The sequence below is a fragment of the Microvirga pudoricolor genome (genome assembly GCF_016892705.1).
GTDB classification, from domain to species: domain Bacteria; phylum Pseudomonadota; class Alphaproteobacteria; order Rhizobiales; family Beijerinckiaceae; genus Microvirga; species Microvirga pudoricolor.
Genome location: NZ_JAFEMB010000001.1, coordinates 1,185,167 through 1,241,590, shown reverse-complemented (window position 1 = coordinate 1,241,590; position 56,424 = coordinate 1,185,167). Strand labels below are relative to the sequence as shown.

Sequence of the window (56,424 nt, the reverse complement as noted above, 5' to 3'; positions counted from 1 at the left end):
ACTTGGTCGCCAGGGATATCGGATGGGGCGAAGAGGCCGGGCTGCATTAGCGGCCTGCCCGGCGCATCCTAGAGCCGCGCGAAATCCACCGGGGCGAAGCGGGTGCCCTCTTCCGTCACGCGAACCTCCTCCACGGAGACGCGACGCCACTCGGCCAATTGGCGCAGGGCCTGCTGCACCATGATCTCGGGAGCCGAGGCGCCGGCCGTGAGGCCGATCACCCGCGCGCCGTCGATGAACGCGAGGGTCAGGTCGCGCAGGTCCTCCATCAGCAGGGCCGGGCAGCCGCGGTGCTCGGCCACCTCGCGCAGGCGGTTGGAGTTGGAGGAGTTGCGCGCGCCGCACACGATCACGCGGTCCGCCCGCTCCGTGATGACCCGCACGGCCATCTGGCGGTTCTGGGTGGCGTAGCAGATCGTCTTCACGTCCGGGCCCTCGATGGCCGGGAAGCGCTCCTTGAGGGCCGCGATGATCTCCCGCGTGTCGTCCACGGAGAGCGTCGTCTGGGTCACGTAGGCGACACGGTCCGGCGTCGCCACCTGGACGGTCAGCGCCTCCGCGACGCTCCCGACCACGTGCACGGTTCCCTTCACCTGTCCGACGGTGCCCTCCACCTCCACGTGGTCGCGGTGGCCGATGAGGATGACCTCGCGCCCCGCCTGCGTCTGGCGGCGAGCCTCCACATGCACCCGTCGCACGAGCGGGCAAGTGGCGTCGAGCACGGCGAGACCGCGCCGTTTGGCCTCCTGCTCCACCGAGCGGGGAACGCCATGCGCGGAGAAGATCGCCACGGCCCCGTCGGGAATTTGGGCCAGGTCCTCCACGAAAACCGCGCCCTTGCGCTTGAGGTCGCGCACCACTTGGCCGTTATGCACGATCTCGTGACGCACGTAGACGGGCCGGTTGGTGCGGATCAGCGCGTCCTCCACGGCTTGTATGGCGCGGTCGACCCCGGCGCAGAAGCCTCGCGGGGAGGCCAGGAGAACGGTCAGGGGCGGCAGGCTCGCGCTCATGCGGTCTGGCCCGTGCGCGCCGCGTCCCCGGCCCTTGGCGCGCAGCCCCGGACTCGGGGGCGCCCCAGCAGGGCGGCGGCGCGCTCGCCCGCCATCACGGCGCTCTCGATGGTGGCCGGGAAATCGCCGATCCAGTCGCCTGCCAGCGCCATGTTGGCGAAGGGCCGCAGGAGCGGCTGGGGAATGGGTCCCGCCGCCTGCCGGATGGTGGCGCGCTTTTCCTTCACGATCCGGGCTTCCGGCTGCCGGTCCGGGGCGACGTCGAGGCCCACCGCCTGGAGCGCGGGCACGATCTCGCGCCAGATCGCGGCCGACAGGCTGGCGGCCGGTCGGCTCATGGCGGCGTCCGCGGCCGAGACGGTGACGCTCACGTGGTCGGCTCGCACCAGCACCCACTGGGCCAGGGTCCCGATGAGGCCCACGAAGCGCGGGCGGTCGAGGCCGCGCATGCGGAAATGCAGGTTGAGGATCGGCTCGAACGCGTCCGGCACCGACAGATGGGGAACGAGGCGGGCGATCTCCCAGGGCGGCAGGGCGAGCACCACCTGGTCGTCGGGCCGCAGCACCACCATCCGGTCCGTGGTGACGAGGGCGGCGACCTGGTCTCCGCGCGTGCGGATGGATGTCAGGCGTTGTCCCGTCAGGATCGTGGCGCCGCGGTCCTCCAGCGCCCAGAGGGCAGGCTGAACCAGGTCCTCGCTCAGGCCGTTGCGGGCGACGAGCAGGTGGCCCGCGCCGGGGGACAGGAGGCTGCGCATGGCGCGGCCGAGGCGGCGGGAGGAGGCGGTCGCCACGGGGGTGTTGAGCACCGCCACCGTGAGCGGCTCGATGAGCGTGTCGAGGATGGGGGTCTTGCCCACCACCTCGGAAACCGGGCGGTCGTCGGACGAGAAGGCGAGCCGGGCGATCCGTCCGAGATCTTCCAGGCTCAGGCCCGCCGGGCGGCGGGCGCGGTCGAGCCAGGACCAGGGCGTGAGGCCCACGTGGCTCAGGCGCCCGGTTCGCGCGTCGAGGAGCGGCAATCCCTCCGGCTCGGGCTCGATCCATTGATGGCGCGCCCCGACGGTCTCGATCAGATCGAGGGCGCAGCGGTTGGCCGTGAACAGCACGTGGGTGCCGTTGTCGTGGCGGAAGCCGTCGGCGGGGTCGAGGGTGCGGCAGCGCCCGCCCGCCTGGGGGGCGGCCTCGTAGAGGATCGTCTCGCGGCCCTCGGACGAGGCCGCGAGGGCCGCGCTCAGGCCCGCGACGCCGGCGCCAATGATGTGGGTGCGGCCGGTCATCAGGCGGTCCTCATGGGAAACGTGACGGCGAGCGTCAGCAATTGGAGGCGGTCGCCTGCGGTGAGCCGGAGCTTGCCGTGGCGGGTGCCCCAGCCGCGCGCCTCGAGCCGGTCCAGCAGGCGGCGGTAGCTTTCCATCATCAGGATGGCGGGCTTGAGGGCCGACCGGTCGAAGGCTTTCAGGGCCGCGTCGGCCGTCGCGAAGCCCGCGCGGGCTTGCCCGGCGAGGTCACGGCAGACCCGGGCGAAGCGCGGATCCGCCACGAGGGCACGGGCGGGCGCGTCGCGCAGGCCAGCCTGCGCGAGCCGCTCCAGGGGCACGTAGACCCGGTCGCGGGCCGCGTCCTCGTCCACGTCGCGCAGGATGTTGACGAGCTGGAGGGTGCGTCCCAGCCCGAGGGCGAAGTCGTGGGCCTCGGGCTGGCCGAAGATGCGGATCGACAAAGCGCCCACCGAGCCCGCCACGCGGCGGCCGTAGAGGTCGAGGGCCGCGTCATCCGCGAGGCGGACGGATTCGCCGCTGTCGGTTTCCATGCCGTCGAGGAGCGCGTGGCATTCGCCCAAGGGGAGGCCGAAGCGGTCGGCGGCCCGGCGCAGCTCGCGGCCGACAGGGGTCTGCGACGCGTCGAGATGGTCGACCTCCCGTCGCCACGCCGCCAGGAAGGCGAGCTTCTCGGCGACCGGCGCCGCCCCGTCGGCGATGTCGTCCACGGCGCGGCAGAAGGCGTAGACCGCGTGGATGGCGCGGCGTCGCTCGTCGGTGAGGCTCTGCATCCCGAGCCGGAAGGACGATCCCGAGCGCCGCACGGCGGCGGCCGTGATGGCGGCGTCGCGGCTCTCCACGGGCCGCAGCCCGCGCAGGCCCGCACCGAAAGCCCGCAGAACATCGGCCTTGCTCACCTGAACGCGGCGGAGCACGGGGTCGTGCAGGCGCAGGCGACGGGACAGCGCCCGGGCGAGCGCCAGGGTGGCCAGGCTCTGGGCGCGCAGGCGGCGGTCGCGCAGGCGCTCCGGCAGGGCGGAGGCGGCCTCCACGAGGGCATCGACCCGGTCGAGGACGGAATCGAGCACGGCCCGCCGCCGCGCCGCGTTGCCGGGCGAGAAGAAGGCCTCCTCGCCGCCCGCCTGCTCCATCCAGCCGACCGGGCAATAGACCCGGTCGAGCGCCGCGCGGTCGTCCGGCGCGTCCTGGAGATGGTTGAGGATCTGGAGCGCCGTGCACAGGGCGTCGGCGGGCGCCAGGGCCGTGTCGCCTTCGCCGTGGAGCCGCAGCAGGAAGCGCCCCACGGGATTGGCCGACAGGGCGCAATAGGCCGCAAGCTCGCCCCAATCGGCGTAGCGGCGTTTCACGGCGTCCTGCCGAAAGGCGTCCAAAAGGGTTCTGGCCTCGTCGATCCCGGCGCCGTGCCGGCGGTGGGCGGCGTGAAGCCGGGCGGCGCCAGGATGGGCAGGATCGCCCGCCAGGAGGGCGGCCTCCAACGCGTCGAGGCGCGCGATCTTGTCCGGACCCGAGAGGTCCGGCGCGTCGGCGATGTCGTCGGCCTCGCGCACGAAGCCGTAGAAGGCCAGGACGGCGGCGCGGCGCTCGGGCGCGAGCAGAAGGGACGCGACGGGAAAGTTCTCGTCTCGTGGGCCTTTGCCAGTGGTGACGGTGCGCCCCATGCCTCACCCCGCCGGATAGAGCCTGCCCTTCCAGCCGGCCCGACGGGCGCCGCCGATCCGCAGGAGCACGCTCCATTGAATCGCCAGACCCACGAGCATCGTGAAGGGATGCAGGGGAATCGACAACAGGTTCTCCCGCGTGGCCAGCGTCACGATGGCGCGAGCGGACAGAGACGCCAGCGCCGCCAGGGCCAGGACCGGGCCGAACGCAAAGGGAAGGAGGCAGAAGGGCAGCACGTGGCCGCCGAGGAGCAGGATCGTCCAGACCGGCAGGCCGACCGGGGTCGCCATGCCCTCGTGGGCATTCTTGGCGAAGCCCGCCCAGGCCTCGCCGAAGCCGCGATACATGCGGCAGGACGCAAGTGTGTCCCCGAGAACGAGGTCCGTCATGTGGCCCCGGCGGCGGAAGACCCGCGCGAGCTGGATCCCATCGTGCAGCAGACCCCGGATCGCTCCGTGCCCACCGACCTCGCGATAGGCTTCGCGCTCCGCCAGGACCAGCTGGCCGCAGGCGGCTCCGAGGCCCGGATCGCGGGACAGGCGCATGAAGCCCATGGGCAGGTAGCCCAGCAGCAGGATGTTGATCGTCGGCACGGTGAGCAATTCGCCGAGGCTGCGGGTGATCTGGCGCGGCACGGCGCTGACGAGGCCCGCGCCGCTCGCCTGTGCGTGCCCGGCGAGGGCGGCCGCCGCCTGGGGCTCCAGGCGGACGTCGGCATCCACGAATAGAAGGTGCGTGCCCGAGGCCGCCTCCGCGAGGTGGTGGCAGGCATGGACCTTGCCGGTCCAGCCATCCTCCAGGGCGGGCGCGGTGAGAAGACGCACGCGCCCGTCCCGGGCCGCATGGGCCTGCACGATGGCGGCGGTCTCGTCCGTCGAGCCGTCATCCATGACGAGGATCTCGACGGGCACGCCCATGCTGGCGCGCGCCGCCACGAGGGCGGGGCCGATATGGGCGGCCTCGTTGCGGGCCGGGATCAGGATCGACACAAGGACGTCCCCGTGCGGCCGGTAGCGCGGGGTGGCGCGCAGGATCGCGAGGTTCATCAGGCCCAGGAGGAGCGGGAAGACCGCGAGCGCCAGCAGGACGAGGGCCAGGATGTCGGTCATGTGGCGCGGCCCTCGTGGGAGGAATCGAAGCGGCGTCCGCGCGCGGCGGATGCGAGCCTGCGCCAGGCATCGTAGAACCCGCCGACGCCGGACCTGCCCTCCAGGACGAGACGGAAACGGTCCGGCTCGCGGCTCATCACGTCGGCGCTCAGGCGGTTGAGGGTCGTGGTGAGCCGCTCCTCCAGGTGGCGCAGACGCTCCGCCCGGGGAAGCCGCGCGAGGTCGGCGCCCCGCATCGGCGGCCCGAAGGCGATGCAGGCCTCCGCGCCGCGCTCGAGCCAGAACGCGTATTCGATGGCCAGGGGCAGGATTGTGCAATCGGGAGCGAGGTCGACCGCATGGGCGAGGCCGGGCTTCAGGCCCAGGGGCCGCTCGCGCACGTCGCCGAACCGGCCCTGCGCGGTGATCCAGAGGGCGCGGTCCTGCCGGGAGAGGATCTCGGCGCTCGCGGCCAGGAAGTGTGCGGCGCCCCGGGGCGAGTCGAGATCCACGCCGAACGCGCCGATGCGCCCGAAGATGCCGTATTGCTTCAGCATCGCGGCGTCGATGGGCGCGTAGCTCTCATGGTTGGGAAAGAAGCGGTCCGCGGCCAGGATGTAGAGCGCCGCGTCCCACCAGGCCGGGTGGTTGGAATACACGATGACGGGGCCGCCCGCCTCCGTCTCGGGCACGCCCCATTGGGCGACCCGCAGCGCGTTCATGTGCCGGTTGAAGAAGCGCCGGAAGACCTGCACCATGAACCCGTGGATCACGGCCGAGCGGCGTGTCACGGGGGAGGTTTCCGCCGGGCGGCGGCCATGGGGGGCGGCGCGTGGCCTGTTTGGGCTCCGACTCAAGACGCCTTCCGTAAGGTCTCGCCCTTGCTGTCCTGGTCCATGGCATCGGCGGCGATCCAGCCCGACATCATCACCATGGGCATGCCGGGACCGGGATGGGCCGCGCCGCCCGCGAGGTACAGGCCCTGTACCTGACGGCTGCGGTTGCCGGGCTTGAACGCGCCCATGAACTTGCCGTGGCTCGCCAACCCGTAGATCGCGCCGTTGAGCACCTTGTAGCGGTCGTGGATGTCCTGCGGCGTCAGGTGCCGCTCCAACACGATGCGGCTCTCGATGTCGGCCATGCCGGCCGTGCGCTTGAGCTTGTCGAGGATCACCTGCCGGTAGGCCGGGAACATCTGCGACCAATCGTGGTGCGGGCGCAGGTACGGCGTATGCACCAGCACGTAGAGCGCCTCTCCGCCCTCCGGCGCCACGCTGGGATCCGTCATCGACGGGGCGGCGATGTAGCAGGTGGGATCGGGCGCGGGCTCGCCCTTGCGGTAGATGTAGTCGAACTCCTCCTCCGGGTCGCGGGAGAACACGAAGTCGTGGTGGAGGAGCTGGTCGTAGCGCTTATTCAGGCCGAGATAGAGCACCACGCCGGAACAAGCGGGTTCGAAATCCTTCTTGGCGTAATGCTCGCCCACCTCGCCGCCCACCAGTTCGCGGTAGGTGCGCATGGAATCCATGTTGGAGATCACGTTGTCGTACCGCACGGTCTCGCCGTACGCCGTGACGATGCCGGTGGCGACGCCGTTCTCGATCGCCAGCGAGGCCACGTCGGTGTCGGGCCGGAAGGTGGCCCCGAGCTCGCCCGCGAGCTTGACGAGGGCCTCCGCCACGGCGCGCGTTCCGCCCATGGGGTACCACACGCCGTCGGCCGCCTGCATGTGCGCGATGGCGCAGAGCACGGCGGGGGAGCCGTAGGGGGACGAGCCGACATATTGCGTGAAGTGGTCCAGCATCTGGGCGAGGCGGTCGTCCTTCACCTTGGACCGGATCGTGCCGGCGACCGACGAGCCCATGCGGAGTGACAGCACGTCCTTCAACGTCCCCGGGTTCATGTTGGCCCGAATGTTGATAGTGTCGAACAGGTCCTCCACGGGCTTCCAGAAGAAGAACCGCTCGGAGATGCCGTGAAGGTTCTCGGACAGTTCCTGGAACTGCTTGTAGCCCTTGCCGGCGTTGCTGCCGGGCGCGAAGCGGTCCATGGCCTGCGCCATGGCGTCGATGTTCTCCTGCAGGTCGATGCGCGTGCCGTCGTCGAAGAAGCAGCGCCATTGCGGGTCGAGCCGGACGAGATCCATGTAGTCGGAGACCTTGCGGCCGGCTTCCGCGAAGATGCGGTCCAGCACGCGGGGCACGGTCAGGATGGTGGGGCCCATATCGAACCGGAAGCCGCCTTCGTGCAGTACCGCCGCCTTGCCGCCGAGCCAGGGGTTCTTGTCGTAGAGGGTCACCTTGTGGCCGCGGGCTCCCGCCACGCAGGCCGCGGCAAGGCCGCCGAGGCCGCCACCGATGATCGCGACGGACGTTCCTTGAGCGCTCACGAAAATTCCTCCCGGCGGGACGGAGCCCATGGCGTCGCGTTGTCCCGTTCTTCAGGTTCTAGGCGGACGCGGAACGACTTCAAGAAGCCTCCCGCAGGATTGGACGGCGGGCGCAGAGCATGCGGAACGCGCCCCCGCCCGGCGCCCGGATGATGGGGCTGAACCCCGCCTCCGCCAAGCTCGGCCGCACCGCGTCGGCGTCGCGGACATTGCCGCCCCAGAGCAGGTTCTTCAGGCGGCTGATCGCGGACGGGACGTCGTGGCCCCGGCGGGCGAGCACCGCCACGAGCACCCAGCCGCCCGGGCGCAGGGCCCGGAACACGCGCCGGGCCGTTTCCGGCATGATGGCGTCCGGCAGGAACATCTGCGGCAGGAAGGCGAGGTCGAAGGCGGCCTCGTCCTCCAAGTGCTCCACGCGCTGGCGCCGCAGGGCGACGCGCGCGGCTAGGCCTGCCTCGGCGATCCGCGCCTCGCCGATGGCGGCGGGCTGCGGCGCGGGCTCGAGCGCGGCGGCGGACAGGTGCGGAAAGGCGCCGCAGAGCGCGATCGACAGGCCGGCCGCCCCGGCACCCACGTCCAGAAGCGCCGCCCCTGGGGCCGACAGCCGTGCGGTGAGCCCCGGCAGGAAGCGCAGCTTCGGGATCGCCCGCTCGGCCCAGAGCCGCGTCAGCAGACCTTGTGCGTCGATGATGGCCGCGTCCGTGTGGGTCCAGCCGTCGAGGGCGAGCGTTCCCGTGGCCGCGCGGGCCCGGAACGCCTCGGCCTGCAGCAAGGGCGCGCGCAGGGCGGCCCGGAAGGTTGCCGCGCCGTCCGGTGTGGTGAAGGGCGCCAGGGCCGGAGCGGCGTGAACCCGACCGTCCTCCTCCCAGGCGAACCCCAGGCTCGCCAGAAGCCCTGCGAGAATCCGAACGGAATCCTCCGGCAGGCCGGTTCGAACGGAGAGGCGCCCGAGGGTCTGGGGCTGGGCCAGGGCCTCGATCAGGCCGGTCTCGGCGCAGGCCGCCAGGGCATTGGCGGTCCAGACGGCGGTGTCGATGCCCTCCAGGGTGCGCAGCACGTCGTCCGGACGCCGTCGCAGCCGGGGACGGCCCGCCGCCCGTCCGTGGCGCAGGCCGATGCGGTCCCCGCCATGGGACAGGAGAGCATAGGCGTGCCACAGCATGAGAGGCCTCGTCGAGGGTGATGCGCGGTCTCTAGCGTACCGGAATCACGACCGTGGTCGAGGGCTCCTTTACGGTGATCAGCGCACCCTCGAAATTCGGCGGTCCGCGCCGCCCCACATCGTTGGAGAATCCGTAAGGCTCGTTCGGCAATCCGATGAAGTTGCGATCCAGCTTCGCATTGCCGTTCAGGTCGTGGAAGACCGCGATCGCGTAGGTGCCGGGCTTGACGTTGCGTAAGCGCAACTCGACGGTGCCCGGCCGGGCGGGCTCGCGGTCCTTGTAGGGGCAGGTGGCCTCGTCGAAGCTCTTGTCGCAGACACCCGCGTAGATCATGCCTTCGCCGGATTTGACCCCTTCGGCCCGGATCACGAGGGTGGCGGCGAAGGACGCGGACGATGCAAGCATCCCTGCGGCGGCGAGACAGGCGAGGGTCTTCATTCGGCGGCCTCCGGCAGGGCGTTGCGGCCGGTCGCAGGGGGCTGTCCCGCCCGGCGCTTGGCCAAGTCTTCGAGAACAAGGCGCGACGTGATGCGTGCGCCCTCGTAGATCACCGGGAGGCCGCTGCCCGGATGCGTGCCGCCGCCCACCAGATAGACGTTGCGACCGAAACGGTTATGCGGCCGGAAATAGAGCATCTGCGTGAGGTTGTGGGCGAGATTGAAGGTGGCGCCCTCGAAGACCGAGAACTCGTCACGCCAATCGACCGGCGTCACCATGCGTTCGAAACGGATGCGGCTCTCGATGTCGCCGAGTCCGAGCTGCTTCAGGCGTTCCAGGGCAAGCTTGCGGTAGCGCGGCGCCTCGCGGGCCCAGTCGATGCCGCAGCGCAGGTTGGGGACCGGCACGAGCACGTAGAGACTCGTGTGGCCCTCCGGGGCCAGGGTCGGGTCGGTGGCGCCCGCGTGCTGGATGTAGATCGACGGCTCCTCCGGCAGGATGCCGTTCGTGATCTCGTGGATGTTGCGCTCATACTCCTTCGATAGGAGGATGGTGTGATGCGCGAGGTCTCCCATGCCGCCTTCGATGCCGAGATAGAGCATGAAGGTTGAGCAGGACAGCTTGGTGCTGTCGATCTTGCGGTCCTGCCAGTTGCGCCGCATGTCTTCGGGGATCAGGCGGCGCACCGCGTGGCCGAAATCGCCGTTGATCACGACGGAGCCCGCAGGAATGCGCTCGCCTCCGGCCTGGACGCCGACCGCCTCGCCGCCCTCGTAGATCACGTGGTCGACGGGCGTGTTCAGGCGGATGTCGACGCCCATCTTGCGGGCCACTTTGGCCATCGCGTCCGACACCGCGCCGCAGCCGCCGATCGGATGGTAGACCCCATGCTCGTATTCCAGAAACGACAGGATCGTGAACAGGCTCGGGCACTGGAAGGGCGACATCCCGAGATACTTGGTCTGAAACGAGAAGGCGAGGCGAACGCGCGGATCGGCGAAATAGCGCTTGAGGTCCTGGTCCACGCTGGAGAAGGGCCGCAGCTTCGGAAGCGCCGCCAGCATGGCGGGCGACACCATGTCGGCGGGGCTGGAAAAATCCTGTTCCAGCACGGGCCGGAAGGCCTCGAGCTTGGCGCGGTTGTCGTCCAGAAAACGGCGCACGTTGCGGGCATCGGCGGGCGACAGGCGCGCGATCTCGGCTTCGAGACGGTCCAGATCCGGCGTCGCCCGAATCTCGCCGCCGCCCTCGAAGACGAGGTGGTATTGCGGGTCGAGCCGCTTCATCTCCACGTGGTCCTCGAGCCTCTCGCCACAGGCCGCGAAGATGTCGGACAGCACGCGGGGATAGAGGAAGAACGTGGGTCCGATGTCGAACTTGTAACCGCCCGGCGCGTGGATCGTGCGGGTCCGTCCGCCCACAGCGCCTTCTTTCTCGAAGACCGTGACCGGCAGGCCTTCCCGGGCGAGCAGCATGGCGGACGCAAGGCCGCCGGGGCCGGCGCCCACGATCGCGACCCTTCCGGCGAGGCCCTGGGAGGGTGACGGTTGCGCCGGGGATCGGTGCGCCATGGGAAGGGGCCTCGTGGATGCGGGTGAAGCGATGGGCGTTTAACTAGAACACCTCCGTTGCCGGGCTAGGCCCCGGCGACGGCGCGGCGCTGACCGACGCCCGGATCGTTACGAGGAAGAAATGAATTAAACAAAGTAACATATAGGATAGTCATCATATCAAATGATACTCAATTTCAGGCTATTGAATGAATGGTTAAGCTTCGCCAAAAGTGAAGCAATATAAGGCGAAAATAGGTCTGCCATATTCTCGCCTTTTTATACGTCACGTTTCGCCCCTGCACAAAGGCAAGGGGAGCATAATCCTTGAAAAAGATCCTCACCCGTGCGTCAATTGTGGCGCCAATTCTTTTCGTTGCTGCTTGCAACACTTCAGGAGTCGATGTCGCGGCGACGAGTTCGCTGCCAGCCGCCAACACGATCGAGACGGGCCGGGAGATCCAGCGGGGTCAAGCGTCCTGGTACGGTCCCGGGTTCCACGGCCGGTCCACGGCCAGCGGGGAACGCTTCAATTCCATGGCCATGACGGCCGCCCACCGCTACCTGCCGTTCGGCACCAAGCTTCGCGTCGTCAACGAGAAGAACGGCCGGTCCGTGGTGGTGCGGGTCAATGATCGTGGGCCCTTCGCCCATCGGCGCATCATCGATCTGGCCAAGGGGCCGGCCTTGGAACTCGGGCTGATGTCGGCCGGCACGGCTTACGTCTCCCTTCACCGGATCAACTGACCCCGTCCGTATACGGTTAGGCGCTTCTTAAGGGCTCTGGGCGATTCTTGGCCTCGATTCGGGACCAAGGGTTGCGTAGATGGAATCGATATCGTCTCAAGCGACGAATGTGGTGCGCTTTCCGGGAGCGCGCACGGCCGCGTCTCCCCGGCGCGATCAGAAGAGCCTCATGGATGCGGTCTATACGGCCGGATTCCTCCCCGTCGCGGCCGATGACCGCGCCACGAAAGTGATGGCCACGCGGCTCACCATCTTCGGGTTTGTGGTCATCGACGAAATGCTGGCCGACGGCACCGCGCGCCGCCTGCGCCCGTCGGAGGCGGTTTACACCTCCATGACCCATCCGTGGCGCATCTCCAAGCCCGCCGGGCGCTTCGCCCTGGATACGCGCCAGGCCTGACCAGCCCCAAAGGGCAGAGCTTGCAGAGCGCCTGCCCTTTTCTTTCCGGCCGGGCGCCCCAGGATTATGGTCATGCATCTGGTTCAGATCCTCCTGCCCCTGGCTGACGATGCCGGTCGCCGCTTCGACGGAGCCGATTACGGCAAAGTCCGCGCGGAACTGGCCGAACGCTTCGGCGGCATCACCAGCTTCACCCGCGCGCCGGCGCAGGGCATGTGGAAGGAAGGCGGCCATACGAATCATGACGACATGGTCGTGTTCGAGGTCATGACCCGCGATCTCGACCATGCGTGGTGGGAGGGCTACCGCGCCGATCTCGAGCGGCGCTTCCGCCAGGAGACCATCGTGGTGCGCGCCATCAAGGTCGAGATGCTGTGACGGCTCGCCTGTCGGGAACCTGATGGGAGTCTCCGCTTTGACATCCGATTCCGGAGTCCCGCATGTCGAAGCCCCTCGTTGTCTCCATTCCTCACAATCTCGGCAAGGCCGAGGCGCATCGGCGCCTGCAAACGGGATTTACGCGGCTCAAGTCGCAATTCGGGGACAAGATCGCGGCGCTCGACGAATCCTGGGACCAGGACCGCATGAATTTTCATGCTGCCGCGATGGGTCAGACCATCGACGGTCATCTCGACGTGATGGAAGACCAGGTTCGCGTCGAGGTCAGGCTGCCATGGATTCTCGCGATGGTGGCCGAGAAGGCGCGTCATTTCATCCAGAAGCAGGGACACCTGATGCTGGAGAAAAAATAGCGCGAACACGCACAGCCTCTGAACGTCCGTTCACGAAGATGAATGGGCGTGGAACAAACATGCATCCATTTGGTTAGTAGACGGATCGCCCACGCGACCCTTCAGCGGCTTGGTCCCAAACCGCCTGAACACATCCCCCGGACTACCTGTCCGCCCGTACAACTCGCACATTTTGAGGATCGCGCCATGCAAGAGCGTTCGACGACGCAGCCGCATGCCCCCCGTTCGCCGTTTTTGGCCGACACGAATACGCCTCTCCTCGTTTGCTTTTCACATCTCCGGTGGGATTTTGTCTGGCAGCGTCCGCAGCACCTCTTGAGCCGTGCCGCGAAGCATTATCGCGTTCTTGTCATCGAAGAGCCGATCTTCAAGCCCAACGTCCAGCCTCACATGGACATGAGCCAGCGTCCCCAGGGCGTCACCATCGCGGTGCCGGTTCTGCCGGAGGGCCTCGGTCACGAGGACGTCATCGCCGAGCAGCATGATCTCATCGAAGAGCTCATCGGCCGCGAGGCGACCGAACCGCGCGTGTTCTGGTACTATACCCCGATGGCGCTCGCCTTCACGAGCGGCCTGGAATGCGACCTGTGTGTTTATGACAACATGGACGAGCTTTCGCTCTTCCGCGGCGCCTCCCGCGAACTGATCGACCTCGAGAACAGCCTCTTTGCCCGCGCCGACATCGTTTTCACGGGCGGCATGAGCCTGTACGAGGCCAAGCGCAAGCGTCATCACAACGTGCACGGCTTCCCGTCCTCCATCGATGCCGGGCATTTCGGCAAGGCCCGGTGCGTCAAGGCGGATCCGGCCGACCAGGCCGCGATCCCGCATCCGCGCCTTGGCTTCTTCGGCGTTATCGACGAGCGCATGGATGTGGAGCTCGTGGGCCAAGTGGCCGACCTGCGGCCTGACTGGCAGTTCGTCATGATCGGCCCCGTGGTGAAGATCGATCCGGCATCCCTGCCGCAACGCCCGAACATCCATTGGCTCGGCGGCAAGTCCTACGATGAGCTTCCGGCTTACCTGTCCGGCTGGAACGTCGGCTTCATGCCGTTCGCGCTCAACGAATCCACCCGGTTCATCAGCCCCACGAAGACGCCTGAATTCCTGGCCGCCGGCGTTCCGGTCGTGTCGACCGCGATCACGGACGTGATCCGGCCTTACGGGGACAAGGGTCTCGTGGAGATCGCCCACTCGGCCGAGGACGTCGTCGAGAAGGCTGAAGCCATCTTGTCCCGTCCGAAGGAGGCCTGGCTCGCCAAGGTCGACCGCCACCTGGCCTCCGGCTCGTGGGACAAGACCTGGGCTGCCATGAACACGCTCATGGAGGACGTGATGGACGGAACCACCGACCGCGCGCCTGCCTCGCTTCCCATCTACGCCACCACCCCCGCGGAGTGATTCCATGTACGATTGGCTGATTGTCGGGGCGGGATTTGCGGGGAGCGTCCTGGCGGAGCGTCTGGCGTCCGAGCGCAACGAGCGGGTTCTTCTCATCGACCGCCGCAATCACATCGGCGGCAACGCCTACGATTGCTACGACGACCAGGGCCTGCTCATCCACCAATACGGCCCGCACATCTTCCACACCAACTCCCGGCAGATCTTCGACCATCTCTCCCGCTTCACGGAGTGGCGGCCGTACGAGCACCGGGTTCTGGCCAAGGTGGACGACAAGCTGGTGCCCATCCCCATCAACCTCGACACGGTCAACAAGCTCTACGGTCTCAGCCTCACGTCGGAGGAATTGCAGGACTGGTTCAAGGCCCGCGCCGAGCCCGTGGACGAGATCAAGACCTCCGAGGACGTGGTGGTCTCGGTGGTGGGCCGGGAGCTCTACGAGAAGTTCTTCCGGGGCTATACGCGCAAGCAATGGGGCTTGGACCCCTCCGAGCTCGACAAATCGGTCACCTCGCGGGTGCCCACGCGCACCAACCGGGACGACCGCTATTTCGGCGACGAGTTCCAGTTCATGCCCAAGCACGGCTACACGCGCATGTTCGAGACGATGGTCAGCCATCCCAACATCCACGTGATGACCCAGACCGACTATGCCGACGTGAAGGATACCATCCCTCACCGCCGGGTGATCTACACGGGTCCGATCGACGAGTATTTCGACTTCCGGTTCGGCAAGCTCCCCTACCGGTCCCTGCGGTTCGAGCATGTGACGCTGGACCAGGCGTGGCATCAGCCGGTGGGCGTGGTGAATTATCCGCAGACCGAGGATTACACCCGCATCACCGAATACAAGTACCTGACGGGCCAGGAGCATGCCAAGACGGCGCTCACCTACGAGTATCCGTCGGCGGAGGGCGACCCCTACTACCCGATCCCCAAGCCCGAGAACCAGGAGCTGTTCAAGAAGTACGAGCGCTTGGCGCTGGCGACGCCGGACGTGTGGTTCGTGGGACGGCTGGCCACGTACCGCTACTACAACATGGATCAGATCGTCGGACAGGCCCTCGCAACCTTCCGCCGCATCAACGAATCCCTTCCGGCCAATGCCGACACCAGCTCGGTCCAGGCCATGCCTGCTTCGGCGGCGTTGGCTTCATGAGGGACATCGATGATCTTGTCGGACGGCCATGGAGGTTCCGAGCGGATGAAGCAACCGCTTGAGCTTTGGGGCGGCCTCGAATGCACTGTGGCGCGGATCGGGGATACGTTCCGGGATCAAGTCGTCGAGACGGGTCACCACGAGCGTCTCGACGATCTCGACCGCATCGCCGCGCTCGGAATCCGCACCCTCCGCTACCCTGTGCTGTGGGAGACGATCTCTCCCGCCACCCCTCATGAGGCCGACTTCTCCTGGCACGACGAGCGCCTGGAACATCTCCGCTCTCTCGACATCCGTCCCATCGCCGGCTTGTGCCATCATGGAAGCGGCCCGCGCTACACGAACATGCTCGATCCCGGCTTTCCGGAGCTTCTGGCCCGCCATGCCGGGCGCGTCGCGGAGCGCTACCCGCATCTCGACCTCTATACGCCGGTCAACGAACCGCTGACGACGGCGCGGTTCAGCGGCCTCTACGGGCATTGGTATCCTCACGGGACGGGCTACGGCCCCTTCCTCCAATGTCTCGTCAACCAGTGCAAGGCCACGGTCCTGTCCATGCGGGCGATCCGCAGGGTTCGGCCCGATGCGGGGCTCGTGCAAACGGACGACCTGGGGAAGACGTTCTCGACACCGAAGCTCGCATACCAAGCCGAGCACGAAAACCAGAGGCGCTGGCTGACCTTCGATCTCCTGTGCGGGATGGTCGACCGGCATCACCCCTGGTGGCGGATCTTCCTGGATCACGGCATCTCGGAAAGAGATCTCGACCTCTTCCTGGAAGCCGACGCGGCGCCCGACATCATCGGCATCAATCACTATCTCACGAGCGAGCGCTATCTCGACGAACGGCTCGACCAGTATCCGGACCACCACCGGGGCGGCAACGGGCGCCACTGCTATGCGGACGCGGAAGCCGTTCGCATGCCGCTGGAGGCGAGGGAACTCGGGCCGCTCGCCCGATTGCGGGAAACCTGGGAGCGGTACCGGCGTCCCATCGCGGTCACGGAAGCGCATCACGGATCCTCCCGCGACGAGCAGATCCGCTGGCTCATGGAGGTCTGGCAGGCGGCGCAAGCCCTGCGCCAGGAGGGAGCCGACATCCGCGCCGTGACCGTCTGGACGATGTTCGGAACCGTGGACTGGAGTTCGCTTCTCACCCAAAATCACGGGCATTACGAACCGGGTCCCTTCGACGTGCGCGGATCCGAGCCGCGCCCCACCGCGCTGGCGCAGGCCACGCAGGCTCTCGCCCGGAATGGCGCATACGACCACCCGGTGCTCGACCGGGCAGGATGGTGGAAGCGAGACACCCGATTCTACCGGTCCCCGACCCGGCGCTCGAAGGCATGCCGTCTGGTCGGATCGCCACGTCAGCTTCTGATCACGGGAGGCACCGGGACGCTAGGACGCGCATTCTCGCGGATCTGCAACCTGCGCGGCCTCGACCACGTTCTCACCTCGCGCGCCGACATGAACATCGCGGACAGGATGAGCGTGCGCGACACTCTCGCCGACCACCGCCCCTGGGCGGTGATCAATACGGCGGGCTACGTGCGCGTCGCGGAGGCGGAAGGAGAGCCCGACAGGTGCTTCCAGGAAAACGCCGAGGGTGCCGCCGTGCTGGCGCAGGCCTGCGCCGAGCTCGACATCCCGCTCGTCACCTTCTCGTCCGATCTGGTGTTCGACGGCCTGTCCGGACGTCCCTATGGTGAAACGGATCCGATCTCTCCCCTGACGGTCTATGGCGCCAGCAAGGCCGAGGCGGAGCGCCGGGTGCTTGCGCTGCACGAGCGGGCGCTCGTCGTGCGCACCAGCGCGTTCTTCGGGCCCTGGGACCGGTACAACTTCGCCTGGGCAGTCCTGAATCGCCTCGGAAGCGGACAGACCTTCGAGGCTGGAGCGGACCGGGTCTCGCCCACCTACGTGCCGGATCTCGTTCACGAGGTGCTCAATCTCCTGATCGACCACGCCTCGGGTCTCTGGCACATGACAAACCCCGGCAGCGTCTCCTGGTACGATTTCGCCGTCGCCATGGCGCAGCGGGCGGGCTACGACACGGATCTGGTTCTGGGCGCTCCGGGCGAGGGGCGCGACACCACCCTCACGAGCGAACGAGGAGTTCTGCTGCCCTCCCTGGCGGGAGCCTTCGAGCGGTTCTTCCGCGACAGCGAGGTCCAATGGGTCGAAGATTTCAAATTTCGGGCTGCTGCTGAGTAGTGCGTAACCGGCAAGGAAAAAGGGCGGCCCTGAGGCCGCCCTTTTTTGTGCCTGCGGCTGTTGTCAGGCTGCCGCCTCTGCGGCCCGCACCGCTTCCTCCAGCCGCGCCGTGCGAGCCTCGACGGAGAGTTCCACGAGACTGTCGAGCAGCATGGTGGCGGTCGGGTCGGCCATGGGTTCGTCCCTGAACAGCCTGAACGTCGACGCCACCAGCCGGCCTCTCCCGTAGGAGCGCTCGACACCGAGCGCCACGGGCTTGTGGATCCAGCCGACCACGAGACCGGCGAACACGCGGGCCTGGAAGTCGAGCAGGTTGCAGTTGGCGATCACATGGGTGGGCAGCACCCGGTCCATGGTCTCGTCGAGAAGCGGGCCGCTCGGGAAGCGGGCGAATTGCTGCGAGCGCCGCAGCCACGCGAAGGATGAAGCCCAATCGCCGCGCCAGAGGGTACCGTCGCGGTTTTGAACCCGCACGGCCTGCCAGTGGGGGAAGAAGGGGTAGAGGCCCATGTCGCCCTCGGGCAGCAGCAGCAGGTTGGCGCCGTTCCGCACATGATCGGCGATCGGCTTGTCATGGTTGCGGCTGACCACGAGGGTCGAGTCCTCCAGGGTTCGCGCCATGCCATAGCCGAGCGTGCGGAAGCGCTCGCGCAGATCCTCGTCGGCCGACCAGACGAGCTGACGGGCCTGGGCGGGCCGTCCACGCTCCGGATGGACCGCAAGATCGATGTGGTTCATCGCCACGACGCATCCGTCGGAGGTGCGGATCTCCAGCGCGATCCGACGCAGGGCCGGGTCGTCGAGGCTCGGCGTGGGCAGCTCGATGGTGCCGAGATCCACTACGGCCGGCGCCTCGATGCGGGGCAGGGACAAGCGTTTGGTCTCGTCCCCCAGCCTGATCTCCAGCTGGCAATCCTCCATCACGGGACCGGCGCCATGCGCCACCGCCACCTGCAGCTTGACGGTCTCGCCCGACCAATAGGACACGCGCTCCCATTTGGGCACGATCACGGTGTCGGAGTTGATGATGTGGAACAGTTCGTGGAAGACGCGCGGGTTGCGGCGCATGTCGAGCAGCCCGTTCGATTCCCAATGGCAATCGTGCAGCTCCGTGATCACGTAGCCGGCCAGGTTCGGCTTCCGGCGCATCGCCTCGATCTCGTATTTGAGCGCGCGGAACTGCTGCCACTGAGCCGCCGTCACGAAGCGGCGCAGGTCGCCGAACACCCGGTCCAGGCTCCAGTCGGAAAACCGGTTCTCGACCCCGTGAGCATACATGACGCCCTCGCCCCAATCATGTCCCGTCTCGAACCACCAGGGCTCTTCGCCCTTGGCGTCGCGCAGGTCCTTCGGATAGGGCAGGCCCCAATTGCCGAACTCAGAGCACATGAGGGGTTCGCGCCCGGTGATGACGGCGTCGCCGTGAGGTGAATACAGCCATGAGGCGCGGCTCGACAACTCGTCCACGAACCGGTCCCATTCGTCCCGGTGATCCGGGATCGCCGCGTAGAAATGATAGTCGGCGATGTCCGATTCCACGTGGAAGCTCGGCGCCAGCGGCGAGTTGTCGACCACGAGGCGGGTGGGATCGTAGGCTTTCAGCCACGCGAAGGTGCGCTTGAGCCAGTCGCGGTGATCCGCATCGTTGACGAGGTCGACGCCCCAATTCTCGTTGATGATGGTCCAGATGACGATGGACGGATGGTTGCCGTCCCGGTCGATGATGCCCTTCAGCAGCTTTTCCTTACGGCCCCGCGACCGGTCCGTGGCCATGCCGCCGTTGGGCAACTCGGTCCAGATCAGCACGCCCATCCGGTCGGCTACCTCGTAGTAGCGAGGATCGGCCGCCTTGATATGGCAACGCAGGCAGTTGAGGCCGAGCTCCTTCACCTTCCGGAACTGGTCCTCCAGGAACGCCACCGACGGCACGGTGCAGATCGTGTCGGGGTAGTAGTCCTGATCGAGGGCCGAGCGCAGATAGAGCGGCTCGCCGTTGAGATAGAGATGGCCGCCCCGCGTTTCGATGGTGCGGAAGCCGAAATGGTCCTCGATGACGTCCTTCACGTCGCCGTCGCGGATGATTTCGAGGCGAACGCGGTAGAGGTTGGGCGTGTCCGGCGACCAAGACTGCACGTCGGACACCGTGAACTCGAAGGGCATGCTGGTAACGCCGACCTGCGTCTCGTGATGCTCTTCCAGCGCCACCGCGCCGGACGGATCCTTGACCTCGAGGCGAACCTGGGTCGCTCCCGTGAGCGGGCGCGCGAAGAACACGCCGGACGTCACGCGGCCGGTTTCCCGGTTGGGAACCAAGCGCACCCGCGTCATGTGGTCGGCGATGCGGCGCTCCAGGTACACGGACTGCCAGATGCCCGACAGCGGGCCGTACCAGCTCTGCTTGCCGAAAGGGATTTCCGCGAAGGGCGAATCCGGGAACTCCGCCGGGTTGTCCGTGGGCGAGTCCACCCGCACCTTGATCTCGTTGAGGCCGGGCTTGAGGTGGTGCGTCACGTCGAACGAGAAGGGCAGGAACCCACCCTCGTTGGTGCCTACCTGCTCGCCGTTGAGAAAGACCCGCGAGTTGTGGAAGACGGCGCCGAAGCGCATCCAGACGCTGTCGTGCAGCCAGTCTTCCGGGATCTCGATGGTCCTGCGGTAGATGCCGATGCCGGCGCGCATGCGAAGGTCCGAAAACTGGGCCTGCCATGGGCTGGGAACCTGGACCTCGCGCACCTCCGCCGGGCCCGACAAACGGTCGTCTGCCACATGAAGGAATTCCCACGCTCCATCGAGGCTGATGCGATTGTCGTGCATGATCTCTCCTTGAATCGGCGCTTACTCAAGGGCATCCAACGCGGCGAAAACATGGCTGAAACGGAGGGTGCGTCGCGCATGGAAGGCATGCCAGCCCCACATCCGACTCCCTTGCCCATTCCACGACTCATGGCCTCTCACGGGAAACACTGTTCAGGCAGCGCCCCTCCGACAACTGCGACACGGGAGGTTTGGATCCCTGCCCGAAGCGTCACAAAAGCGATTGCCCTGCACGCTCCCGGCGCGGCGCGCAGGAACCGCCGCTACGCTCTGGCGTTGGCCTCTCACAGCCGAGGCTCAACGGCCTGCTCTCATTCACGTCAAACGAGGCACACATGCGCAAAGTCGTAACTGATGACCGGGCCCGCCAGGGTCCCTCCGGCCGCCCCGTCCTGGGAGTTCTCATCGGCTCCATGGCGCTCCTGCTCGTGGCCGTGGCGGGCTATCTGGTCTGGGTGGGGATGAGCTCTCCGGATAACCCGAGCCAGGACGCCTCCCGCGCCGCCGTCACAGGGTCCACCACGGGCTCCAGCCGCAATCCGACCGACGCGACCCCGCCGGCCAACCCAGCCTACCCGGCGCCCGCGAGCCCGAACCCGAGCGCGGCTCCGACCCGCTGAACGAGCACATTTCCAAAGGGCCGGCGCCGAGGCGGAAGCCTCCGCGCCGGCTTTGTTTTGCGCGAACGTCTTGGGCAAACTTGCGCTTCCTCGCCTCGAAGGCGACTTTTCGCCGTAATGATTCGCGAAGGACGGGCCTCCCGAGGGGCGCGATAGGGCTGACTGAATGACAGGCATGAGAGCACGGCAGTGGATTGTGGCTGCCATGATGGCGATGAGCGTGACGCTCGGCGGAACCGTTCAGGCCCAGCAGCCCCCGGCCCAGTCTCAGGCCCAGACGAATCCGGCCTCGGCGCCGGCCGCGCCCGCCCCGGCGCCTCGCGGGGCCGCCCCCGCGGAGGGAGCAGGGCCCATTCTCTCGACGGACACCAAGGCGGCCCGCGCCAAGCTCGACGGCTACAAGGCCGAGCTCGACCAGAAAGAGGTGGCCCTGCAGGGCCGCGCCCTCAACGACGCGGAACTCCAGGCGCTACGGGACCAGCTCGCGCCCCTGACCGAGAACATCAATGCGGTCATCGACCAGCAGGCGCCCCGCCTCGAGGCCAGCCGCGCCCGCCTGAGCCAGCTCGGGCCGAAGCCCGCGGCGGGCCAGCCCGAGGAAAGCGCCGACGTGGCGCGGGACCGCACGGAACGCGAGGCCGCCGTCGCCGAGTTCGACGAGACCCAGCGCCTGGGCCGCGCCCTCCTGGTGCAGGCCGACCAGATCGCCACCCAGATCGCCGACCGCAGGCGGGCCGCCTTCACCAACACGCTCTTCGCGCAGAGCGAAGGGCTCCTGTCACCGACTCTCTGGCTCAATGCCCTCCAGGCGATCCCGCGCGAGCTCCGCGCCCAGAGCATCACGCTGTCGGATACGGTCGAGCATCTCCAGCGCAACGCCACCATCCCGCGCCTCCTGTTCCTCGGGCTGGCCCTGGGCGTGGCGATCGCCCTCTACGTGGGACGGCGTTCGATCGCGCCGCGCCTGATCCGCCGCGACAATGCCATCACGGATCCGGCCCGCCGCAGCCGCCTGCTGGCGGCTCTCGGCGTGTTCATCCTCGGCGCGGTTCCGGCGGCGGCGGGAAGCTGGCTCATCTGGGTGGCCATCCACTCCGCCGAGGTCATGCCGCCCCGTCTGGAGCTGGTGATCGGCGCCATCCTGGGCGGTCTCGCCTTCGTGGCCTTCGTGCGGGCGCTCGTCGACGCCATCCTGGCGCCGGACCATCAATCCTGGCGCCTGATCCCCGTCTCGAACGAGACCGCGGACCGGATCATGAGCTTCGCGGTCACCATCGCGACCGTGGTGGTGGTCGGCAAGGCCCTGGAAGCCTTCAACCGCGCCATCGCGGCGGTTCTGCCGATCTCCATCATGACCCGGGCGCTCTTCGCGCTCGCGGCGGCGCTGATCTTCGCCGAGTTGCTGCGACGCTTCGCGGCCCGAGAGAGCCAGGCCGAAGACTGCCTCGGACCCTACGTTCCCACGGGGATCAACATCGGCGGACCCCTGCGAACCGTCGGCTGGATCGTCACGGCCGTTGTCATTCTCAGCGTGCTGGCGGGCTACATCGCGCTGGCATCCTTCCTGGTCGACCAGGCGATCTGGATCGCCATCCTGGTGTCGGTGCTCGTGGTGGGCATCGAGATGGCCGACGAGTTCATCGGCAACACCCTGCGCAGCCAGAGCCGCATCGCCACCACGCTCCAGGCCAATACGGGCCTCAGGCGCCGCTCCCTGGAGCAGATCGGCGTGCTCTCCAGCGGCGTCCTGCGGCTGGCTCTCATCATCGTGGCGGTCATGCTGGTCCTGGCCCCCTGGGGCATCCAGTCCCTGGACTATACGGGCTCGCTGCGCGCCGCCTTCTTCGGCTTCACGGTGGGCGGCATCACCATCTCGCTCTCGTCCATCCTCATCGCGGGCCTGTTCATCGCGGTGGGCTTCGCGTTCACGCGGGTGGTGCAGCGCTGGCTCGACAACACGTTCCTGCCCTCCACGGACCTCGATGCGGGCCTGCGCAACTCGATCCGCACGGCGGCGGGCTATCTCGGCGTCATCGTCACGGGCGCGATCGCGTTCACGTATCTGGGCCTGAGCCTCGAGCGGCTCACCCTGGTGGCCGGCGCGCTCTCGGTGGGTATCGGTTTCGGCCTGCAATCCATCGTCAACAACTTCATCTCCGGCCTGATCCTCCTGTGGGAGCGGCCCATCCGGGTGGGCGATCTCGTGGTGGTGGGCGACGGGGAGGGCTATGTGCGGCGCATCAACGTGCGCTCGACCGAGATCCAGACCGGAGACCGCTCGACCCTCATCGTCCCGAACTCGAACCTGATCTCCGGGATCGTGCGCAACCGGGTGCGCAACGACCGCATCGGTCGCGTGCTGGTTTCCGTACCGGTGCCCCGCGCGGCGGACCCCGACCATGTATCGGACGTCATGCGCAAGGCGGCGCTCGCCCACCGGGAGGTGATGAGCGAGCCCCCGCCACGGGTGTTCTTCAAGAAGGTCACCGAGAACACCATCGATTTCGACCTGATTTGCTTCGTGGACGACATCGATTCGGCCGGACGGGTGTCGAGCGACCTCTATTTCGCGATCTTCCGAGCCCTGCGCGAATCCGGCCTCGGCGAATTGCCGCCGTCCGCCGCCCCGGCGCCCGCCGAGGAGGAGCCGGCGCCAAAGCCGGACCCGAAGGAGCCCGAGCCCCTGGAGGACGAAGGCTTAACCTTTCCGAAGGATAAAGTGCCGTCATGAGCTTCATGAACCGCACCCTTCTCCTGACCGCCCTGGGCCTGGCTCTGGCCGCCTGCGACAGCAAGCCGACCCCGGTCGCCCAGCAGGTTCCGGCCTTCTACGTCTCCATGGCCAAGCCCGGCGCCGTGGTGGATTCCGCGACCGCCCGGGACATGATCGGCGCCTATCGGCGTAACAACAACCTGCCGCCGCTCGCCCTCGATCCCGGCCTGCAGGCCCTTGCGGAGGCGGAATCCGACGCCATGGCGGCGGCCGACAAGCCGGCCTCGGCCGACGCCGTCAAGGCCCGGCTCGCGGGCGCCGGCTACAGAACGCCCGGCGCCAACCTGTCGGCGGGCTACCATACCCTGGCCGAGGCCTTCTCAGGCTGGCGCGAGAGCCCGCAGCACAACCGGGTGCTTCTCGACCCCAAGGCCACCCGCATGGCCATCGCGACCGCCTATGCGCCCAATTCCAAGTACAAGGTCTACTGGACCCTGGTGGTGGCCTCGGACGGCCGCTGATCCGGCTCGCCTGGAGTGTCGGTCGGCCCAGGTAGCGGGAAGACTGTCCGAGCAGCGATGCCCAGCCGATGGGGTGGACCCGCACCGTTTCGCAACTATGTTGAACGCTATCGTCGGGATCGTCGTTGACGTGGATGCTCTCGAAGGACAGTGGAAGCTCGGACAGCACAAAGGCAGGGACGATCATGATGCCGTCGTTGCAAGCCTGCGCGCCCAGGATCGCCCCGATGCCCGGGCGGTGGCCGCTCTCATGGACGTGGCCCGCGGCATCGTCCGAGCCTGATTCTTCCCGGAGGCCTGCCGCATGTGGCTGATCCGCCTTTACGCCCGCGTCCTCGGCCAGCTCGGTTCCGACCTCAGGCTGGGGGCCATGTTGGCCCTCGCGAACGTCGCCCTGGCGATCTCGGCTTTCGCGGAGCCGATCCTGTTCGGGCGTATCATCGACGTGCTGACCCGGGCCCAGGTGCCCGGAACGCCGCGCGTGACCTTCGGGACGCTCACGCCCCTCATCGTCGCCTGGGTGGCGTTCGGGTTCTTCACCATCGGGGCGGGCGCCCTGGTGGCGCTCCAGGCCGACCGGTTGTCGCATCGCCGGCGGTTGGCCGTGATGGCGAACTATTTCGAGCACGTGCTCGAGCTCCCGCTCGCCTTCCACACCTCCACCCATTCGGGCCGCGTCCTGAAGGTGATGCTGGAGGGGTCGAGCGGCATGGCCTGGCTCTGGCTCGGCTTCTTCCGGGAGCACATGTCGGCCTTCATCGCCCTCATCGTGCTCTTGCCGCTGACCGTGTTCATCAACTGGCGGCTCGGCATGCTTCTGGTCGGCCTCGTGCTCGTGTTCACGGTGCTGACCGCCATCGTGCTGCGCAAGACCGAGAAACTGCAGGGCCGTGTCGAGAGCTACCACTCGTCGCTCGCCGAGCACGCCTCGGACGCGCTGGGCAACGTGCCCGTCATCCAGTCCTTCACGCGCGTGGAAGCCGAGACGCGCTCCCTCCACACCATCATCCACGATCTTCTCCAGGCTCAGAACCCGGTGCTGTTCTGGTGGGCGGTGGCCTCCGTGGCGTCGCGGGCCTCCGCCACCATCACGGTCACGGCGATCTTTCTCGTGGGCACGGCGCTCCACCTCAACGGGCTGGCCACCATCGGCGAGGTGGTGATGTTCATGAGCATGGCCACCATGCTGATCTCGCGGCTGGAGCAGGCCGTGAACTTCATCAACCAGCTCTTCATGCAAGCCCCGAAAATGCGCGAGTTCTTCGAGGTGCTCGACACCGCGCCCGCCGTGCACGACCGCCCGAACGCCAAGGACGTGGAGCGCTTCACGGGCGCGGTCGCGTTCGAGAACGTGAGCTTTTCCTATGACGGCAAGCGCCCGGCCGTGCAGGACGTGACCTTCACGGTGAGCCCAGGCGAGAACGTGGCGCTCGTGGGCTCCACGGGCTCGGGCAAGTCCACCACGCTGGGCCTCCTGCACCGCGCCTTCGATCCGCAATCGGGCCTCATCCGCATCGACGGGGACGACATCCGCGACCTCACCCTGGCGTCGCTCCGGCGCAACATCGGCGTGGTGTTCCAGGAGCCGATGCTGTTCGCCCGGTCCATCCGCGAGAACCTGCAGGTCGGCCGTCCCGACGCCACGGACGCGGAGATGATCGAGGCCCTGGAGCGCGCCCAGGCCATCGAATTCATCTCGCGCCAGTCGGACGGGCTCGACACCATCATCGGCGAGCGCGGACGGTCCCTGTCCGGCGGCGAGCGCCAGCGCCTGTCGATCGCCCGCGCGCTGCTCAAGAATCCACCGGTGCTGATCCTCGACGAGGCCACGAGCGCGCTCGACGCCGCGACCGAGCAGAAGCTCCAGAAGGCGCTGGACGAGGTCATGAAGGGCCGCACCACCTTCGTGATCGCGCACCGCCTCGCCACCATCCGCAATGCCGACCGCATCCTCGTGTTCGACCAGGGCCGCGTGGTCGAGACGGGCACCTTCGACGAGCTGGTCGCCACGGGCGGGCGCTTCGCGGAACTCGCCAAGGCGCAGTTCATGGCGGGCGCGAGCCAGCCCAGGCCCAAGCGTCGCAAGGTGCAGGTGCACGAGGTCGAGCGCGTGGTGGCGGAGGGTTGACGGGGTCCAGCCTCGTCGCGGGCCTGCCGGTCCCGGCTACTGAGACCTGGAAAGAGGTCAACGGCCTCCGGCTCCACTGCATCGAAGCCGGGCCCGAGAGCGGCCCCCTCGTGGTGCTCCTGCACGGGTTTCCCGAGTTCTGGTGGGGCTGGCGCAAGCAGATCGGACCGTTGGCGGAGGCAGGCTTTCGCGTGGTCGTTCCCGACCAGCGGGGCTACAACCTCAGCGACAAGCCGTCGGAGCGGAGCGCCTACGCCCTCGATCCGCTGGCGGAGGATGTGGCGGCGCTGGCGGAGGCCTGCGGACGACAGGCCTTCCGGCTCGTCGGGCATGATTGGGGCGGCATCGTCGCATGGTGGGCCGCCACCCGCTTTCCCGACCAGGTCGAACGCCTCGTCATTCTCAATGCGCCGCATCCCGGCGTGGCGGGTCCCTTCGTGCGCACGCACCCCTCCCAGATGCTCAAGAGTTCCTATGTGGGCTTCTTCAAGGTTCCGCGGTTGCCCGAGATGGTTCTGACGGCGGGAGATTACGCGGTCCTCAGGCGCAGCCTCGTCGGGTCGAGCCGCCCAGGCACCTTTCCCGAGGGCGACCTGAACCGCTATCGCGAGGCGTGGGCGCGGCCCGGCGCCCTGACGGCGATGCTGAACTGGTACCGGATGCTCCCGATGCTCGGCGAGCCGCCCGTGACCGATCCTCTGCCCATGCCGGTCCAGGTGCTGTGGGGCGTACGGGACCGGTTCCTGCAACGGGAGCTGGCCGAGGCGAGCCTGGCGGTCTGCGCCCAGGGCCGCGCACGCTGGTTCGACGCCGCCACCCATTGGGTGCACCTGGAGGAGCCCGGCGCCGTCAGCGCGGCGATGCTGGACTTCCTGGCGGCGGAGGATCCGGCGTTTCCGGGGCCGGCACGACAGGCGTGATCCTCAGGGCCGTGATGCGGTTGCGGGACTTGCGCAGCACCTGGAAGCGAAAGCCGTGGAACGTGAAGGCCTGACCCGCATCGGGTATGGCCTGCGCCTCGTGGATCACGAGGCCCGCGATGGTGGTCGCCTCCTCGTCGGGCAGGTCCCAGTCCATGGCGCGGTTGAGGTCGCGGATCGGCACGGAGCCGTCCACGTTCACCGATCCGTTGCGCTGCGGGCGCACGCCCTGCACGGACAGGTCGTGCTCGTCCCGGATGTCGCCCACGATCTCCTCGAGGATGTCCTCCAGGGTCACGAGCCCCTGCGTCTCGCCGTACTCGTCCACCACGAGGGCGAAATGCGTCTTCTTGAGCAGGAAGGCCTTGAGCTGGTCCCTGAGCGAGGTGGTGTCCGGCACGTACCAGCTCTCGAGCGCGATGGTCTCCACCGTCAGCCGTCCGGCGTCGCCGCCCACCGCGTCCAGGGCGCGCAGCAGGTCCTTGGCGTGCAGAACGCCGATGATGTTCTCCTGGCTGCCGCGCCAGAGCGGCATGCGCGTGTAGGGCGAGACCAGCACCTCGCGCACGATCTCTTCCGACGACAGGTCCGCGTTGATGGTGCGCATCTTGGTGCGGTGGACCATCACCTCCGAGACGGTGAGCTCCTCCAGATCGAGGAGGCCGCCGAGCATGTCGCGCTCCACCTTGGCCACGCCGCCCTCCCGGTGCAGCAGGGCCACCTGCCCGCGCAGCTCCTCCGAGGCGGACAGGACCGGCAGGGCCTCGCCGAGGCGCATCCCGAAGGGGCGCAGCAGCACCCGGGCGATGACCTCGATGAGCTGCGTGAGAGGGCCGAAGAGCGTCACGGCCCATGAGACCGGACGGGCCAGCGCCAGCGCGGTGCGGTCCGGCGCCGCGATCGCGGCGGTCTTGGGCATCACCACCGCGAACACGATCACGAGGAGCGCCATGCCCAGGGTGGCGTAGATCACGCCCTCCCGGCCCACGAGGCCCACCATCACGCTGGTGGCGAAGGCTGAAGCCCCCACCGCCACGAGATTGAACCCGATCAGCATGGCGCCGATGAAGCGCCCGCGCCGGCCCAGCAGGCGGTTGACCTCCCGGGCCCTGCGGTCACCGGTCTCCTCCAGCGACAGCATGCGGGCCCGCGAGGCCGCCGTGAACGCCGTCTCGGCGGCGGCGAACGCCGCCATCAGCAGCAGCGCCAGGGCGATGGCCGCAGCCGCCAGCCAGGGGTCGAGGGAGAGGTGGTCTTCGGGCATCGATGGGCTCAGGCCTGCAACTGCTCCGCCAGGAAAGCGCGCACCGTCCCGGGCTCGATGGTCCGGGCGATGAAGCTCCGGCCGATGCCCCGCGCCAGGATGAAGGTGAGCGCCCCCGCCTTGACCTTCTTGTCCTGCGTCATGGCCTCCAGGAGGTCATCGGCCGTGCCGCAGCCGCCGGGGACATCGGACAGACGGGTCGGGAGCCCGACCTCGGAGAGATGCCGCTCCACGCGTCCGGCGTCCGCCGCGGCGCACAGGCCGAGGGATACGGAGAACCGGAAGGCGAGGTTCATGCCGATGGCCACGCCCTCGCCGTGCACGAGGCGGGCGGAATCGTAGGCCGTGATCCGCTCGAGCGCGTGCCCGAACGTGTGGCCGAGGTTCAGCAGGGCCCGGTCGCCGTCTTCACGCTCGTCGCGCACCACCACGGCGGCCTTGGCGCGGCAGCTCCGCGCCACGGCTTCGTCGCGCTCCGGCCCGCCCGCGACGATCCTGCGCCAGTTCGCCTCGCACCACGCGAAGAAGCGCTCGTCGTCGATGAGGCCGTACTTGGCCACCTCCGCGTAGCCCGCGCGCATCTCGCGGGCCGGCAGGGTGTCCAGGAGGGCCGTGTCGGCCAGGACCAGGTTCGGTTGATGGAACGCGCCCACGAGATTCTTGCCGTGGGGAGAGTTGATGCCGGTCTTGCCTCCGACCGAGGAATCCACCTGCGACAGGAGCGTGGTCGGCACCTGCACGAAACGCACGCCCCGCCGCACGACCGCGGCCGCGAAGCCCGCGAGGTCGCCGATCACGCCGCCGCCGAGCGCCACCACGAGATCGCCGCGCTCGACCTTCGCGCCGATGACGGCGTCGCAGGTCTCGGCGAGCGACGCGTAGGATTTCGTGGCCTCGCCGGGAGGCAGCGTCAGGGTGGAGGTGCGCAGGCCCTCGGCCTGGAGCGACCGCTCCAGGGTTTCGGCATAGAGCGGGCCCACATGGGCGTCGGTCACGATGGCGGCCGTCCGTGCACCGAGCGCCGCGATGCGGGGTCCTGCCTCCTGCAGCACGCCGCGGCCGACCACGATGTCGTAGGCGCGCTCGCCCAGGGGCACGTGCACGATCGTCTCGGAGGCCTCGGGCCGGCGGGCCGCAACAGGTCCGGCATGGGTCATGGGGCGCGTCTTTCCTGGGTGTCGAACCAGCGCTGCAGGGCCGCGACGATGTCCTGGACCACCTTGTCGTGGGGGCCGTCCTGGGAATCCACGGCGAGATCGGCGGTGGCGTAGACCGGGTAGCGCTGGTCCATGAGGCGGCGCATGGTGCCTTCCGGGTCCGGATTCTGGAGGAGCGGCCGCGTGGCGCGCTTGCGCACCCGGCGCATGAGCACGTCGAGGTCGGCCTTGAGCCAGATCGAAATCCCGTTCTCGCCGATTTTCAGGCGCGTCTCCTCGTTCATGAAGGCGCCGCCGCCCGTGGCCAGGACGAGGGGACCATCCTGCAGGAGGCGGGCGATCACCCGGCGCTCGCCGTCGCGGAAATGGGCTTCGCCGTGGATGGCGAAGATCTCCGGGATCGTCATGCCGGCGGCGGCTTCGATCTCGTGGTCGGCGTCCCGGAACGGCAGGCTCAGCCCGTGCGCCAGACGGCGGCCCACGGTGCTCTTGCCCGCGCCCATGAGGCCGACGAGCACGATGGAGCGCCGGCCCAGGCGGCGTCCGACCGAGGGCGAGTCGCCCGGAGTGCCGGTTTCGGGCCCGCCATCCCCGTCCGGGGTATCGAAGCGGCTGATCTTGTTCATCCTGCCGTCCTAGCATGAGGGCGGCTGGCGTCATAGGTGGCGCGAGGCGGCCTGCGGGCCCGGCGCTCCGGCACTTCAATCAAGCGTGACCGGCCAGGGGTTGCCTTGCGGGCCCATGCGTGGTTGTAGCAGACCGCATCGTCTCAAGAGGGGCCCCGTGCCGACCCTTTTCCGGTTTCTCGTCGTCGTCGCCATCCTGGCCGGTCTCGGTTTCGCCGCCGTCTTTTCCCTGGCGACCTTCGTCAAGCCGGAACCCCGGGACATGAGCGTGACTATCCCCAGCAACCGTCTGCCGAAATGAAGGCCGGGCGGCATGCCGGCTTGTTTCTCGACATGCTGGCGGCCGAGCGCGGCGCCTCGAAGAACACCCTCGACGCCTATCGCCGGGATCTCGAGGACTATCTCGCCTATCTGGGGCAGGCCGGACGCGAGCCCGACGGCGCCGATGCCGCCACGGTGCGGGGCTTCATGGCAAGCCTGGAGGAGCGCGGCCTGAAGGCGTCCTCGGCGGCCCGCCGCCTCTCGGCCGTGCGTCAGTTCCATAGATTTCTCTACGTCGAAGGCTATGCGGCCGTGGATCCCACCGCGGCCGTCCAGGCGCCCAAGAAGGGCCGGGCGCTGCCGAAGGTGCTGTCGGTCGAGCAGGTCGATATCCTCCTGCGCGTCGCCCATGAGGCCGTGGGCCGGGAGGGCGCGTCGCGGCCCGAGCGTCTGCGGGCCGCCCGCATGGCCTGCCTGCTCGAGCTGCTCTACGCCACGGGCCTGCGCGTCTCGGAGCTGATCGCCCTGCCGCGCAGCGCCGCCAAGACCCGCGAGCGTTTCCTCATCGTGCGCGGCAAAGGCGGCAAGGAGCGCCTCGTTCCCCTGACGGACGCCGCCCGCAGCGCGGCACGGGCCTATCTGGACCTCTTGGAGGAGGGAGGCCAAGCCGGCGGAAAGGGTGGGACTAAGCCAGGGGGGGGCTGGCTCTTCCCGTCCGACAGCGAGAGCGGTCACCTGACCCGCCAAGCCTTCGCGCGCGACCTGAAAGCGGCGGCGGGCGCGGCGGGCCTGCGGGCCGATCTGGTCAGCCCCCACGTCCTGCGGCACGCCTTTGCGAGCCATCTGCTCCAGAACGGCGCGGACCTGCGCGTGGTGCAGGAGCTGCTGGGCCATTCGGACATCTCCACAACCCAGATCTACACCCACGTCCTCGACGAGAGGCTCAAAAGCATGGTGCGCGATCTCCATCCCCTGGCGGAGGAGCGCTGAGGCCAGCGGACGTTATGCCGCAACGTCAGGCTTCAAGGCGTTTGGCGTCAAGGCATTTCCCGGCGACGCCGTCGAGGAAGGCGGGCGCCCGCTGCCCCAGGGGCATTTTCAAGCCGCCACAATCCGATTAATGAAACGATATATCAATCATTAGTCGGTCAAGTCCGGTCCCCGCGTCACCGATTCCGGTCGGCTTCCTGGAGCATTGCATCATGGTTCGTTCAATCCACCGTATCGGCGACCTTCTTCCCGTCTACCAGGCGAACACGGTCCAGACGGCCGCGGACGTGATTACCCTGCCCAACGGGGGCTGGGTGGTGAGCTGGCAGCAGCAGACCCCGACCCAGGGCGACAACATCCATGTGGCGGAGTGGTCGTCGACCGGAAAATTCCTCTCCGAGACCATGATCTCGACCATCAAGGGCACCAGCGAGGGGATGGACGCCAACGCGGCCTTGGCGCGCCTGTCGGACGGACAATGGACGGCGGTCTGGCAGACCGACAACGCAAGACCCCAGGATGACATCGTCGGGTTGAGCCCCGCTTGGAACAACATGGTCGAGACGATCAGCCCGTTCGATGGGACCGGTCGGTTCTGGGATTCCAGCGTGCCGGACGTGGCAGCCCTCCGCTCCGGCGGTTGGGTGGCGGCATGGACCGAGAACGAGGCCTTGCCTGGAGATGCACCCGAGAACGATGTGAAGATCCAAGTCTTTGACGCCCTTGGGCGACCGCTTTGGGTGGATAGCGACTTCCATGTGAGCCAGATTTCCGGTGTGGATGACGAGGTCAGCATCGCCGGTCTCGCCGATGGCGGGTTCGTCGTGACCTGGACGAGCGAGGAATTCGCCGGCAGCAAGGTCGTCAAGCAGCGTCTGTTCGACAAGGACGGAGTTGCGCATGACAGCCCCCAAAACGCGTCCCAAACGGCCGGGCATTTCACGGCGAGCAGCGTGGCGGCTCTTCCGGACGGCGGCTACGTTCTCGTCTGGGTCGATGGGGACGACAATCGCATCTCCGTGAAGCGTTTCGACGATGGGGGCAGGAAAATCCTCGACGCCACACCGGCGAATTCGGATCCGACCCTCATCGTCAGCGACCCGTCCGTCGCGGTGCTCGCCGATGGCGGCTGGGTCGTGGTGTGGGAGGTTCGAAACGCAAGCGGCACCAAGGTCGAGATCTATCAGGCGGTCTATGACAGGACCGGCGCCCAGATCGTCACCGAGATGCTCGTGAACGACGGGCCGGTCGAGGGCGGGATCAACGCCGGCACGGCGGGCGACCAGACGGAGGCCAGCGTGGCGGCGTTCGATCTCGGCGCCGACGGCCGCCCCGGATGGGTCGTGACCTGGCAAAGCAAGGGGCCGTCCGGCCCCAGCACGATCATGCAGCAACGCTTCGCGATCGATCCGGACAACACACCCGTTCCGGTTGAAACCAAGAAGCCCACCGACATCGCGCTGTCGGGCGCGACCGTCAAGGAAGGCCCCGTGAACGGCACGGTCGTGGGCACGCTGCTCGCGACCGACGAGGATAGCACGGCCGCAGACCTCACCTTCAGCCTCGTGAGCGATGCCGGCGGACGCTTCGCGATCCACGGCAACACGGTCGTCGTGGCCGACGGCCTGAAGATCGATTACGAGCAGCAGGCCTCCCACCGGATTGCCATCAAGGTCACGGATGAGAGCGGCAACGCCTTCCAGAAAGAACTGGTGGTCGGCATTCTGGACGAGGCCCGGGAGGCCCTGGTGGGCAGCGAGGGCGCCGACGTCATGCAGGGCGGGGACGGGGCGGACTGGTTCCGGGGCCTGGGCGGCAACGACCGCCTGACCGGCGGCGGCGGAGACGACATCCTGGAAGGCGGCGCGGGAGCCGACACCCTCGATGGCGGAGCCGGCAACGATCTCTATACCGTCGACAACGCCCTCGACGTCATCGTCGATGCCGGGGGACTCGACCACGTCGTGGCGTCGATCTCCTGGGAACTCGCGGCGGGCCTGGAGCATCTCAGCGCCGCCGCAGGCGCCGGGCCGCTCGCCCTGACCGGCAACGAAGCCGCCAATCTCATCATCGGAGGCGGCGCCGCCGACATCCTTTCGGGCGGCCTCGGGGACGACGACCTGCGTGGCGGCTCCGGAGCCGACAGGCTCGTGGGAGGCCTCGGCCGGGACACTCTCACGGGCGGCGACGGCCGGGACGTCTTCGTGCTCGACGCCGCCGTGGCGAAACGCAAGAACGCCAACGTCGACACGGTGACGGATTTCAACGGCAACAACCAGGACAAGATCTGGCTCGACAACGCCGTCTTCACGAAGCTCGGCCGCAAGGGCACGGAAAAACGGCCGGCCAAGCTCGACAAGGATGCTTTCGTGCTCGGGACCCGCGCCCTCGACGAGGATCATCGGGTCATCTATGACGCCAAGAAAGGTATCCTTTCCTACGACGCCGACGGAGTGGGCGGGCAGGGGGCGATCCGCATCGCTACTTTCACCAACAAGGCCAAGGCGAAGATCGACGCGTCGGATTTCTTCGTCGTCTGACGGTGGGGTGCCGGAAGGCCTACAGCGGTCCCTTGAACACGAAGAAGGCTCCGAGCGCGATGAAGGCGAAGCCGACGACGTGGTTCAGGGTCAGGGCTTCCTTGAGGTAGAACACCGAGAACACCGCGAAGACCGCGAGCGTGATCACCTCCTGCATGGTCTTCAGTTCGGCCGCCCCATAGACCGTGTGGCCGATCCGGTTGGCCGGAACCGCGAGGCAGTATTCGAAGAGGGCGATGCCCCAACTGACCAGGATGACGATCCAGAGCGGCTTGTTCGTGTATTTCAGATGCCCGTACCAGGCAAACGTCATGAACACGTTGGAGGCGATGAGAAGGAGCGGCGGTGCGAGCTTGGCTGAAAGCATGTGCGGTGCCTGGTCTGACGAGTGGACCGTTTCCCTATGCCCGACCCCAGGCATGGGCGCGAGCGAAATATTACGCGCCAAGCTCGAACCAGGACCTCCGACAAAACGTTGGCTCTCTGACAACAATCTGCATGGAGGAAGGCTTGGCCTCAGATTTGGCCCCGAGTTCGTTGGGCTCTCCCTGCCGCGGAATGGTTTTCAAGACGTGAAGCACCCTGGCAGGGCGGTCGCATGACCGGCGAGCCCGATTGGACTTCGACATTTTGACTCGGCTTCAACGGAGGACCGCCTCAGGGCGGTCCTTTCCGTATCGCCATGTACTGTTCAAGTATAAACGGATGTTGCGGCCCGACGCTGAGGGGTCTGATCTTGGCTTTGCTACGAGTCATACTTTGTGCCGAGCGTCCCATCCGAATAAACATGGACGCGCACCTGAGAGAGCGTTACTATGTAGCCACTGACGATACGAGCGCCGCGAAGGTGCCGTCTATGGGGCTGTTTTCATGTCATCCTGGTCCACATTCCTGCATGGAATGTTCGCGCGCGCCGGTCTGCCGGCTGCGAGTCCGTCATTGGTCGCCGGCATCAACCTCATCGCGGGGTCCGATGCGGGCGAAACGCTCGCCGGCACAGAAGGCCAGGACAGTATCCTGGGTTTCGACGGCAACGACTCGCTCTGGGGTGCGGCAGGGTCCGACACGCTCGTCGGCGGTGGACAGGACGATTCCCTGAATGGCGCCGCCGGGGTGGACAGCCTCGTGGGCGGCACCGGCAACGACCATTATTATGTCGATGATCAGCTTGACGAAATCCTCGAGGACACGGGCTTCGACACCGTCGTGACCTCCGTGATGGACTACACTCTCGGGTCCGGATGGCTGATCGAGGTTCTCCAGGCCGCGCCCGGCCCGGCCTCCATCTCCCTTACCGGTTCGACCGGTGCCGAGACGATCATCGGCAACGACGGCAACAACAGGATCGATGGCGGTGGCGGTCTCGACGTCATGTCCGGCGGCAAGGGGAATGACACCTACATCATCGACCAGGACGATGTCGTGATCGAGACCGCCGGCGAGGGCACCGACACGATCGTCGTGTCCTTCAACTACGCTCTGGAGGCCGATGCCAACATCGAAATCCTGAAGGCGGCGCCCGGATGCGGCTGCACGCCGATCAAGCTTGTCGGCAACAACGACGACAACACGCTGATCGGCAACGAAGGCGTCAACGACCTCTCGGGCGGCGGCGGCGCGGACATTCTCGACGGAGGCGCCGGCGCCGACGTCATGAGCGGCGGCCGGGGCGACGATCTCTATTTCGTCGACAATGCCGGCGATGTTGTCAGGGAGGGCGCCGACCAGGGTTACGATACGGTGATCGCGGCCATCGACTATGTGGCGCCCGATCATGTGGAGGTTGTGCGCGCCGCCGGGGGCGCGGCCCTCAAGCTGCAGGGCAACGCCATGGCGAACCTGCTGGTCGGCGGCGCGGGCGCCGACACCCTGGTGGGCGTCGGCGGAAACGACACGCTCCTGGGCGGATCGGGCAACGATTCCTACTCTGTCGATGCCGTCGGCGTTCGCGTGACGGAAAACGCGAACGGGGGCGTGGACACGGTCTTCGCGGGCTTCAACTATACCCTGTCGGACGAGGTCGAAAACCTGACGGCCTTGGGTGTGGCGGACCTCGTTCTGACCGGCAACGGAATCCACAATCTCATCGTCGGCAACGGCGGCAACAACACGCTGGATGGCGGGATGGGCAACGATACGCTCATGGGCGGGTCCGGCCATGACCGGATGATCGGCGGGGCGGGCGACGACATTTACCACGTGGGCGCCGCAGGCGATGTGGCCGTCGAGGGTGTTGGGGCCGGTCTCGACACCGTGATGGCGTCCGTCAACCATGTGCTGGGTGCCCATCTCGAGAACCTGACGGCCGTTTCGGGGAGCAGGGTCAGGACGTTGTCGGGGAACACCCTGAACAATGTCGTCACGGGCAACGAGGCCCGAAACAAGATCAAGGGCGGAGCTGGAAACGACACCCTAGCCGGCGGCCTCGGCAAGGATGTGCTCAATGGCGGCAAGGGGGCCGACCACTTCGTCTTCGACACGGCGCTGCGCAAGAATGTCGACACGATCAAGGGTTTTTCCGCCAAGCACGACACCATCGATCTCTCCCGGGCGATCTTCAAGATCGCCGGCAAGAAGAAGGGTGCCATCAAGGAGAAGGCCTTCTGGGTCGGCAAGGCGTCGCATGACGGCGACGACCGCATCGTCTATGACGACCAGAGCGGGAGGGTTTACTACGACGCTGATGGAAATGGCGCCCGCAAGGCGATCTATTTCGCCAAGGTCGGCGCGCACAAAGCCCTTACGCACAAAGATTTCTTCCTGGTCTGACAGGCTGGCCAGGGCCCCGCATCGCCGACCGATCGCTCGTCCGACGTCAGCGTCGCTTGAGCAGGAACACGCCCTGGTCGCCCAGCAGGTTCCAGACCCACCAGGGCAGGGCGACCCGAATGGGCTGCCCGCCTGCGTCCAGGGCCACGGCCTTTTCCATCTGGGCGCCCACCACCCGGCAAAGCTCCACGAAGTCGCGAATGGTGCAAAAATGGATGTTGGGCGTATCGTACCAGGAATAGGGCAGGTTGTCCGTCACGGGCATGCGCCCCTTCAGGCCGACGTCGACGCGCACGCGCCAGTGGCCGAAATTCGGAAAGCTCACGATGGCCCGACGCCCGATGCGCAGCAGCTGTTCCAGCACGACCTTGGGCTGGCGCGTCGCCTGGATGGTTTGGGACAGGATCACGTAATCGAAGGCGTCGTCCGGGTAATCCGCCAGATCCGTGTCAGCGTCGCCCTGGATCACCGGCAGGCCTTTGGCGAGGCACTGGTTGACGCCCTCGCGGGAGAGTTCGATGCCGCGTCCATCCACGCCGCGCCGGTCGCGCAGGAGGGCGAGCAGCGAGCCGTCGCCGCTGCCCACGTCGAGCACCCGCGAGCCCGGCGCCACCATGTCGGCCACGAGCAGGAAGTCGAGGCGGGTCGGTGGCTGGGCCGTCGGTGGGGCGCGGTCGAGCGCCGCGGTCATGCGATGCCCCGCACGCGGGCCGCCGCGTCGATGAAGCCCTGGGCGGCCGCGAACATGGCGGGCTCCTCCAGCAGGAAGGCGTCATGTCCCTTGTCGCTCTCCACCTCCACGAATCCCACCGAAGCCGCCGCAGCATTGAGCGCGTGCACGATGGCGCGGGAATCGGAGGTGGGAAACAGCCAGTCGGACGTGAACGAGATCACGCAGAACCGGGTGGCACTGCCCTTGAAGGCCTTGGCCAGGATGCCGTCATGCTCCGCCGCGAGGTCGAAATAGTCCATGGCGCGGGTGACATAGAGATAGGAATTGGCGTCGAACCTCTCCACGAAGGACAGGCCCTGATAGCGCAGGTAGCTCTCGATCTGGAAATCCGCGTCGAACGAGAAGGTGGGAGCGCTCCGGTCCTGGAAATTGCGGCCGAACTTCCGGTGCAGGGCCTGCTCCGACAGGTAGGTGATATGCGCGCCCATCCGCGCCACCGCGAGTCCCTTGGAAGGGCGCGTTCCCTCAATGAGATAGCGGCCCCGGCGCCAGTCCGGATCCGCCATGATGGCCTGGCGGCCCACCTCGTGAAAGGCGATGTTCTGGGCCGAGTGCCGCGCCGCCGCCGCGATGGGCAGGGCCGAAAACACGCGGTCCGGGTAGCTGGCGGCCCATTGCAGCACCTGCATGCCGCCCATGGATCCGCCGATCACGCAGAACAGGCTCCCGATGCCGAGGCGGTCGAGGAGTGCGGCTTGGGACCGCACCATGTCGCGGATGGTGACCACCGGGAAGTCGAGGGTGTAGGGCTGGCCCGTGGCCGGGTCCGTGGAGGCCGGGCCCGTGGTGCCCATGCAGCCGCCGATCACGTTGGTGCAGATCACGAAGAAGCGGTCGGTGTCCACGGGTTTGCCCGGTCCCACCATGGTGCTCCACCAGCCGGGCTTGCCCGTCACCGGGCTCACATTGGCGGCATGCTGGTCCCCCGTGAGGGCGTGGCAGATCAGGACCGCGTTCGACTTCTCGGCATTGAGCCGGCCGTAGGTCTGGTAGGCGATCTGCCAGGGCCCCAGGGGCACACCCGCGTCCATCACCAGCGGCTCATGGGCGCCAAAACGCGCCACGAGGCTCGACGGGTCGTCGACCTGGCTGCGCGGTTCGGCGGACAGTGCGGGGCTGGGCATGGATCCGGCGTTCGTTTTTACGAACATACCGGTAGTTCGGGCGGGTGCCGCCGTCAATGGACGGGGCGGGTTCGAAAATCGCATTTGCCTGGGCGGGTCGGCGATGATAGCGCTCCGGCGATTCGACGTCACAGGCTTGGCCGTGCTCTTCAATTCGCCCGAATTCCTGTTCGGTTTCCTGCCGGCGGTGCTGGCCGCCTATTGGGTCCTGCGCCGCTGGAGCGTGGGCGCCGCGAACCTGTGGCTCCTGGTCTCGTCCCTGTTCTTCTACGGCTGGTGGGAGGCCCGTTTCCTGCCGATCCTGCTGGCCTCCATCGCGCTCAATTTCGCGTTCGGCCGGGCCATTGTGCGGGCTAGGTCCCTGTCGGGGCCCGACCGGCCCCGCCACCTCTTGGTCGCTGGCGTCACGCTCAACCTGGCGGCCCTCGCCTATTTCAAGTACGCCGATTTTCTGGTCTCCAACATCGGCGATCTCCTGAACCTCGGCGATGTCCTGGGGGCCCACTGGGCCATGAAGGACATCGCCCTTCCCATCGGCATCTCGTTCTTCACCTTCACGCAGATCGCCTATCTGGTCGACACCTACGCCCGTAAGGCGAGCGAGCCCGACCCGGTCCGCTACGGCCTCTTCGTCACCTATTTTCCTCACCTGATCGCCGGCCCCATCCTCCATCACGGCGAGATGATGCCGCAATTCGCCAGCCGGTCGCCCCGGGACCGCGGTCTCGACGTCGCCGTGGGCCTCACGCTCTTGTCCGTGGGATTGTTCAAGAAGGTCGTGATCGCCGACACGATCTCGCAGTACAGCACCCCCGTCTTCCTCGCCTTCGACCAGGGGCTGCGCATGTCCTTCGTGGAGGCCTGGCTCGGCGCGCTGGCCTACGCGCTTCAGATCTATTTCGACTTCTCGGCCTATTGCGACATGGCGCTGGGAATCTCGCGCATGTTCGGCATCCTGCTGCCGGTCAACTTCCTGTCCCCCTACCAGTCCGCCAGCATCATCGACTTCTGGCGGCGCTGGCACATCACCCTGTCGCGGTTCCTGCGGGACTATCTCTACATTCCCCTCGGCGGCAACCGCCGCGGGACGGCCCGGCGCTACGCGAACCTCGCCCTGACGATGCTGCTCGGCGGCCTGTGGCACGGCGCGTCCTGGAATTTCGTCATCTGGGGCGGCCTGCACGGCCTCTACCTGGTGATCAACCACGCCTATCGCGCCCAGGCCGCCCGGATGGGGTTCCGCCTGTCCCGGGGCTTGTCCTGGGGGCTGACCTTCCTGGCGGTGGTCTTCGCCTGGGTGTTCTTCCGGGCGGAGACCTTCCGGGGCGCCTGGATCATGGTCAAGACGATGCTGGGGGCCCGCGGCCCGCTTCTCCCGGACGCTTGGCCGGTCGAAGGCCTGGGGCTCGTGGCGGCCCTGCTTCTCCTGTGCGTGGCGGCTCCCAACATGTACGTGGTTCTCTACCGGTTCCGGCCCGGTCTCTACCCGGATTGGTTCGTGGCGCCGCAAACCTCCCGCCGCGCCCTCTCGTGGCGGCCCTCGTTCGCCGCCGGAATCGGCTACGGGGCGCTGTTCGCCGTCGCCCTGATCGTCCTGCTGCAATTCGCCCGCGAGAGCGAATTCCTCTATTTCCAGTTCTGATGCCCATGGCACGTTACCTCGCCGGCTTCTGCGCCGGAACGATCATCGTCTTCGGGCTGGTCCTGCTCCTCGGGATCCTCGGGGCGGGGAGGCTCAACCCCCATCGCCAGGAGACCGGATGGGTCGCCTGGATCCGGCACGAGAAGCTGAGGCTCCTGCAAGCGCCGCCGGGCCGGATCGTGGTCGTGGCAGGATCCAATGCGACGTTCGGCATCGAGGCGCGGCGGCTCGAGGCCCTCACGGGTCTGCGGACCGTCAACGCGGCAAGCCACGTGAACGTCCTGTACACCCTGCAGGAGACGGACCCCCTGCCGGCCCTCCAGGCAGGCGACATCCTGCTCCTGCCCCTCGAGACCCAGGCCTATGCGCGCACCACGGAGATGAACCAGATGAGCGCGGAGGTGGGCCATCAGGAGGGCTTGGATTATTTCCTGAGCCTGCCGTGGCGCCTGAAGCTGGGCTACATCCGCCATCTCGAACCCTCGTTCCTGTGGCAGCAGCTGGTGAGGATCCGGGACGGGGACGCGCTTCCCCGGCAGGGCTACTGGCGCTTCGGGGTCGACGATCATGGCGACCTCGATCTCTCGGATGCCCGGCCCGCCCCCGCCACCGTGCAGGACAGCGCCCGCACCACCTCCATGGGACGAACGGTCTCGCCACCGATGCGGCAGATCCTCTGCGCGAGCATCCGCTCCCTGGCGGGGCGGGGCGTGCGCGTGATCGGGACGCCCGACAACATCTACCTCATGGACCAGGCGAACATTCGCAACCGCCAGAACCTGCTCAAGCGGGCGAGGGGCCTGTTCACGTCCTGCGGGGGCGAATGGGTGGACGTCCCCGGCGGCGGCCTCCAGCCCCTGGAACGGATGTACGACACCATCTTCCACCCGACCGCCGAGGGGCGGCGGCTGCGGACGGACGAACTGGCCCGAGCCCTATGCGCGGGTCCGATCGCCTGCAAGCCGCAGCCCGTCCGGGATTGAGGTTGCTCTTTGGCCTTGGGCCGTTAAGGAGAGAGAGCGCCTCCCACCCATTCAAGGTGAGTTTTCCGTGTCCGACACACCCGCTCCGACCCTTGCCGAACTGCGCCAGAACATCGACCGGATCGACGAGGAGATGCACCGACTGCTCATGGAGCGGGGGACGATCATCGAGCGGCTGATCCAGGTCAAGAAGACGTCGGATTCCGGATCCGCCTTCCGGCCCGGACGCGAGGCCTCCATGATGAGGGCCCTGGCGGAGCGGCATGGGGGGCTCCTGCCCCTCGACACCGTGGAGAGCATCTGGCGGGTCATCATCGCGACCTTCACCTATGTGCAGGCGCCTTACGCGGTCCACGCGGACGTGTCGGGCGGGGACGCGCCCATGCGCGACTCGGCCCGGTTCCATTTCGGCTTCACGGTGCCCTATGCGATGCATCCGAGCGCCGACGCCGTGATCGAGGCCGTGGCGGCGAGCCGGGGCGATCTGGGGATCTTCCGCCTGAACCAGGGGGCCTCGAGCGGGGCCTGGTGGCGGACGCTGGCCGAGGCCGACCGTCCCAAGATCATCGCGCGCCTTCCCTTCATCGAGCGGCCGGACCACCCGGCCGGAACCCCGGTCTACTGCATCTCCAAGCCGCTGACGGACGCCGCCGTGCGGGACGTGGTGCTCTATGCGGCCCAGTTCGAGCGCTGGCACAAGGGCGCAACGGGCGCCCTGGCCGGCCTCGGCGGCGAGGCCGTGGCGAGCGCGGCGGACGCCAACGGCCTGTCGGTGCTCATCGCGGCGCCGGGCGATCTCGCGCCCGAGGCGCTGCGCAAAGCCCTGACGGAGGCCGGCGCCAGCCTCGCGGACCTGGCCGAGATCGGCAGCCATGCGGCCCGGTTCCGGGTCGGCTGACCGGCCTGCCGGACCGGGCGTCGCGCGCGGCGCATCGCCGATGTTCCAAAAGTGCATTCCCCTTTCGGGCCCGATGCTCTAGAGCCTTGGCCGAGAGCCCGAACCTCCCGTCCACCCGCAGGAACCCCCATGTCCGCCCGTCCCCAGCCCCGTCCCGGAATCATGCAGATCGAGGCCTATGTGCCCGGCAAGAGCGCCGCCGTCGGGGTGGCCAAGATCCACAAGCTCTCGTCCAACGAGACCCCTCTGGGACCCTCCCCGAAGGCCATCGCGGCCCTGAAGGCGGCGGACCACTTCGAACTCTATCCGGACGGTTCGGCCACCAAGCTGCGCGAGGCCATCGCGGCCAAGTACGGCCTCGACCCGCAGCGCCTCATCTGCGGCTCGGGCTCGGACGAACTGCTCTCGCTCATCACCAACACCTATATGGGCCCTGGCGACGAGGGGCTCTATTCGGAGCACGGCTTCCTGGTCTACCGCATCGCCATCCTGGCGGCGGGCGGAACCCCCGTGATCGCGCCCGAGAAGGACTACCGGACCGATGTCGACGCGCTCCTGGCGCGGGTCACGGACAAGACCAAGATCGTCTACCTGGCCAACCCCAACAATCCCACGGGCACGTATATCCCCTTCGACGAGGTCAAGCGCCTCCATGCGGGGCTGCCCTCGCACACGATCCTGGTGCTCGACGCGGCCTATGCCGAATATGTCCGCCGCAACGATTACGAGGCCGGGCTCGAACTTGTGGCCACCCATGACAACGTGGTGATGACCCGCACCTTCTCGAAGATCCACGGTCTCGCGAACCTGCGCCTCGGCTGGATGGTGGGGCCCGCCCCCATCATCGACGCGGTCAACCGCATCCGCGGCCCCTTCAACGTCAACGGCCCCGCCATGGCGGCCGGGATCGCGGCGATTGGGGACGACGCCCATGTGGCGAGCGCCATCGCCCATAACGAGCAATGGCTCGACTGGCTCACCAAGGAGATCGGGGCGCTGGGCCTCAAGACCACGCCGAGCGTGGGCAACTTCATGCTGATTCACTTCCCGAAAGAGCCCGGCCGGACCGCCCGGGATGCGGACGCCTTCCTGTCGAGCCGGGGCCTGATCCTGCGCCGCATCGACGGCTACGGCCTGCCCGATGCCCTGCGCCTCACCGTGGGGACCGAGGAGGCCAACCGCCTCCTGGTCGAGACCCTGCGCGCGTTCCTCGGGCGCGACCATGCCTGAGCGCCTGGGTCCGCCCCTCGCGGCACCGCTCTTCCGCCGCGTCGCCATCGTGGGCCTGGGGCTGATCGGCTCGTCCATCATCCGGGCGGCCCGCCATCTGGGGCTGGCCGACACCCTGGTGGCGATCGACCGGGACGAGGGCGTGGTCGCGCGGGTGCGCGAGCTGAACCTGGCCGACGAGGCGACCACCGAACTGGCGGGCGTGAGGGGTGCGGATTTCGTCATCCTGTGCGTGCCGGTGGGTGCCTGCGGGGCGGTGGCCCAGGCCCTGCGGCCGCATCTTTTGGCGGGCTGCATCGTGTCCGACGTGGGGTCCGTGAAGGGCTCCGTGGTGGCCCAGGTGCAGCCGCACCTGCCCGAGGGCGTGGCCTTCGTGCCCGCCCATCCGGTGGCGGGCACCGAGCATTCCGGCCCCGATGCGGGCTTCGCGACCCTGTTCCACAATCGCTGGTGCATCCTCACGCCGCCGGAGGGCACCGACGAGGCCGCCATCGACCGGGTGCGGGCCTTCTGGGCCGCGCTCGGGTCGAACGTGGAGGTGATGTCGGCCCAGCACCACGATCTGGTGCTCGCCATCACGAGCCACGTGCCGCACCTCATCGCCTACAACATCGTGGGCACGGCGGCGGACCTGGAGACCGTGACGCAATCCGAGGTGATCAAGTTCTCGGCGGGCGGCTTTCGCGACTTCACCCGCATCGCGGCCTCCGACCCCACCATGTGGCGCGACGTGTTCCTGCACAACAAGGACGCGGTGCTGGAGATGCTGGGCCGCCTCAACGAGGACATCGCGCTGCTGGCCCGCGCCATCCGCTGGGGGGAGGGCGACAAGCTGTTCGACCTCTTCACCCGCACCCGCGCCATCCGCCGCGGCATCATCTCGTCCGGCCAGGAAACGGCGGAGCCCGATTTCGGCCGCAGGCGGGAGGTGGAGCCGGACAAGGCGTCCGAGACGGGGCCGGAGCCGCGCCCGGGCGCCTGAGCCGCCGCCCGGCCTATCCGCGTTTCGCATGCTGGGATACGATGGGGGCTGGGAGACGGGTCGCGGCGGAAAGAGGCGAAAGACGCCATCCGCCCGAGGGGTCCCACCGCCGTCGCACGGCCAGTCGGCCGGACGATAGATCGGTCCAAACACCACCCCTGTTCGTCGAAACGGCCAGGTTGAGACGGCCGTTGCACGTGTTGCACCCCGTTTGAGCCTCTCCATCCGGTGAGGTCTGGACGGACACGCGATCCCGAGGCGAAAACTTAGCCACATCTGAAAGTATTTCTTGATCGGTCCGCGTCGCCGGTCAATACTTTCCGTCATGGCTAACTATCACACCAACCTGGACCGGGCCTTCTCGGCCCTCGCGGATCCGACCCGTCGGGCGATCGTCAGCCGGCTGTGCGAGGGTCCGAGATCGGTCGGCGAACTCGCCGAGCCGTTCGACATCGCCCTGCCGTCCCTGCTCAAGCACGTGCAGGTTCTCGAACGCAGCGGGCTCGTGGTCTCCGAGAAGGCCGGACGGGTCCGGATCTGCCGGATCGAGCCGGGCGCTCTGGAGGCCACCGAAGCGTGGATCCGTCAGCATATCCGTGCCTGGGAGAGCCGCCTCGACCGCATGGAAGCCCACATCCAACGCATGACCCCGAAGGATTGAGACGTTGATGATCCCATCGCAAAACTCCGCCTCGCCCTGGAGCGACTGGCCCCTCGACCGCGAGATCGTCCTGAGCCGGGTCATCGCGGCGCCCCGCCGCCTGGTCTTCTCGGCGTGGGCCGATCCGGACCAGATCCCGCAATGGTTCGGGCCCGACGGCTTTTCGATCGAGACCCGCGAGATCGACCTCCGGCCCGGCGGGCTCTGGCGGTTCGACATGGTGGCTCCGGACGGCACCCGCTACGGCAACCGGATGCGGTTCCTGCGGGTCGAGGCCCCGGCCCTCATCGAGGTCGAGCACGGCGCGGACGAGGACGACGACCCCGGCCGCTTCCGTATGCTCGTCACCTTCGACGAGCAGAGCGACGGCAAGACCGTGCTCACCCTGCGCCAGATGCACCCGTCCAAGGAGCGCCGGGAAGGAGCGATCGGCTTCGGAGCCGTCGAATACGGCGCCCAGACCCTGGGAAAACTCGCCGCGCACGTGGCGAAGCGCGGGGCGTGATGGGTCTATCCGCCCCGTTGAGGAGAAGGGTGGTTGGATATTGGGCCGACACGTGCGCGGATCGGCATGGCCGCCCCGCTTACGCCCCGTCCTGGGAGCGCCCGAGGGTCACGTCTGGCCGCATGATGGGTTGGACACAATCTCGCCCATGCGAGACCTGCCCTGTGTCAGGCGCGCCCATAGCGCGCCTGACAGGTCATGGAGCAGATAGAGAGACGACACCGTCAGGGCGACCACGGACCAATATCCATATCGGTAGTCGCTGGCGACGCCGCCGACCACGTAACAGAGCAGATAGATGACGGCCGACGCGGTGGCAGCGCCTAGGACGGCGCGGCATGAACTCACGGTCGAGCACAGGATCGCTCCGAAAAGAACGATGCCGTAGACAAGCCAGCCCAGCAGCCAAGAGCCCGGAACCGGCAGGCCGACACGATCCTTCGCGCCGACTACGGCGAGCATTGTCCTGAACATCGGGCCCTGCTCGAATGTGATGCCGAAGTCGTTCGGATAGGTCACCCCAACACCATAACCTTCGGGCTGTTGCAGGAAGCTGAAGAAGTGCTGCAGCCGATGCCTGACATAGGCCATAGGATGTTGCATGATCGCCTGGACCCACGTGTTTCGAAGCTCGTCCGCTCCCCAAAGCTTTTGCTCCCGGATTTTGTCCGAGACAAACCTGCAGGACCCCCAAACATACGAGTTGGCATATTTCGGGTCATGGCAGGTATCGGTCAGCTGAGCCCGCTCCTCGGCGGTCCAGGATCCTGGGAGGAGAACTGTCTTCTCGATCGAACTCATCCCGCCCAGGTCGAAAATGAACAAGACGCTGCTGACATGCCATCGTTCGACGTTCAGAGAGGCGTTGAGAACAGTGTTAGCGCTTAGGGCGAAGGCCAGCATGGCGCCCGCTAAGCCAACCCTTACGCTCGCTTTGCCGAAGGGGGCCAGCACGAGCACAAGTGGGATAAAGGCGGGCGCGGCGTTGATCCGCGTCAGGCAGCCGAGGATTCCAAAGACGACAGCAACGGCCGTCATGGCCCGGAAAGGCGTTCTCCTCCCTGCTTTCAAGCTATGTCTTGCGCACAAGAGCGAGCCGAAACAGCACAACCAGAACGCCGCCAACAGGACGTCCTTCCAAAGCACGCCCGCGATGATCCAGACCGGCGGGCACAGGCCGCCCAGCAAAACGGCCCAGGCAGGCCGTCTTCCGGCGAAAAGGGGGCTTGCGGCGACGGGCCCGAACCCCAGGCCCAGCAATGATGCTTGGAATATGAAGTATCCCACCGATGGATGAGCTGGCGTCAGCAGGATTGACCATAACAAGGACATGAGTGGAGGATGCCAGTCATCGTACTGGCCGGATCGTGCTTGATGGAGTTGATGAAGGGAATCTGACGTCAGGATCCCCGGTCAGAATGTGTATAAGTAAATTAGAAATAAAATCACCAACCCGAGGAGGGTAATTATTGTATAAATGTACATTCTCATGCACGTCATTTGTATGATTTGCTAGATAATGGTCGAATATACATGCTCGGGATGAGAGATTTCGACAACATAGGCTCGTCGTTGCTCTGAGAAATTTGCGGACCACTCCCTCGCGGGGCCAAGTACATTGTCGGTAATCGAAATCTCTCGACCATTCATAGTCAACGCGACCCACGGGCTCAATAATAATTGGAACGACAGCTTGCCCGGACGGTGGGCGGGCTTGCATCTCCGATGCGCAAATGGGATATGCTCAACAGGGGCAGATTGGAAATTCGCAGCTTCGCTCATCATGAGGCCGGCTGTCTAAATTTTTTCAGGTAGGCAAATTTGGAACGGCTTTCTTTCACCGGCTCAGGCGATTATTCCGCTCTCGAGGCCGCCATTCATACCGCCCGCTATGCCATCGCCAAGCCGATATGCCGGGGCAAGGATATTTTGGATGTGGCCTGTGGCGAAGGCTACGGCGCAGCGCTGCTCAAGGACTGGGGCGCCGCGAGCGTGGACGGCGTCGACATCTCGGACGAGGCGATCGAAGCCGCGCAGAGCAACTTCCAGCGCGAAGGCGTCCGCTTCCGCACCGGAAGGGCCGAAGAGGTGGCGTCCGTCTTCCGCGACCGGAAGTACAACCTGATCATCAGCCTGGAGACGTTCGAGCATCTCGACGACCCCACGGTCTACCTGAAGCAAATCCAGTCTCTCGCCACCGATGATGCCGTCATCATCATCAGCTGCCCCAACGATCACTGGTATTACCCGAACCCCGACCAGGGCAATCCCTTCCACAAGCGGAAATACACCTTCGACGAGTGTCGGCAGATCTGCGAGGGCGTCCTCGGGGCCGGCTCCTGGCGCTTCGGCGGGCTGGCGATCGGGTTCACGACGACGCCGGGCTTCTCGCAGCAGGGCCCGACCATGCAGCAGATCGGGATGATGAACCATCAGGCCGTCGAGGCCACGGTCATGGTCCCGCCGGACGCAAGCACGTCTCCGGACCCCCGCTTCTGCTCGTACTTCGTCGGAGTCTGGGGCTCGAACGATCTGGAGCCCAGCGCCGCGATCTTCCCGTCATCGATGAAAAGTCTGGAGACGGGACCTTTCGCGACACCGACCTCTCTGTCCGACAAGGCAAAGATCGACCAGCTGACCCAGGACTATCGCAGGGCCGAGATGGCCCGGAGAGCTCTTTTCTCCGATAACGAGATCTTGCGTGACGCCGTTTCCCGGTCATCGGCGGTCTTTACACAACTGTCCGACGAGATCGCCAGTTTGCATGATCGGAACGCAAGCTGCCAAGGCGACATCAAAATTCTGCGGAACGACATCGTCGCCTTGAATCAAAGGCTGGGAGCAGCCGACAAGCTCGTCCATGAATTGAAGCACGAGAACGAGCTTCTTGCCTCCAGCAATCATATGCTGAGTCATACGGTCGATACGGTTCCGTGGCGAGTTGTGTCCGCCTATAAAGCCGTGCGTCGGAAGATCCCGTCGCCGGCCCTGAACCTCGTTCGTAAACTCGTGCGTACCCTCAAGGCAAAGTAAGCGATGAGCGTCGAGCGTCCGAGACATCTTGCCGATACACATTCAATCCCCTTCGTTTCCCATCGCCTGAACACTTTCTTGGCAGGCGACTTCGTGGCCCGGCGCGGTGCGAATATCGGGAACTCCGGGAGCAATCTGACGATCTCGTTTCTGTCCCTCAACCGGGTCAATCTCTCGGAGCGCCTCTGCGACTCGATCGCAAAGCACATCCCAGACTTCGCCGGGGAGGTGCTCGCGGTCGACAACGGATCGACGCCCGAGGCCTTGGAGCAGCTTCGCCAGATCCTGGCGCGTCAGCCTTATCGCACGCGGTTGATCGAGCTGGAGAAAAATCACGGCGTCGGAGGAGGGCGGAACGCCACGATTCCCCATGTCGCCACCGAATGGTTGATGTGTCTCGACAACGACATCTACTTCCTTTCGAACCCATTGCAGCGTCTGCAGCAGGACATCGGAGCGCTCGGCGCCCATTTCATGAGCCTCCCCCTGCTCGATCCCGATCACAAAACGCTGTTTGCCTATGGGGGGCTGCTTCATATCACCTACGATCTCCAAGGAAGCGTTTCCGTCGGGGGCGGGAGCGCGTTTCCTCAGACGGCGGTCGAGACGTATGATGGGCCGGGCTTTCTTTCGTCGTTCATGTACGGCGGGTCCTGCGTGTTCAAGGTCAGCTCGTTCGAGAGAGTCGGAGGCTACGACGAGGCGCTGTTCATCGGGTTCGAGGATACGGATTTGTCGCTTCGCCTTTTCCGGGACGGTTACAAGGTCGGAACCACCGGCGCCATAGCGCTGGTCCACGATCATCCGCCGCCGGATACGGACAACGACGTCGCCTACGAGCAGAAGCGTTTCTCCACCGACATCCTGCGCCGTTCGGCCAAGCATCTGGAACAGAAATACGGCTACAAGTTCTGGGACGACGTCACGGAGAGCTGGCTTGCCGAGAGACAAGCCTCGCTGGGGGTTGTGAGCGAGCCCGTCGGACCCGCCGGCGCCGTGGCCAAGTCCCGGCCCAAGATTGGCTTGGTGGTCGATACGGTCGGGTGGGCCTTCGATAATATCGCCCATCAAATCGTGACCCACCTGTCGTCGGACTTCGCGTTCGACATTCTGGCGTCCTATGACATCGGCGAACGGGTCAGGTTGCTCCCTCTGCTTCAGCAGAACGATCTGGTGCACTTCTTCTGGCGGCAGGATCCGCTGTCTCTTCAAGACCCCGGCCTCGTCGGCGAACTGTCGAAGTTCGGCATCAGCACGCAGGAATTGCGGGACCGATACCTCTCAAACAGGGCCGTCACGACGTCTGTCTACGATCATCTCTTCCTTGGCGCGGACGATATCGAGCGGTTTGCGCCGTTGTTTCAATCGGTCACAGGATATTCCGTGTCGTCGCAGCGCTTGCACGACATCTATTCCGAAATTTCCGCTTATCCGCCGCCATCCATGCTCATCCCTGACGGTGTCGACCTGGACCGGTTCCGGAAAGGCCTCAGCCGGCGCCCACGGGACAGGGACAGGCCGCTGGTGGTCGGTTGGGCCGGCAACAGCGCCTGGGCTGCAGATATCGAGGATTTCAAGGGAGTCCACACGATCCTGAAGCCGGCCCTGTCCGAGTTGAACGCGGAGGGCATTCCGCTCGACAGCTATTTCGCCGACCGCCAGATTCGGATGATCCCGCATCACGACATGCCGGACTATTACGCAAGTATTGACGTCTTCGTCTGTGTTTCCAAGATCGAGGGAACGCCTAATCCCGTGCTCGAGGCGATGGCCTGCGGTGTGCCTGTCATTTCGACCGACGTCGGAATCGTGCCTCAGGCATTCGGCCCGAAGCAGCGGGACTTCATCCTGGCCTCCCGGTCCAAGGAGGACCTGAAGAAGGCTCTTCGGCGCCTGCATCACGAGCGGTCTTTGTTGGATGAGCTCTCGGCCGAGAACCTGATCTCGATCCAGGATTGGTCATGGCCCCAGCAGGTTCAGAAGTTCAAGCACTTCTTCAACGGCATGTTGGCGAAAGCCCATGAGACTTAGATCCTGACAGTGTTGTCGGGCGCGGCAGCTATTCGCGCACCTTCCCGGCACCGGCCTGACTGACGGTCGATCGGGCCGGACCTCGCCGTCGCACCGTGTGCGCACTGTGCTCGGCCGCAGCCAAGCTCCGGCGCGGGCGATGGACTGCGCGCGCCTCGGCTTTGTGGTATGGCGCTTTCAACAAATGCGACCGGCAGCCGGGTGTTCACGCGTTTTGCCCTGGCAATCCGTGTCACTCGCCGGACTTAGGGCCCCTAGTAAAGCGGCGGCAGGGTCACGTTGGGGATCACGAAGGGGCCCATGGCGAGCTTGCCGTTGGCCAGGAACAGGGGCGGGAGGGTCACGAGCCTGGGGGCGTCGGCCTGGCCCTGCGCCTGACGGCCGCCGCCGAAGAGCGCGCCCAGCAGCGCGCCGCCCGCCCGTCCGCCCACCACGTTGCCGAGCAGGCCGTCGAGGCCCGCCGCCGACACGCTGAGCTGGCCCGCCGGCCGGTGCAGGGCGTCGAGGCCGATCTCGCCCTTGGCTTCCACCCGGCGGGTGCCCTTGGCCAGGGACAGCATCAGCACGTCGAGCTTGCCACCCGCGTTGCGCCAGCGCTCGAGCTCCTCGGCCACGGGCCGTCCCCGGAAGCCCGCCGCCTGGGTCACGGTGCCGTCGAATTGGATGTCGGTGGCCTCTCCGCCGCCCACGAGGGCGTCGAGGACCGGGATCTTGGTCTGGCGGGTGCTGAGCGCCACGTCATAAGCCCCCGCTTGGGGCCCCGCTTGCGCTCCCGTTGGGGTGCTTCCGTTCTGGGAGTTTCCGTTCTGGGAGTTTCCCTGGGCGCGGGCCGGGCTGGGGCGAAGATGCAGCTCCAGGTGCTGGCTCGAGGATGTCAGGTCCGCCGGCCCGAGACCGGAAATCGTGACGCTCGGATTCTCGGCCACCACGGAGGCCCGCTGCAGGCCGTTCGGGGTGCCGTGCACGCTCGATTGCAGGAGGTCCCAGGTGCCCCTCAGGGTGGCGACGCCGTCGGTCATCTGAAGGGGCCCGTCGATCTCCGTGATGATGAAGCGCGGCTGGTAGACCTGCGCCACGGAGCGGAAGCCCCCCAGCGTTCCCGTGATGGCGCCCTGCTTCAGGTTGAGGGACGCGCAGGACAATTCGATGTTGAACGGATAGCCGCCCACGCGCTGGTCCTGGCAGGTCCATTGCCGCCCGGCGCGGGCCTCCACGGCGAGCCAGCCGTCGAGGGCCTCCACGGCGCGGTTGCGGATGTAGAACCAGGCCGCGCTCCAGGCGATCGCCACGAGGATCAGGATCACGAAGGGCGTGTAGAGCCAGAAGCGGCCGGAACGGCGCTGCGGCTCGGCGAGGGCTTGGTCCATCCGGGGTCTCCTGTCGGCTTGGCTGTCCTTGGGACGACGCGAGCGTCGATGCCGGACTTCGATGCCCGGAGCAGTATCGACTTGCGAGAATGTGGTCTAGAGCATGACGGGACGGGGAAACGGCTCCCGCCGGCCCTGCGACACAGGCGCCGGCCGGTGCTACATCCCGATCGGGGCAGGTTTCGGGCATGAGCGCATGAGCCAAGGGACGAAGGATCCGGCAAAGGATCTGGCAGTGGATCTGGCAGAGGATCTGTGGGTGTTCGGCTACGGCTCGCTCATGTGGCGGCCTGGCTTTCCGTTCCTGGAGCGGCGCCACGCGGGCCTGCACGGCTACCACCGGGCGCTGTGCGTTCTCTCCCACGTCCATCGCGGCACGCCGGAGCGGCCCGGCCTCGTGATGGGGCTCGACCGGGGCGGGCGCTGCCACGGGGTGGCGTTCCGGGTGGCGGCCGCCGAGGCCGCGGCCACGGTGCAGTACCTGCGCGAGCGCGAGCAGGTGACGTCGGTCTATCTCGAGCGCCGGCTGCCCGTGCGGCTCGAGGGCCGCGAGAGCGTGCGGGCGCTGGCCTACGTGGTCGACCGGCGCCACGCGCAATATGCCAGCGGCCTCTCCTTCGAGGACGTGGTCGAGCACGTGCGCCAGGGCCAGGGCGTCTCGGGCGCCAACGTGGACTACGTGCGCTCCACCCACGAGCACCTCGAGGCCATGGGCGTGACCGATCCCCTGCTGGCGCGGATCATGGCGGCCCTGGAGCCGGACGCCGGGGCGGGCTAGGCCGGAACGTAGGTCAGCCGGATCACGTCCCCGCTCATCGGCTCGCTCCCCACGAGGCGCAGCCGCGGCCGGGCGCGGGCGAAGAACGGCTTGCCGCCGCCGATCACGACGGGATGGACGTAGAGCCGGTACTCGTCGACGAGGCCGAGATCGGAGAGGTTCGCGGCGAGTTCGGGCCCGGCCACCTCGATCACCCCGTCGAGCCGGGCCTTCAGGGCGCGCACCTCCGCCGCGACATCCTCGGACACGAGGGTGGCGTTCGGCCCGACCGATTCGAGCGAGCGCGACACGACCCATTTGGGCTGGCGGCGCCAGGCCGCCGCGTAGTCGCGCTCGGCTTCGTCCCATTCGGGCCGGTCGTCGTCCCAGTAGCGCATCACCTCGTACATGCGGCGGCCGTACAGGATGCCGGCAAGGCCCCGCACATCGTCGACGAAATGGCGAAACAGCGCCGGATCGGGCGCAAAGGCCGTGTGGTCGACGTAGCCGTCGAGGGATTGGTTCAGCGCGTAGATCAGCCGTGCCATGCCGCAGGATCCTCCCCCATCATCGAATCATGTCCGGTTCACGGGTTCACCGGGATGTCGAAATGCATCACGTCCTCGCGGGTCCCGAGCTTCTCGTAGAGCGCGACGGCCGGATCGTCGCCGTAATCGGCCTGAACATAAATCACCCAGGCGCCGCGCCGGGCCGCGATCCCGCGCAGATGCGCGATGAGGGCCATGGCGACGCCCCGGCGGCGAAACCGCTCGTCGACCGCCAGGTCGTAGATGTAGACCTCGCGCCGGGCCCGCTCGAACTTCTCCAGCTCATAGGCCACGAGCGCGCCGACCACCGCGCCCTCCGACACGGCGACGAGCGCCGCGACGTGGTCCTTGGCCAGAAGGCCCTGCACATAGGCGTCGTCCGGCGGCTCGGCCCCGTAGGCGTCGGGGTCCGAGAAGGCTTCGCCGAACAGGGCGTTCATACGGCGGAACAGGGTGAGGTCGGCGGGGCCCAGGCGCTGGATGGCGGGAAAAGCGGCTGTCGAAGAGTCTGTCGAAGAGGCTGTCATGGCAAAGCTCGGCTCGGCGTCCCGGCATCCTGCACCGGACGGGGCCGCCTTGGAACCACCCCCCACGACTTTCGCTGAAGTTGACTCGACGCTGCCGCGTCCGGTCATTTGAGGCAAGACATTGCGAGGAGACACCCGCGTGAGCGCCCGGATCCAGGAGAACTCGAAATTGCAGGCAAGCCCCGAGGCCGAGCGGCGGGTGCGGGAGAGCTTTGCCAGGCAGGGCCTCATGAGCACGCTGGGCGCCACGATCACGGGGGTCGGCCCCGGCGCGGTCGAGATCGCCCTGCCGGTCTCCGACGGGATTCTGCAGCAGCATGGCTTCGTTCATGCGGGCGCCGTGTCGAGCATCGCCGACACGGCGGCGGGCTTCGCGGCCCTGACCCTCATGCCGGCCGATGCGGGGGTTCTGACCACGGAGTTCAAGATCAACCTCCTGGCCCCGGCCGTGGGCGACTGGATCGTGGCGCGGGGGAGGGTGGTCAAGGCTGGGCGCACCCTCACGCTCGCCCAGACGGACGTCTTCGCCGAGAAGGCCGGGCAGGAGCGGCTCGTCGCCTACCTGACGGCGACCCTCATGACGGTGTCGGGCCGGGACGGCATCGCGGATTGATCGGCGGGGCGGTAGGGGCTCAGCAGGCTTGGTTCTCGTCGATCCGCAGATCGTCCACGATGGCGCGGCGCTCCGCGTCTCCGTCCGCCAGCCGGTGGACATGGACCTCGTTGGCGCCGAGCGACTGCACCCGGGTCATCCAGCGGGTACGGGCCGTGGCGCTGGGTGTCGAACCGGCGGCGGCCACGTCGATGACGCGGGCCTCGCCGTCGGGGCCGCGCCGGACGGCCAGGAAGACCGCGTCCACCACGTCCAGAAGGGCATTCTCGGCGAGGGCGTGAACGCCCACGATGTAGCGGCGGCCCGAATGACCGCGCCATGAACTCAGGGGCGGATTGGGACGAAGGTCCGCCGTGGCCCGTAAGCGTTCCTCTCGCACTCCCGCTCTCCGTGCACGATCATGGCGCATGTCTCGCATCGCCATCGCCCAGGATATGGTTCGTTTGTTCGCCATTTGTTCCTAATATAAGAACGACGGAGTGAGTCGTCAATGACGGCTCAATCTGTTGTGATCTCAGGCTTTGGCGCTAACAGGCGGCAGGCCGATCTCGCGGCGGCCGTCCTCGTAGAGTCGGTTGGAGGAGTCCTCGATGCGCTCCTGGAGGATCCGGAACATCTCGGTGCGCTCGAGCCCGACCGGAATCGGCTCCAGGATTTCCACCACAATCGTTCCGGGATGCCGGATGAACTTGCGGCGCGGCCAGTAGAGGCCCGAATTGAGGCCGACCGGCAGGCAGGGCACGCCCAGGCTCTGATAGAGGTGCGACACCCCGTATTTGTAGGCGGGCGGCGCTCCGGCCGGGCGGCGGGTGCCCTCCGGGAAGATCATGATCTGGCGGCCTTCCCGGACCTCCTCCTTGGCCTTGGCGGTCATCGCCACGAGGGCCTGGGAGCCCGCCTTGCGGTTCACCGGGATGCAATCCGCCTTCCAGGTGTACCAGCCGAAGAACGGGATCCATTGCAGCTCCCGCTTGAGGATGAAGGTGGGGTCGTCGAAGACCGGCAGGAGCGCGAAGGTCTCCCACAGGGATTGGTGCTTGGACGCCACCAGCAGGCCGCCCGCCGGAATCCGCTCCAGGCCGCGATACTCCACCTTGGTGCCCGCGAGCACCCGCAGCAGCCACAGGGAGGTTCTGGCCCAGGTCTGGACCAGACGCATGAAGGCCTTGCGCGGGACCACGAAACCCGGAATCAGCAGGATCAGCCAGACGATCAGGTTGATGTAGAAGGCGACGTTGAACAGAAGGGAGCGAAGAACGAGCATGGCCTGACGAGGTGGCGGGCGGGAGCGCCTGCGGGCGGCTTCTTCTAGCGCATTTTTCCCGAAAGGGGACCCGGTTTCTAGGCGCTTCACCCTCATCCTGAGGAGCCGCGAATGCGGCGTCTCGAAGAGCCTGCCCTCGGACTTGATCCGAGGGAGGGCTTCAGGTAGCGCTGGAAACATTCCACTCGATCATCCTTCGAGACGAATGGCTTCGCCATTCCCTCAGGATGAGGTTAGGAAAACTGCAAGCGGATGTCTAAAGCGGCTCCGCCACCTGGATCAGCGGATTGCCGCCGCTCATGATCCTGGCGGCCTTGGAATGCTCCGGATCGGACTCGAAGCGGGTGCGCACCCAAACGGCCAGGAGCTTCACGTATTCGGAGAACAGCACCCGGGCCGTGGAGGCGCTGTGCCACCAATCGTGGGGATCGATGGTGGCCGCCACCGAATAGGGAATCTTCTGCACGTTCGGGAAAGCGTGCTCCAGCTCCACCAGGGCGCGGGGCATGTGGTAGTTCGACGTGACCACGATGAGCGAGGCGAAATGGTTGCGCTCGGTCCAGCGGCGGATCTCGATGGCGTTGCCGATGGTGTTGCGGGCGCGGTAATCCAGGTCAACGCAGCAATCGAACAGGTGGCGCTGGCCCGGATTGAGGCGGGAGATCTGCTCCCGGTTGGTCTTCTCGTTGACGCCGGAGATCAGGAGGCGGTCGGCATAGCCCTCCGCCAGGAGGTTGATGGCGTCGTCGATCCGCTGCGCGCCGCCGGTCAGCACCACGATGCCGTCGGCGCCGGTCTCGGGCTTCCGCTCGAAGCGGTCCAGGGAATACACGAAGGCCAGGAATCCCAGCATGGCCGTAAGGGCGAAGACCACCCCGAGCCCGAAGAGCGCGAGGCCTCCTCGGACCAGCCAGGAACGGCGCTTATGCATGAAGGGAGCCACC

The 56,424-nt window shown here is 67.0% G+C and carries 52 protein-coding genes (1 of these 52 running past the window's edge); 29 read left to right on the top strand and 23 right to left on the bottom strand.

Features of this window, described 5'->3' with window-relative positions; translation table 11 throughout:
- A protein-coding gene (locus ILT42_RS05700; protein WP_204214403.1) for a hypothetical protein crosses the window boundary here: on the top strand, positions 1 to 50 show its final stretch. 151 nt of this gene lie to the left of the window's left edge; the window shows 50 of its 201 coding nt (coding positions 152-201); its start codon lies off the left edge, out of view; it ends in the stop codon at positions 48 to 50.
- An 18-nt stretch (positions 51 to 68) separates the two neighbouring features.
- Here the strand turns inward: ILT42_RS05700 and ispH are convergent, their stop codons facing one another.
- From ispH to crtI, 9 genes are all read right to left on the bottom strand, one after another.
- Entirely contained in the window at positions 69 to 1,013 is a 945-nt protein-coding gene (gene ispH / locus ILT42_RS05695; RefSeq protein ID WP_229428353.1) for a 4-hydroxy-3-methylbut-2-enyl diphosphate reductase, read from the bottom strand.
- Positions 1,010 to 2,293 carry a hydroxysqualene dehydroxylase gene (locus ILT42_RS05690; protein ID WP_204214401.1) on the bottom strand — a complete coding sequence of 428 codons (1,284 nt, stop codon included), beginning with the start codon at positions 2,291 to 2,293 and terminating at the stop codon, positions 1,010 to 1,012. Before ILT42_RS05690 ends, ispH begins: the two co-directional genes overlap by 4 nt.
- Positions 2,293 to 3,954 carry a squalene/phytoene synthase family protein gene (locus ILT42_RS05685; protein ID WP_204214399.1) on the bottom strand — a complete coding sequence of 554 codons (1,662 nt, stop codon included), beginning with the start codon at positions 3,952 to 3,954 and terminating at the stop codon, positions 2,293 to 2,295. Before ILT42_RS05685 ends, ILT42_RS05690 begins: the two co-directional genes overlap by 1 nt.
- Positions 3,955 to 3,957: 3 nt before the next feature.
- Positions 3,958 to 5,064 carry a glycosyltransferase gene (locus ILT42_RS05680; RefSeq protein ID WP_204214397.1) on the bottom strand — a complete coding sequence of 369 codons (1,107 nt, stop codon included), beginning with the start codon at positions 5,062 to 5,064 and terminating at the stop codon, positions 3,958 to 3,960.
- Entirely contained in the window at positions 5,061 to 5,801 is a 741-nt protein-coding gene (locus ILT42_RS05675) for a lysophospholipid acyltransferase family protein (protein WP_229428488.1), read from the bottom strand. Before ILT42_RS05675 ends, ILT42_RS05680 begins: the two co-directional genes overlap by 4 nt.
- Positions 5,802 to 5,896: 95 nt before the next feature.
- Positions 5,897 to 7,462, bottom strand: a complete 1,566-nt coding sequence (locus tag ILT42_RS05670) for a phytoene desaturase family protein (protein ID WP_229428352.1) — start codon at positions 7,460 to 7,462, stop codon at positions 5,897 to 5,899.
- Positions 7,463 to 7,511: 49 nt separating this feature from the next.
- Complete coding sequence (locus ILT42_RS05665) at positions 7,512 to 8,594, bottom strand: SAM-dependent methyltransferase (RefSeq protein WP_204214386.1); 1,083 nt, start codon at positions 8,592 to 8,594, stop codon at positions 7,512 to 7,514.
- Between the two features lie 31 nt (positions 8,595 to 8,625).
- Positions 8,626 to 9,033 carry a DUF2141 domain-containing protein gene (locus tag ILT42_RS05660; protein WP_204214384.1) on the bottom strand — a complete coding sequence of 136 codons (408 nt, stop codon included), beginning with the start codon at positions 9,031 to 9,033 and terminating at the stop codon, positions 8,626 to 8,628.
- Positions 9,030 to 10,604: a phytoene desaturase family protein gene (gene crtI, locus ILT42_RS05655; protein WP_204214382.1), complete on the bottom strand. Its 1,575-nt coding sequence runs from the start codon at positions 10,602 to 10,604 to the stop codon at positions 9,030 to 9,032. The genes ILT42_RS05660 and crtI overlap by 4 nt, the downstream gene beginning before the upstream one ends.
- Positions 10,605 to 10,940: 336 nt before the next feature.
- On the opposite strand from crtI, the gene ILT42_RS05650 reads away from it, so the two are divergent.
- The 7 genes from ILT42_RS05650 to ILT42_RS05620 all read left to right on the top strand — a co-directional run bounded on the left by ILT42_RS05650 (position 10,941) and on the right by ILT42_RS05620 (position 17,259).
- Positions 10,941 to 11,330, top strand: coding sequence for a septal ring lytic transglycosylase RlpA family protein (locus tag ILT42_RS05650; protein ID WP_456085398.1), 390 nt, complete (start codon positions 10,941 to 10,943; stop codon positions 11,328 to 11,330).
- A gap of 79 nt (positions 11,331 to 11,409) precedes the next feature.
- Positions 11,410 to 11,730, top strand: a complete 321-nt coding sequence (locus ILT42_RS05645; protein ID WP_204214379.1) for a hypothetical protein — start codon at positions 11,410 to 11,412, stop codon at positions 11,728 to 11,730.
- 72 nt (positions 11,731 to 11,802) lie between these two features.
- A complete protein-coding gene (locus ILT42_RS05640) occupies positions 11,803 to 12,108 on the top strand; it encodes a hypothetical protein (protein ID WP_204214378.1) in 306 nt (101 codons plus the stop codon).
- A gap of 62 nt (positions 12,109 to 12,170) precedes the next feature.
- Positions 12,171 to 12,482, top strand: a complete 312-nt coding sequence (locus ILT42_RS05635) for a polyhydroxyalkanoic acid system family protein (RefSeq protein WP_204214376.1) — start codon at positions 12,171 to 12,173, stop codon at positions 12,480 to 12,482.
- Positions 12,483 to 12,797: 315 nt separating this feature from the next.
- A complete protein-coding gene (locus ILT42_RS05630; protein ID WP_204214374.1) occupies positions 12,798 to 13,883 on the top strand; it encodes a glycosyltransferase in 1,086 nt (361 codons plus the stop codon).
- Positions 13,884 to 13,887: 4 nt separating this feature from the next.
- A complete protein-coding gene (glf, locus tag ILT42_RS05625) occupies positions 13,888 to 15,042 on the top strand; it encodes a UDP-galactopyranose mutase (protein WP_204214372.1) in 1,155 nt (384 codons plus the stop codon).
- A gap of 45 nt (positions 15,043 to 15,087) precedes the next feature.
- Entirely contained in the window at positions 15,088 to 17,259 is a 2,172-nt protein-coding gene (locus ILT42_RS05620) for a family 1 glycosylhydrolase (RefSeq protein ID WP_204214371.1), read from the top strand.
- Between the two features lie 63 nt (positions 17,260 to 17,322).
- Here ILT42_RS05620 and ILT42_RS05615 read toward each other — a convergent pair whose 3' ends face one another.
- Positions 17,323 to 20,073, bottom strand: a complete 2,751-nt coding sequence (locus ILT42_RS05615) for a glycoside hydrolase family 2 protein (protein WP_204214370.1) — start codon at positions 20,071 to 20,073, stop codon at positions 17,323 to 17,325.
- Between the two features lie 335 nt (positions 20,074 to 20,408).
- Here ILT42_RS05615 and ILT42_RS05610 point away from each other — a divergent pair, with 335 nt between their 5' ends.
- The 6 genes from ILT42_RS05610 (at position 20,409) to ILT42_RS05585 (ending at position 26,975) form a co-directional block, all read left to right on the top strand.
- The gene (locus ILT42_RS05610; protein WP_204214369.1) at positions 20,409 to 20,693 is read left to right on the top strand and encodes a hypothetical protein; all 285 of its coding nucleotides are present in this window, start codon (positions 20,409 to 20,411) and stop codon (positions 20,691 to 20,693) included.
- A gap of 175 nt (positions 20,694 to 20,868) precedes the next feature.
- Positions 20,869 to 23,424 carry a DUF3772 domain-containing protein gene (locus ILT42_RS05605; RefSeq protein WP_204214368.1) on the top strand — a complete coding sequence of 852 codons (2,556 nt, stop codon included), beginning with the start codon at positions 20,869 to 20,871 and terminating at the stop codon, positions 23,422 to 23,424.
- Positions 23,425 to 23,429: 5 nt separating this feature from the next.
- On the top strand, positions 23,430 to 23,927 hold the full coding sequence (locus tag ILT42_RS05600) for a CAP domain-containing protein (RefSeq protein WP_407664538.1): 498 nt from the start codon (positions 23,430 to 23,432) through the stop codon (positions 23,925 to 23,927).
- A gap of 130 nt (positions 23,928 to 24,057) precedes the next feature.
- Positions 24,058 to 24,210, top strand: a complete 153-nt coding sequence (locus ILT42_RS05595; protein WP_204214366.1) for a hypothetical protein — start codon at positions 24,058 to 24,060, stop codon at positions 24,208 to 24,210.
- Between the two features lie 21 nt (positions 24,211 to 24,231).
- The gene (locus ILT42_RS05590) at positions 24,232 to 26,055 is read left to right on the top strand and encodes a glucan ABC transporter ATP-binding protein/ permease (RefSeq protein WP_204214364.1); all 1,824 of its coding nucleotides are present in this window, start codon (positions 24,232 to 24,234) and stop codon (positions 26,053 to 26,055) included.
- Entirely contained in the window at positions 26,052 to 26,975 is a 924-nt protein-coding gene (locus ILT42_RS05585) for an alpha/beta fold hydrolase (protein ID WP_204214362.1), read from the top strand. Before ILT42_RS05590 ends, ILT42_RS05585 begins: the two co-directional genes overlap by 4 nt.
- On the opposite strand, the gene ILT42_RS05580 is transcribed toward ILT42_RS05585, so the two are convergent.
- From ILT42_RS05580 to ILT42_RS05570, 3 genes are read right to left on the bottom strand one after another with little or no spacing between them, the layout of a single operon-like run.
- Positions 26,905 to 28,239 (bottom strand): HlyC/CorC family transporter, encoded by a 1,335-nt coding sequence (locus ILT42_RS05580; RefSeq protein WP_204214360.1) that lies wholly within the window; start codon positions 28,237 to 28,239, stop codon positions 26,905 to 26,907. The two genes, ILT42_RS05585 and ILT42_RS05580, sit on opposite strands and share 71 nt — an antisense overlap.
- Positions 28,240 to 28,247: 8 nt before the next feature.
- Complete coding sequence (gene aroB, locus ILT42_RS05575) at positions 28,248 to 29,396, bottom strand: 3-dehydroquinate synthase (protein WP_204214358.1); 1,149 nt, start codon at positions 29,394 to 29,396, stop codon at positions 28,248 to 28,250.
- Positions 29,393 to 30,022, bottom strand: a complete 630-nt coding sequence (locus ILT42_RS05570; protein ID WP_204214356.1) for a shikimate kinase — start codon at positions 30,020 to 30,022, stop codon at positions 29,393 to 29,395. The genes aroB and ILT42_RS05570 overlap by 4 nt, the downstream gene beginning before the upstream one ends.
- 157 nt (positions 30,023 to 30,179) lie before the next feature.
- Between ILT42_RS05570 and ILT42_RS05565 the strand changes: the two genes are divergently transcribed.
- The 3 genes from ILT42_RS05565 (at position 30,180) to ILT42_RS05555 (ending at position 33,813) form a co-directional block, all read left to right on the top strand.
- The gene (locus ILT42_RS05565) at positions 30,180 to 30,323 is read left to right on the top strand and encodes a hypothetical protein (protein ID WP_204214354.1); all 144 of its coding nucleotides are present in this window, start codon (positions 30,180 to 30,182) and stop codon (positions 30,321 to 30,323) included.
- On the top strand, positions 30,320 to 31,273 hold the full coding sequence (gene xerD / locus ILT42_RS05560; RefSeq protein ID WP_229428350.1) for a site-specific tyrosine recombinase XerD: 954 nt from the start codon (positions 30,320 to 30,322) through the stop codon (positions 31,271 to 31,273). The genes ILT42_RS05565 and xerD overlap by 4 nt, the downstream gene beginning before the upstream one ends.
- Before the next feature lie 212 nt (positions 31,274 to 31,485).
- Positions 31,486 to 33,813, top strand: coding sequence for a cadherin domain-containing protein (locus ILT42_RS05555; protein WP_204214350.1), 2,328 nt, complete (start codon positions 31,486 to 31,488; stop codon positions 33,811 to 33,813).
- A gap of 19 nt (positions 33,814 to 33,832) precedes the next feature.
- Here ILT42_RS05555 and ILT42_RS05550 read toward each other — a convergent pair whose 3' ends face one another.
- Positions 33,833 to 34,180, bottom strand: a complete 348-nt coding sequence (locus tag ILT42_RS05550) for a DMT family protein (RefSeq protein ID WP_204214348.1) — start codon at positions 34,178 to 34,180, stop codon at positions 33,833 to 33,835.
- Between the two features lie 503 nt (positions 34,181 to 34,683).
- On the opposite strand from ILT42_RS05550, the gene ILT42_RS23190 reads away from it, so the two are divergent.
- On the top strand, positions 34,684 to 36,582 hold the full coding sequence (locus ILT42_RS23190) for a calcium-binding protein (RefSeq protein ID WP_204214346.1): 1,899 nt from the start codon (positions 34,684 to 34,686) through the stop codon (positions 36,580 to 36,582).
- A 46-nt stretch (positions 36,583 to 36,628) separates the two neighbouring features.
- Here ILT42_RS23190 and metW read toward each other — a convergent pair whose 3' ends face one another.
- A complete protein-coding gene (gene metW, locus ILT42_RS05540; RefSeq protein WP_204214344.1) occupies positions 36,629 to 37,273 on the bottom strand; it encodes a methionine biosynthesis protein MetW in 645 nt (214 codons plus the stop codon).
- Positions 37,270 to 38,439 (bottom strand): homoserine O-acetyltransferase MetX, encoded by a 1,170-nt coding sequence (gene metX / locus ILT42_RS05535; RefSeq protein WP_204214342.1) that lies wholly within the window; start codon positions 38,437 to 38,439, stop codon positions 37,270 to 37,272. Before metX ends, metW begins: the two co-directional genes overlap by 4 nt.
- A 103-nt stretch (positions 38,440 to 38,542) precedes the next feature.
- Between metX and ILT42_RS05530 the strand changes: the two genes are divergently transcribed.
- From ILT42_RS05530 to ILT42_RS05500, 7 genes are all read left to right on the top strand, one after another.
- Positions 38,543 to 40,081: an MBOAT family O-acyltransferase gene (locus ILT42_RS05530; protein WP_204214340.1), complete on the top strand. Its 1,539-nt coding sequence runs from the start codon at positions 38,543 to 38,545 to the stop codon at positions 40,079 to 40,081.
- Between the two features lie 5 nt (positions 40,082 to 40,086).
- Positions 40,087 to 41,064 (top strand): hypothetical protein, encoded by a 978-nt coding sequence (locus ILT42_RS05525; RefSeq protein WP_204214338.1) that lies wholly within the window; start codon positions 40,087 to 40,089, stop codon positions 41,062 to 41,064.
- Between the two features lie 67 nt (positions 41,065 to 41,131).
- Complete coding sequence (locus ILT42_RS05520; RefSeq protein WP_204214336.1) at positions 41,132 to 41,962, top strand: chorismate mutase; 831 nt, start codon at positions 41,132 to 41,134, stop codon at positions 41,960 to 41,962.
- A gap of 129 nt (positions 41,963 to 42,091) precedes the next feature.
- Positions 42,092 to 43,192, top strand: a complete 1,101-nt coding sequence (locus ILT42_RS05515) for a pyridoxal phosphate-dependent aminotransferase (protein WP_204214334.1) — start codon at positions 42,092 to 42,094, stop codon at positions 43,190 to 43,192.
- A complete protein-coding gene (locus ILT42_RS05510) occupies positions 43,185 to 44,174 on the top strand; it encodes a prephenate/arogenate dehydrogenase family protein (protein WP_204214332.1) in 990 nt (329 codons plus the stop codon). Before ILT42_RS05515 ends, ILT42_RS05510 begins: the two co-directional genes overlap by 8 nt.
- 325 nt (positions 44,175 to 44,499) lie before the next feature.
- The gene (locus ILT42_RS05505; protein WP_204214330.1) at positions 44,500 to 44,835 is read left to right on the top strand and encodes an ArsR/SmtB family transcription factor; all 336 of its coding nucleotides are present in this window, start codon (positions 44,500 to 44,502) and stop codon (positions 44,833 to 44,835) included.
- Between the two features lie 7 nt (positions 44,836 to 44,842).
- Positions 44,843 to 45,340: an SRPBCC family protein gene (locus tag ILT42_RS05500; protein ID WP_204214328.1), complete on the top strand. Its 498-nt coding sequence runs from the start codon at positions 44,843 to 44,845 to the stop codon at positions 45,338 to 45,340.
- A gap of 108 nt (positions 45,341 to 45,448) precedes the next feature.
- Here the strand turns inward: ILT42_RS05500 and ILT42_RS05495 are convergent, their stop codons facing one another.
- Positions 45,449 to 46,378, bottom strand: a complete 930-nt coding sequence (locus ILT42_RS05495) for a hypothetical protein (protein ID WP_204214326.1) — start codon at positions 46,376 to 46,378, stop codon at positions 45,449 to 45,451.
- A 783-nt stretch (positions 46,379 to 47,161) separates the two neighbouring features.
- On the opposite strand from ILT42_RS05495, the gene ILT42_RS05490 reads away from it, so the two are divergent.
- Together ILT42_RS05490 and ILT42_RS05485 are read left to right on the top strand one after the other, a co-directional pair.
- Positions 47,162 to 48,373, top strand: coding sequence for a class I SAM-dependent methyltransferase (locus tag ILT42_RS05490; RefSeq protein WP_204214322.1), 1,212 nt, complete (start codon positions 47,162 to 47,164; stop codon positions 48,371 to 48,373).
- Between the two features lie 78 nt (positions 48,374 to 48,451).
- Positions 48,452 to 50,404 (top strand): glycosyltransferase, encoded by a 1,953-nt coding sequence (locus tag ILT42_RS05485; RefSeq protein WP_204214319.1) that lies wholly within the window; start codon positions 48,452 to 48,454, stop codon positions 50,402 to 50,404.
- Between the two features lie 254 nt (positions 50,405 to 50,658).
- Here the strand turns inward: ILT42_RS05485 and ILT42_RS05480 are convergent, their stop codons facing one another.
- The gene (locus ILT42_RS05480; protein ID WP_204214317.1) at positions 50,659 to 51,771 is read right to left on the bottom strand and encodes a DUF2125 domain-containing protein; all 1,113 of its coding nucleotides are present in this window, start codon (positions 51,769 to 51,771) and stop codon (positions 50,659 to 50,661) included.
- Positions 51,772 to 51,967: 196 nt separating this feature from the next.
- On the opposite strand from ILT42_RS05480, the gene ILT42_RS05475 reads away from it, so the two are divergent.
- Entirely contained in the window at positions 51,968 to 52,549 is a 582-nt protein-coding gene (locus ILT42_RS05475) for a gamma-glutamylcyclotransferase (RefSeq protein ID WP_204214315.1), read from the top strand.
- Here the strand turns inward: ILT42_RS05475 and ILT42_RS05470 are convergent.
- On the bottom strand, positions 52,546 to 53,076 hold the full coding sequence (locus ILT42_RS05470) for a dihydrofolate reductase family protein (protein WP_204214313.1): 531 nt from the start codon (positions 53,074 to 53,076) through the stop codon (positions 52,546 to 52,548). The two genes, ILT42_RS05475 and ILT42_RS05470, sit on opposite strands and share 4 nt — an antisense overlap.
- 38 nt (positions 53,077 to 53,114) lie before the next feature.
- On the bottom strand, positions 53,115 to 53,603 hold the full coding sequence (locus tag ILT42_RS05465) for an AAC(3)-I family aminoglycoside N-acetyltransferase (RefSeq protein ID WP_204214311.1): 489 nt from the start codon (positions 53,601 to 53,603) through the stop codon (positions 53,115 to 53,117).
- A 139-nt stretch (positions 53,604 to 53,742) separates the two neighbouring features.
- On the opposite strand from ILT42_RS05465, the gene ILT42_RS05460 reads away from it, so the two are divergent.
- Positions 53,743 to 54,216 (top strand): PaaI family thioesterase, encoded by a 474-nt coding sequence (locus ILT42_RS05460; protein ID WP_204214309.1) that lies wholly within the window; start codon positions 53,743 to 53,745, stop codon positions 54,214 to 54,216.
- A 19-nt stretch (positions 54,217 to 54,235) separates the two neighbouring features.
- On the opposite strand, the gene ILT42_RS05455 is transcribed toward ILT42_RS05460, so the two are convergent.
- From ILT42_RS05455 to ILT42_RS05445, 3 genes are all read right to left on the bottom strand, one after another.
- A complete protein-coding gene (locus ILT42_RS05455; protein ID WP_204214307.1) occupies positions 54,236 to 54,595 on the bottom strand; it encodes a hypothetical protein in 360 nt (119 codons plus the stop codon).
- A 135-nt stretch (positions 54,596 to 54,730) separates the two neighbouring features.
- Complete coding sequence (locus ILT42_RS05450; protein WP_204214305.1) at positions 54,731 to 55,480, bottom strand: lysophospholipid acyltransferase family protein; 750 nt, start codon at positions 55,478 to 55,480, stop codon at positions 54,731 to 54,733.
- A gap of 256 nt (positions 55,481 to 55,736) precedes the next feature.
- The gene (locus ILT42_RS05445) at positions 55,737 to 56,411 is read right to left on the bottom strand and encodes a YdcF family protein (RefSeq protein WP_204214303.1); all 675 of its coding nucleotides are present in this window, start codon (positions 56,409 to 56,411) and stop codon (positions 55,737 to 55,739) included.
- Between the last annotated feature and the right edge of the window lie 13 nt (positions 56,412 to 56,424).

Bases quoted from the DNA above. Each gene is read 5' to 3' on its own strand.
- ILT42_RS05580 (WP_204214360.1), bottom strand. From the start codon at position 28,239: ATGCCCGAAGACCACCTCTCCCTCGACCCCTGGCTGGCGGCTGCGGCC.
- ILT42_RS05605 (WP_204214368.1), top strand. From the start codon at position 20,869: ATGAGAGCACGGCAGTGGATTGTGGCTGCCATGATGGCGATGAGCGTG.
- ILT42_RS05525 (WP_204214338.1), top strand. From the start codon at position 40,087: ATGGCACGTTACCTCGCCGGCTTCTGCGCCGGAACGATCATCGTCTTC.
- crtI (WP_204214382.1), bottom strand. From the start codon at position 10,604: ATGGCGCACCGATCCCCGGCGCAACCGTCACCCTCCCAGGGCCTCGCC.
- ispH (WP_229428353.1), bottom strand. From the start codon at position 1,013: ATGAGCGCGAGCCTGCCGCCCCTGACCGTTCTCCTGGCCTCCCCGCGA.
- ILT42_RS05620 (WP_204214371.1), top strand. From the start codon at position 15,088: ATGAAGCAACCGCTTGAGCTTTGGGGCGGCCTCGAATGCACTGTGGCG.
- ILT42_RS05445 (WP_204214303.1), bottom strand. From the start codon at position 56,411: ATGCATAAGCGCCGTTCCTGGCTGGTCCGAGGAGGCCTCGCGCTCTTC.
- glf (WP_204214372.1), top strand. From the start codon at position 13,888: ATGTACGATTGGCTGATTGTCGGGGCGGGATTTGCGGGGAGCGTCCTG.
- ILT42_RS05675 (WP_229428488.1), bottom strand. From the start codon at position 5,801: ATGGTGCAGGTCTTCCGGCGCTTCTTCAACCGGCACATGAACGCGCTG.
- aroB (WP_204214358.1), bottom strand. From the start codon at position 29,396: ATGACCCATGCCGGACCTGTTGCGGCCCGCCGGCCCGAGGCCTCCGAG.
- ILT42_RS05530 (WP_204214340.1), top strand. From the start codon at position 38,543: ATGATAGCGCTCCGGCGATTCGACGTCACAGGCTTGGCCGTGCTCTTC.
- ILT42_RS05685 (WP_204214399.1), bottom strand. From the start codon at position 3,954: ATGGGGCGCACCGTCACCACTGGCAAAGGCCCACGAGACGAGAACTTT.
- ILT42_RS05475 (WP_204214315.1), top strand. From the start codon at position 51,968: ATGAGCCAAGGGACGAAGGATCCGGCAAAGGATCTGGCAGTGGATCTG.
- ILT42_RS23190 (WP_204214346.1), top strand. From the start codon at position 34,684: ATGTCATCCTGGTCCACATTCCTGCATGGAATGTTCGCGCGCGCCGGT.
- ILT42_RS05510 (WP_204214332.1), top strand. From the start codon at position 43,185: ATGCCTGAGCGCCTGGGTCCGCCCCTCGCGGCACCGCTCTTCCGCCGC.
- ILT42_RS05590 (WP_204214364.1), top strand. From the start codon at position 24,232: ATGTGGCTGATCCGCCTTTACGCCCGCGTCCTCGGCCAGCTCGGTTCC.
- ILT42_RS05640 (WP_204214378.1), top strand. From the start codon at position 11,803: ATGCATCTGGTTCAGATCCTCCTGCCCCTGGCTGACGATGCCGGTCGC.
- ILT42_RS05680 (WP_204214397.1), bottom strand. From the start codon at position 5,064: ATGACCGACATCCTGGCCCTCGTCCTGCTGGCGCTCGCGGTCTTCCCG.
- ILT42_RS05645 (WP_204214379.1), top strand. From the start codon at position 11,410: ATGGAATCGATATCGTCTCAAGCGACGAATGTGGTGCGCTTTCCGGGA.
- ILT42_RS05610 (WP_204214369.1), top strand. From the start codon at position 20,409: ATGCGCAAAGTCGTAACTGATGACCGGGCCCGCCAGGGTCCCTCCGGC.
- ILT42_RS05465 (WP_204214311.1), bottom strand. From the start codon at position 53,603: ATGACAGCCTCTTCGACAGACTCTTCGACAGCCGCTTTTCCCGCCATC.
- ILT42_RS05670 (WP_229428352.1), bottom strand. From the start codon at position 7,462: ATGGGCTCCGTCCCGCCGGGAGGAATTTTCGTGAGCGCTCAAGGAACG.
- ILT42_RS05570 (WP_204214356.1), bottom strand. From the start codon at position 30,022: ATGAACAAGATCAGCCGCTTCGATACCCCGGACGGGGATGGCGGGCCC.
- ILT42_RS05615 (WP_204214370.1), bottom strand. From the start codon at position 20,073: ATGCACGACAATCGCATCAGCCTCGATGGAGCGTGGGAATTCCTTCAT.
- ILT42_RS05450 (WP_204214305.1), bottom strand. From the start codon at position 55,480: ATGCTCGTTCTTCGCTCCCTTCTGTTCAACGTCGCCTTCTACATCAAC.
- ILT42_RS05515 (WP_204214334.1), top strand. From the start codon at position 42,092: ATGTCCGCCCGTCCCCAGCCCCGTCCCGGAATCATGCAGATCGAGGCC.
- ILT42_RS05660 (WP_204214384.1), bottom strand. From the start codon at position 9,033: ATGAAGACCCTCGCCTGTCTCGCCGCCGCAGGGATGCTTGCATCGTCC.
- ILT42_RS05505 (WP_204214330.1), top strand. From the start codon at position 44,500: ATGGCTAACTATCACACCAACCTGGACCGGGCCTTCTCGGCCCTCGCG.
- ILT42_RS05635 (WP_204214376.1), top strand. From the start codon at position 12,171: ATGTCGAAGCCCCTCGTTGTCTCCATTCCTCACAATCTCGGCAAGGCC.
- ILT42_RS05550 (WP_204214348.1), bottom strand. From the start codon at position 34,180: ATGCTTTCAGCCAAGCTCGCACCGCCGCTCCTTCTCATCGCCTCCAAC.
- ILT42_RS05500 (WP_204214328.1), top strand. From the start codon at position 44,843: ATGATCCCATCGCAAAACTCCGCCTCGCCCTGGAGCGACTGGCCCCTC.
- ILT42_RS05470 (WP_204214313.1), bottom strand. From the start codon at position 53,076: ATGGCACGGCTGATCTACGCGCTGAACCAATCCCTCGACGGCTACGTC.
- ILT42_RS05690 (WP_204214401.1), bottom strand. From the start codon at position 2,293: ATGACCGGCCGCACCCACATCATTGGCGCCGGCGTCGCGGGCCTGAGC.
- metX (WP_204214342.1), bottom strand. From the start codon at position 38,439: ATGCCCAGCCCCGCACTGTCCGCCGAACCGCGCAGCCAGGTCGACGAC.
- ILT42_RS05495 (WP_204214326.1), bottom strand. From the start codon at position 46,378: ATGACGGCCGTTGCTGTCGTCTTTGGAATCCTCGGCTGCCTGACGCGG.
- metW (WP_204214344.1), bottom strand. From the start codon at position 37,273: ATGACCGCGGCGCTCGACCGCGCCCCACCGACGGCCCAGCCACCGACC.
- ILT42_RS05555 (WP_204214350.1), top strand. From the start codon at position 31,486: ATGGTTCGTTCAATCCACCGTATCGGCGACCTTCTTCCCGTCTACCAG.
- xerD (WP_229428350.1), top strand. From the start codon at position 30,320: ATGAAGGCCGGGCGGCATGCCGGCTTGTTTCTCGACATGCTGGCGGCC.
- ILT42_RS05600 (WP_407664538.1), top strand. From the start codon at position 23,430: ATGAACCGCACCCTTCTCCTGACCGCCCTGGGCCTGGCTCTGGCCGCC.
- ILT42_RS05665 (WP_204214386.1), bottom strand. From the start codon at position 8,594: ATGCTGTGGCACGCCTATGCTCTCCTGTCCCATGGCGGGGACCGCATC.
- ILT42_RS05480 (WP_204214317.1), bottom strand. From the start codon at position 51,771: ATGGACCAAGCCCTCGCCGAGCCGCAGCGCCGTTCCGGCCGCTTCTGG.